The sequence below is a fragment of the Pseudomonas entomophila genome (assembly GCF_029478665.1).
In the GTDB taxonomy this organism is placed as follows: domain Bacteria; phylum Pseudomonadota; class Gammaproteobacteria; order Pseudomonadales; family Pseudomonadaceae; genus Aquipseudomonas; species Aquipseudomonas entomophila_F.
Genome location: NZ_JARPQB010000026.1, coordinates 1 through 55435, shown reverse-complemented (window position 1 = coordinate 55435; position 55435 = coordinate 1). Strand labels below are relative to the sequence as shown.

General features: G+C 63.8%; 53 protein-coding genes and 2 pseudogenes (1 of these 55 cut by a window edge). 26 read left to right on the top strand and 29 right to left on the bottom strand.

The genetic code is table 11. The annotated features are described in order from the left end of the window. The 3 genes and pseudogenes from dut to argB form a co-directional block, all read left to right on the top strand. Positions 1 to 400: the 3' portion of a dUTP diphosphatase gene (gene dut, locus P5705_RS14955; RefSeq protein WP_011536398.1), read on the top strand. 56 nt of this gene lie to the left of the window's left edge; the window shows 400 of its 456 coding nt (coding positions 57-456); the start codon falls outside the window, past its left edge; the stop codon is at positions 398 to 400. A gap of 122 nt (positions 401 to 522) precedes the next feature. Then, positions 523 to 1896 (top strand): annotated as a pseudogene (locus P5705_RS14950) (phosphomannomutase/phosphoglucomutase); the annotation flags it as partial. A 30-nt stretch (positions 1897 to 1926) separates the two neighbouring features. Continuing rightward, entirely contained in the window at positions 1927 to 2832 is a 906-nt protein-coding gene (gene argB, locus P5705_RS14945) for an acetylglutamate kinase (protein ID WP_277461605.1), read from the top strand. 122 nt (positions 2833 to 2954) lie between these two features. On the opposite strand, the gene pyrE is transcribed toward argB, so the two are convergent. Continuing rightward, complete coding sequence (pyrE, locus tag P5705_RS14940; protein WP_277461604.1) at positions 2955 to 3596, bottom strand: orotate phosphoribosyltransferase; 642 nt, start codon at positions 3594 to 3596, stop codon at positions 2955 to 2957. Between the two features lie 80 nt (positions 3597 to 3676). Between pyrE and P5705_RS14935 the strand changes: the two genes are divergently transcribed. Further along, positions 3677 to 4456, top strand: coding sequence for an exodeoxyribonuclease III (locus P5705_RS14935; protein ID WP_011536402.1), 780 nt, complete (start codon positions 3677 to 3679; stop codon positions 4454 to 4456). Positions 4457 to 4587: 131 nt separating this feature from the next. On the opposite strand, the gene rph is transcribed toward P5705_RS14935, so the two are convergent. Beyond that, complete coding sequence (gene rph, locus P5705_RS14930) at positions 4588 to 5310, bottom strand: ribonuclease PH (RefSeq protein ID WP_011536403.1); 723 nt, start codon at positions 5308 to 5310, stop codon at positions 4588 to 4590. A 229-nt stretch (positions 5311 to 5539) separates the two neighbouring features. Here rph and P5705_RS14925 point away from each other — a divergent pair, with 229 nt between their 5' ends. Both P5705_RS14925 and gmk read left to right on the top strand, forming a co-directional pair. After that, entirely contained in the window at positions 5540 to 6403 is an 864-nt protein-coding gene (locus tag P5705_RS14925) for a YicC/YloC family endoribonuclease (RefSeq protein ID WP_011536404.1), read from the top strand. A gap of 13 nt (positions 6404 to 6416) precedes the next feature. Beyond that, the gene (gmk, locus tag P5705_RS14920) at positions 6417 to 7037 is read left to right on the top strand and encodes a guanylate kinase (RefSeq protein WP_277461603.1); all 621 of its coding nucleotides are present in this window, start codon (positions 6417 to 6419) and stop codon (positions 7035 to 7037) included. A gap of 128 nt (positions 7038 to 7165) precedes the next feature. On the opposite strand, the gene P5705_RS14915 is transcribed toward gmk, so the two are convergent. The 3 genes from P5705_RS14915 to P5705_RS14905 all read right to left on the bottom strand — a co-directional run bounded on the left by P5705_RS14915 (position 7166) and on the right by P5705_RS14905 (position 10978). Beyond that, positions 7166 to 8704, bottom strand: a complete 1539-nt coding sequence (locus tag P5705_RS14915) for an APC family permease (RefSeq protein ID WP_277461602.1) — start codon at positions 8702 to 8704, stop codon at positions 7166 to 7168. Between the two features lie 113 nt (positions 8705 to 8817). Next, positions 8818 to 9591, bottom strand: a complete 774-nt coding sequence (locus P5705_RS14910; protein ID WP_277461601.1) for a gamma-glutamyl-gamma-aminobutyrate hydrolase family protein — start codon at positions 9589 to 9591, stop codon at positions 8818 to 8820. Between the two features lie 4 nt (positions 9592 to 9595). Continuing rightward, on the bottom strand, positions 9596 to 10978 hold the full coding sequence (locus tag P5705_RS14905) for a glutamine synthetase family protein (RefSeq protein WP_431196948.1): 1383 nt from the start codon (positions 10976 to 10978) through the stop codon (positions 9596 to 9598). Positions 10979 to 11185: 207 nt separating this feature from the next. Here P5705_RS14905 and P5705_RS14900 point away from each other — a divergent pair, with 207 nt between their 5' ends. The 5 genes from P5705_RS14900 (at position 11186) to P5705_RS14880 (ending at position 15874) form a co-directional block, all read left to right on the top strand. Then, complete coding sequence (locus P5705_RS14900) at positions 11186 to 12061, top strand: LysR family transcriptional regulator (protein WP_213658910.1); 876 nt, start codon at positions 11186 to 11188, stop codon at positions 12059 to 12061. Positions 12062 to 12251: 190 nt separating this feature from the next. Beyond that, positions 12252 to 12515, top strand: a complete 264-nt coding sequence (gene rpoZ / locus P5705_RS14895; protein WP_008091595.1) for a DNA-directed RNA polymerase subunit omega — start codon at positions 12252 to 12254, stop codon at positions 12513 to 12515. A gap of 59 nt (positions 12516 to 12574) precedes the next feature. Beyond that, positions 12575 to 14683, top strand: coding sequence for a bifunctional GTP diphosphokinase/guanosine-3',5'-bis pyrophosphate 3'-pyrophosphohydrolase (gene spoT / locus P5705_RS14890; protein WP_011536410.1), 2109 nt, complete (start codon positions 12575 to 12577; stop codon positions 14681 to 14683). A gap of 23 nt (positions 14684 to 14706) precedes the next feature. After that, a complete protein-coding gene (locus P5705_RS14885; protein ID WP_011536411.1) occupies positions 14707 to 15087 on the top strand; it encodes a RidA family protein in 381 nt (126 codons plus the stop codon). Between the two features lie 58 nt (positions 15088 to 15145). After that, entirely contained in the window at positions 15146 to 15874 is a 729-nt protein-coding gene (locus tag P5705_RS14880) for a hypothetical protein (RefSeq protein WP_277461599.1), read from the top strand. A gap of 81 nt (positions 15875 to 15955) precedes the next feature. Here the strand turns inward: P5705_RS14880 and P5705_RS14875 are convergent, their stop codons facing one another. Next, positions 15956 to 16810, bottom strand: a complete 855-nt coding sequence (locus P5705_RS14875) for an SDR family oxidoreductase (protein ID WP_277461598.1) — start codon at positions 16808 to 16810, stop codon at positions 15956 to 15958. Between the two features lie 192 nt (positions 16811 to 17002). On the opposite strand from P5705_RS14875, the gene exbB reads away from it, so the two are divergent. The 6 genes from exbB (at position 17003) to P5705_RS14845 (ending at position 23720) form a co-directional block, all read left to right on the top strand. Continuing rightward, positions 17003 to 17965 carry a tonB-system energizer ExbB gene (gene exbB, locus P5705_RS14870; protein WP_277461597.1) on the top strand — a complete coding sequence of 321 codons (963 nt, stop codon included), beginning with the start codon at positions 17003 to 17005 and terminating at the stop codon, positions 17963 to 17965. Between the two features lie 3 nt (positions 17966 to 17968). Beyond that, complete coding sequence (exbD, locus tag P5705_RS14865) at positions 17969 to 18397, top strand: TonB system transport protein ExbD (RefSeq protein ID WP_240066723.1); 429 nt, start codon at positions 17969 to 17971, stop codon at positions 18395 to 18397. Then, positions 18394 to 19128: an energy transducer TonB gene (locus P5705_RS14860; RefSeq protein WP_277461596.1), complete on the top strand. Its 735-nt coding sequence runs from the start codon at positions 18394 to 18396 to the stop codon at positions 19126 to 19128. Before exbD ends, P5705_RS14860 begins: the two co-directional genes overlap by 4 nt. Positions 19129 to 19222: 94 nt before the next feature. Next, complete coding sequence (locus P5705_RS14855; RefSeq protein ID WP_011536417.1) at positions 19223 to 20149, top strand: hydrogen peroxide-inducible genes activator; 927 nt, start codon at positions 19223 to 19225, stop codon at positions 20147 to 20149. Positions 20150 to 20153: 4 nt separating this feature from the next. After that, positions 20154 to 22232 carry an ATP-dependent DNA helicase RecG gene (recG, locus tag P5705_RS14850; RefSeq protein ID WP_277461594.1) on the top strand — a complete coding sequence of 693 codons (2079 nt, stop codon included), beginning with the start codon at positions 20154 to 20156 and terminating at the stop codon, positions 22230 to 22232. 78 nt (positions 22233 to 22310) lie between these two features. Further along, positions 22311 to 23720: an HDOD domain-containing protein gene (locus tag P5705_RS14845; RefSeq protein ID WP_277461593.1), complete on the top strand. Its 1410-nt coding sequence runs from the start codon at positions 22311 to 22313 to the stop codon at positions 23718 to 23720. An 88-nt stretch (positions 23721 to 23808) separates the two neighbouring features. Here P5705_RS14845 and P5705_RS14840 read toward each other — a convergent pair whose 3' ends face one another. The 4 genes from P5705_RS14840 to P5705_RS14825 all read right to left on the bottom strand — a co-directional run bounded on the left by P5705_RS14840 (position 23809) and on the right by P5705_RS14825 (position 26150). After that, a complete protein-coding gene (locus tag P5705_RS14840) occupies positions 23809 to 24183 on the bottom strand; it encodes a hypothetical protein (protein WP_011536420.1) in 375 nt (124 codons plus the stop codon). Between the two features lie 133 nt (positions 24184 to 24316). Further along, on the bottom strand, positions 24317 to 24613 hold the full coding sequence (locus tag P5705_RS14835; RefSeq protein WP_213658917.1) for an HU family DNA-binding protein: 297 nt from the start codon (positions 24611 to 24613) through the stop codon (positions 24317 to 24319). 187 nt (positions 24614 to 24800) lie between these two features. Further along, the gene (locus P5705_RS14830; RefSeq protein ID WP_277461591.1) at positions 24801 to 25949 is read right to left on the bottom strand and encodes an NAD(P)/FAD-dependent oxidoreductase; all 1149 of its coding nucleotides are present in this window, start codon (positions 25947 to 25949) and stop codon (positions 24801 to 24803) included. A 33-nt stretch (positions 25950 to 25982) separates the two neighbouring features. Continuing rightward, a complete protein-coding gene (locus P5705_RS14825) occupies positions 25983 to 26150 on the bottom strand; it encodes a rubredoxin (RefSeq protein WP_011536423.1) in 168 nt (55 codons plus the stop codon). 248 nt (positions 26151 to 26398) lie between these two features. On the opposite strand from P5705_RS14825, the gene P5705_RS14820 reads away from it, so the two are divergent. Then, positions 26399 to 26956 (top strand): chorismate--pyruvate lyase family protein, encoded by a 558-nt coding sequence (locus P5705_RS14820; protein WP_277461590.1) that lies wholly within the window; start codon positions 26399 to 26401, stop codon positions 26954 to 26956. Next, positions 26956 to 27846, top strand: coding sequence for a 4-hydroxybenzoate octaprenyltransferase (ubiA, locus tag P5705_RS14815; protein ID WP_277461589.1), 891 nt, complete (start codon positions 26956 to 26958; stop codon positions 27844 to 27846). The genes P5705_RS14820 and ubiA overlap by 1 nt, the downstream gene beginning before the upstream one ends. An 86-nt stretch (positions 27847 to 27932) precedes the next feature. Here the strand turns inward: ubiA and P5705_RS14810 are convergent, their stop codons facing one another. Beyond that, a complete protein-coding gene (locus tag P5705_RS14810) occupies positions 27933 to 28301 on the bottom strand; it encodes a COG4315 family predicted lipoprotein (protein WP_277461588.1) in 369 nt (122 codons plus the stop codon). Between the two features lie 175 nt (positions 28302 to 28476). Between P5705_RS14810 and phoB the strand changes: the two genes are divergently transcribed. The 3 genes from phoB to P5705_RS14795 all read left to right on the top strand — a co-directional run bounded on the left by phoB (position 28477) and on the right by P5705_RS14795 (position 32058). Beyond that, positions 28477 to 29166 carry a phosphate regulon transcriptional regulator PhoB gene (gene phoB / locus P5705_RS14805; protein ID WP_011536427.1) on the top strand — a complete coding sequence of 230 codons (690 nt, stop codon included), beginning with the start codon at positions 28477 to 28479 and terminating at the stop codon, positions 29164 to 29166. Positions 29167 to 29237: 71 nt separating this feature from the next. Continuing rightward, on the top strand, positions 29238 to 30509 hold the full coding sequence (phoR, locus tag P5705_RS14800) for a phosphate regulon sensor histidine kinase PhoR (protein ID WP_277461642.1): 1272 nt from the start codon (positions 29238 to 29240) through the stop codon (positions 30507 to 30509). A 208-nt stretch (positions 30510 to 30717) separates the two neighbouring features. Then, positions 30718 to 32058, top strand: a complete 1341-nt coding sequence (locus tag P5705_RS14795) for a hemolysin family protein (RefSeq protein ID WP_277461587.1) — start codon at positions 30718 to 30720, stop codon at positions 32056 to 32058. Between the two features lie 54 nt (positions 32059 to 32112). Here the strand turns inward: P5705_RS14795 and P5705_RS14790 are convergent, their stop codons facing one another. From P5705_RS14790 to P5705_RS14755, 8 genes are all read right to left on the bottom strand, one after another. Then, the gene (locus P5705_RS14790) at positions 32113 to 33009 is read right to left on the bottom strand and encodes a M23 family metallopeptidase (protein ID WP_277461586.1); all 897 of its coding nucleotides are present in this window, start codon (positions 33007 to 33009) and stop codon (positions 32113 to 32115) included. Positions 33010 to 33202: 193 nt separating this feature from the next. After that, positions 33203 to 34114 carry a response regulator gene (locus tag P5705_RS14785; protein WP_277461585.1) on the bottom strand — a complete coding sequence of 304 codons (912 nt, stop codon included), beginning with the start codon at positions 34112 to 34114 and terminating at the stop codon, positions 33203 to 33205. A 163-nt stretch (positions 34115 to 34277) separates the two neighbouring features. Beyond that, a complete protein-coding gene (gene phoU, locus P5705_RS14780) occupies positions 34278 to 35048 on the bottom strand; it encodes a phosphate signaling complex protein PhoU (RefSeq protein WP_023630537.1) in 771 nt (256 codons plus the stop codon). 194 nt (positions 35049 to 35242) lie between these two features. Further along, a complete protein-coding gene (gene pstB / locus P5705_RS14775) occupies positions 35243 to 36076 on the bottom strand; it encodes a phosphate ABC transporter ATP-binding protein PstB (protein ID WP_011536433.1) in 834 nt (277 codons plus the stop codon). A gap of 72 nt (positions 36077 to 36148) precedes the next feature. Continuing rightward, positions 36149 to 37819, bottom strand: coding sequence for a phosphate ABC transporter permease PstA (gene pstA / locus P5705_RS14770; RefSeq protein ID WP_277461584.1), 1671 nt, complete (start codon positions 37817 to 37819; stop codon positions 36149 to 36151). 17 nt (positions 37820 to 37836) lie between these two features. Next, the gene (locus tag P5705_RS14765) at positions 37837 to 40125 is read right to left on the bottom strand and encodes an ABC transporter permease subunit (RefSeq protein WP_277461583.1); all 2289 of its coding nucleotides are present in this window, start codon (positions 40123 to 40125) and stop codon (positions 37837 to 37839) included. 142 nt (positions 40126 to 40267) lie between these two features. Further along, complete coding sequence (locus P5705_RS14760; RefSeq protein ID WP_277461581.1) at positions 40268 to 41266, bottom strand: phosphate ABC transporter substrate-binding protein PstS; 999 nt, start codon at positions 41264 to 41266, stop codon at positions 40268 to 40270. A gap of 247 nt (positions 41267 to 41513) precedes the next feature. Beyond that, complete coding sequence (locus P5705_RS14755) at positions 41514 to 42803, bottom strand: MFS transporter (protein ID WP_277461580.1); 1290 nt, start codon at positions 42801 to 42803, stop codon at positions 41514 to 41516. Between the two features lie 361 nt (positions 42804 to 43164). Here P5705_RS14755 and P5705_RS14750 point away from each other — a divergent pair, with 361 nt between their 5' ends. Together P5705_RS14750 and P5705_RS14745 are read left to right on the top strand one after the other, a co-directional pair. Beyond that, a complete protein-coding gene (locus P5705_RS14750) occupies positions 43165 to 43563 on the top strand; it encodes an acyl-CoA thioesterase (protein ID WP_011536438.1) in 399 nt (132 codons plus the stop codon). A gap of 73 nt (positions 43564 to 43636) precedes the next feature. After that, complete coding sequence (locus P5705_RS14745; RefSeq protein WP_277461578.1) at positions 43637 to 44533, top strand: D-hexose-6-phosphate mutarotase; 897 nt, start codon at positions 43637 to 43639, stop codon at positions 44531 to 44533. A gap of 118 nt (positions 44534 to 44651) precedes the next feature. On the opposite strand, the gene P5705_RS14740 is transcribed toward P5705_RS14745, so the two are convergent. The 5 genes from P5705_RS14740 to P5705_RS14720 form a co-directional block, all read right to left on the bottom strand. Further along, on the bottom strand, positions 44652 to 45185 hold the full coding sequence (locus P5705_RS14740) for a DUF3299 domain-containing protein (RefSeq protein ID WP_431196947.1): 534 nt from the start codon (positions 45183 to 45185) through the stop codon (positions 44652 to 44654). A 51-nt stretch (positions 45186 to 45236) separates the two neighbouring features. After that, the gene (locus tag P5705_RS14735; protein WP_011536441.1) at positions 45237 to 45482 is read right to left on the bottom strand and encodes a GlsB/YeaQ/YmgE family stress response membrane protein; all 246 of its coding nucleotides are present in this window, start codon (positions 45480 to 45482) and stop codon (positions 45237 to 45239) included. Between the two features lie 97 nt (positions 45483 to 45579). Continuing rightward, entirely contained in the window at positions 45580 to 46662 is a 1083-nt protein-coding gene (locus P5705_RS14730; protein ID WP_277461576.1) for a 5-(carboxyamino)imidazole ribonucleotide synthase, read from the bottom strand. Between the two features lie 10 nt (positions 46663 to 46672). Continuing rightward, positions 46673 to 47164: a 5-(carboxyamino)imidazole ribonucleotide mutase gene (purE, locus tag P5705_RS14725; RefSeq protein WP_011536443.1), complete on the bottom strand. Its 492-nt coding sequence runs from the start codon at positions 47162 to 47164 to the stop codon at positions 46673 to 46675. 170 nt (positions 47165 to 47334) lie between these two features. Then, complete coding sequence (locus P5705_RS14720; protein WP_011536444.1) at positions 47335 to 48264, bottom strand: LysR substrate-binding domain-containing protein; 930 nt, start codon at positions 48262 to 48264, stop codon at positions 47335 to 47337. A 181-nt stretch (positions 48265 to 48445) separates the two neighbouring features. On the opposite strand from P5705_RS14720, the gene aspA reads away from it, so the two are divergent. After that, positions 48446 to 49870 (top strand): aspartate ammonia-lyase, encoded by a 1425-nt coding sequence (aspA, locus tag P5705_RS14715; protein WP_240064215.1) that lies wholly within the window; start codon positions 48446 to 48448, stop codon positions 49868 to 49870. Positions 49871 to 49960: 90 nt separating this feature from the next. Here aspA and P5705_RS14710 read toward each other — a convergent pair whose 3' ends face one another. Further along, positions 49961 to 51124, bottom strand: a complete 1164-nt coding sequence (locus tag P5705_RS14710; protein ID WP_277461574.1) for a lipase family protein — start codon at positions 51122 to 51124, stop codon at positions 49961 to 49963. A 56-nt stretch (positions 51125 to 51180) separates the two neighbouring features. Here P5705_RS14710 and P5705_RS14705 point away from each other — a divergent pair, with 56 nt between their 5' ends. Beyond that, positions 51181 to 52377 carry an IS256 family transposase gene (locus P5705_RS14705; RefSeq protein WP_060501916.1) on the top strand — a complete coding sequence of 399 codons (1197 nt, stop codon included), beginning with the start codon at positions 51181 to 51183 and terminating at the stop codon, positions 52375 to 52377. Between the two features lie 32 nt (positions 52378 to 52409). Here the strand turns inward: P5705_RS14705 and P5705_RS14700 are convergent, their stop codons facing one another. The 4 genes and pseudogenes from P5705_RS14700 to P5705_RS14685 form a co-directional block, all read right to left on the bottom strand. Further along, complete coding sequence (locus P5705_RS14700) at positions 52410 to 53504, bottom strand: hypothetical protein (RefSeq protein ID WP_277461573.1); 1095 nt, start codon at positions 53502 to 53504, stop codon at positions 52410 to 52412. Between the two features lie 3 nt (positions 53505 to 53507). Further along, complete coding sequence (locus P5705_RS14695) at positions 53508 to 54281, bottom strand: hypothetical protein (protein WP_277461571.1); 774 nt, start codon at positions 54279 to 54281, stop codon at positions 53508 to 53510. Positions 54282 to 54297: 16 nt separating this feature from the next. Then, positions 54298 to 55116 (bottom strand): DUF4123 domain-containing protein, encoded by an 819-nt coding sequence (locus P5705_RS14690; protein ID WP_277461570.1) that lies wholly within the window; start codon positions 55114 to 55116, stop codon positions 54298 to 54300. Then, a pseudogene (locus P5705_RS14685) lies at positions 55113 to 55435 on the bottom strand (type VI secretion system tip protein VgrG); the annotation flags it as partial. The pseudogene P5705_RS14685 and the gene P5705_RS14690, both read right to left, overlap by 4 nt.

Here is a 55435-nt window from a genome sequence, read left to right as displayed (position 1 = left end):
GCCGCAGTACGCCACCCCCGGCTCCGCCGGCCTGGACCTGCGCGCCCTGCTCAAGGAGGACACCGTCCTCGAGCCGGGCCAGACCCTGCTGATCCCCACCGGCCTGTCGGTGTACATCGGCGACCCGGGCCTGGCAGCCATGATCCTGCCACGCTCGGGCCTGGGCCATAAGCACGGCGTGGTGCTGGGCAACCTGGTCGGCCTGATCGACTCGGACTACCAGGGCGAGCTGATGGTCTCCTGCTGGAACCGCGGCAACACCCCATTCACCATCACCATCGGCGAGCGCATCGCGCAGCTGATCCTGGTGCCGGTGGTGCAGGCGCACTTCGATATCGTCGAGCAGTTCGACGAGACCCAGCGCGGCACCGGCGGCTTCGGCCACTCCGGCACCCGCTGACCGTTCGCGCCATGGATGGCGAACTCTCTGGTGATTCCACCGTCCAAGCGTTCAGTTTGTGCCTGCCCAGAAGCCCTTGACCTATGGAGTCCCCAGAGATGAACGACATGGCCCACCTGGTACCCGCACTGCCCGACAGCATCTTCCGCGCCTATGACATCCGCGGCGTGGTCGGCAAGAACCTGCACGCCGAAACCGCCTATTGGATCGGCCGCGCCATCGGCGCCCAGACCCTCGCCCAGGGCGAGCCGCAGATCTCGGTCGGCCGCGACGGCCGCCTGTCCGGCCCGATGCTGGTCGAGCAACTGATCAAGGGCCTGGCCGACGCCGGTTGCCAGGTCAGCGACGTCGGCCTGGTACCGACGCCAGCGCTGTACTACGCCGCCAACGTGCTGGCCGGCAAGTCGGGGGTGATGCTCACCGGCAGCCACAACCCGTCGGACTACAACGGTTTCAAGATCGTCATCGCCGGCGACACCCTGGCCAACGAGCAGATCCAGGCCCTGCTGACGCGCCTGAAGACCAACGACCTGACCCGCGGCGAAGGCCGGGTGCAGAAGGTCGAAATCCTCGACCGTTACTTCCAGCAGATCACTGGCGACGTGAAACTGGCCAAGCGCCTGAAGGTGGTGGTCGACTGCGGCAACGGCGCCGCCGGCGTGGTCGCACCGCAACTGATCGAAGCCCTGGGCTGTGACGTGATCCCGTTGTTCTGCGAGGTCGACGGCAACTTCCCCAACCACCACCCGGACCCGGGCAAGCCCGAGAACCTCGAGGACCTGATCGCCAAGGTGAAAGAAATTGGCGCCGATATCGGCCTGGCCTTCGACGGCGACGGTGACCGCGTGGGCGTGGTGACCAACACCGGCAGCATCGTCTACCCCGACCGCCTGCTGATGCTGTTCGCTCAGGACGTGCTGTCGCGCAACCCGGGCGCCGAGATCATCTTCGACGTGAAGTGCACTCGCCGCCTCACCCCACTGATCGAGCAGCACGGCGGCCGCGCGCTAATGTGGAAGACCGGCCACTCGTTGATCAAGAAGAAGATGAAGCAGACCGGTTCGCTGCTGGCCGGCGAGATGAGCGGGCACATCTTCATCAAGGAACGCTGGTACGGCTTCGACGACGGCATCTACAGCGCCGCGCGCCTGCTGGAAATCCTCAGCAAGGCCGGCCAGGACGCCGAAACCCTGTTCGCCGCGTTCCCCAATGATATTTCCACGCCGGAAATCAACATTGATGTGACCGACGAGGGTAAATTCAGCATCATTGATGCACTGCAACGCGACGCCGACTGGGGCGTGGCCAACCTGACCACCATCGACGGTGTGCGGGTCGACTACCCACACGGCTGGGGCCTGGTCCGCGCCTCCAACACCACACCGGTGCTGGTGCTGCGCTTCGAGGCCGACAGCGAGGCAGAACTCGACCGAATCAAGGCTGTATTCCGCACGCAGTTGCTGCGAGTCCAACCAGACCTGCAACTGCCGTTCTGACGACTATCCGTTCCTTACCTGGAGCCCTGCATGACCCTCGATCGCGATGCCGCTTCCCATGTAGCCGAGGTTTTGTCCGAAGCACTGCCTTACATCCGCCGTTTCGTCGGCAAGACCCTGGTGATCAAGTACGGCGGCAACGCGATGGAGAGCGAGGAGCTCAAGACCGGCTTCGCCCGTGACATCGTGCTGATGAAGGCCGTGGGCATCAACCCGGTGGTCGTGCACGGTGGCGGCCCGCAGATCGGCGACCTGCTCAAGCGCCTGTCGATCGAGAGCCACTTCATCGACGGCATGCGCGTCACCGACGCGGCAACCATGGACGTGGTGGAGATGGTCCTGGGTGGCCAGGTCAACAAGGATATCGTCAACCTGATCAACCGCCACGGCGGCAGCGCCATCGGCCTGACCGGCAAGGACGCGGAGCTGATCCGCGCCAAGAAGCTGACCGTCACCCGCCAGACCCCGGAGATGACCACCCCGGAAATCATCGACATCGGCCACGTGGGCGAAGTGGTGAGCGTCAACACCGACCTGCTGAACATGCTGGTCAAAGGCGACTTCATCCCGGTGATCGCACCAATCGGCGTGGGCGCCAACGGCGAGTCGTACAACATCAACGCCGACCTGGTGGCCGGCAAGGTGGCCGAGGCGCTGAAAGCCGAGAAGCTGATGCTGCTGACCAACATCGCCGGCCTGATGGACAAGCAGGGCCAGGTGCTGACCGGCCTGACCACCGAGCAGGTCAACGAGCTGATCGCCGACGGCACCATCTACGGCGGCATGCTGCCGAAGATCAAGTGCGCATTGGACGCGGTCCAGGGTGGCGTCAACAGCTCGCACATCATCGACGGCCGCGTACCCAACGCTGTATTGCTGGAGATCTTCACCGACAGCGGCGTGGGCACCCTGATCACCAACCGCAAGCGGCACTGATCAGCCTTTCGGGCCTCTTCGCCAGCAGCCGGCTCTTGTAGGAGCCGGCTTACCGGCGAAGAGATCCGAAACGACAAAAAAAGGCGACCGCTTGGGTCGCCTTTTTCATTGTCGAGCCGGAATCAGATCCCGTACTGCGCGCGATACGCCTCGACTGCCGGCAGGTGCTGCTTGAGCTGTGGATCATCCGCCAGGAACTCCAGCACTTGCGTCAGCGACACGATGCTGACCACCGGGATGCCGAAATCGCGCTCGACTTCCTGGATCGCCGACAGCTCGCCGTTGCCGCGCTCTTCGCGGTTCAAGGCGATCAGCACGCCAGCGGCCTTGGCCTGTTGATTGCTGATGATCTGCATCACTTCGCGGATGGCGGTGCCGGCGGTGATCACGTCGTCAATGATCAGCACGTCACCGGCCAGCGGTGCGCCCACCAGGCTGCCACCTTCGCCGTGATCCTTGGCTTCCTTGCGGTTGAAGCACCATGGCACGTCAAGCTGGTGCTGGTCTGCCAGGGCCACCGCCGTGGCTGCAGCCAGCGGGATGCCTTTGTACGCGGGGCCAAACAGCACATCGAACGGGATCTTGCTGTCGACGATGGCCGCCGCGTAGCAACGCCCCAGCTGGGCGAGCGCGGAACCTGTGTTGAACAGGCCGGCATTGAAGAAGTACGGGCTGGTACGCCCCGATTTCAGGGTGAACTCACCGAAGCGCAGAACGCCGCGATCGATGGCAAAACGGATGAAGTCGCGCTGATACGGCTGCATGAAAGGTCCCGGACACCACGGATTTAGCTAAATGTGTTGAGCTCGGGTATCATACACGCACGAGATTTTTGGGGCCATTTATGCGGATCATCAGTGTGAACGTAAATGGCATTCAGGCTGCGGCCGAGCGTGGATTGCTCAGCTGGTTGCAAGCCCAGAATGCCGACGTCATCTGCCTTCAGGATACCCGCGCCTCGGCCTTTGAACTCGACGACCCAGCTTTCCAGCTCGATGGCTATTTCCTTTACGCCTGCGACGCGGAGGTGCCCACCCAAGGTGGCGTGGCACTCTACTCGCGCATGCAGCCCAAGGCAGTCATCACCGGCCTGGGCTTCGAGACAGCCGACCGCTACGGGCGTTATCTGCAAGCAGATTTCGACAAAGTCAGTATTGCCACCCTGCTGCTGCCTTCGGGCATGAACGGCGACGACGACTTGAACCAGAAATTCAAGTTGATGGACGACTTCGCCAAGTACCTGGACAAGCAGCGTCGCAAGCGTCGCGAATACATCTATTGCGGCTCGTTCTACGTGGCGCAGCAGAAGCTCGACATCAAGAACTGGCGCGACAGCCAGCAGTCGGTCGGCTTCCTGCCGCCGGAGCGCGCCTGGATGGACGCCATCACCGGCGACATGGGCTATGTCGATGCCTTGCGTGAAGTCAGCCGCGAAGGCGACCAGTACAGCTGGTGGCCGGACAACGAACAGGCAGAGATGCTCAACCTGGGTTACCGGTTCGACTACCAGATCCTCACCCCAGGCCTGCGCCGTTTCGTGCGCAATGCCCGCCTGCCGCGCCAGCCACGCTTCTCGCGCCATGCGCCGCTGATCGTGGACTACGACTGGACGCTGACCATCTAAACGCATCGAGGCCGCCTTGCGCCCTTCGCCGGCAAGGCCGGCTCCTACAGGATTTGTGCCGTACACACTGTAGGAGCCGGCCTTGCCGGCGAAGGGCCGCGAAGCGGCCCCGATGTCATTTGACGAACGTATCAGTCAGCCAACGCAGCCTGCTGCAGTTCGAAGATCTCGCCCATGCCCTTCTGCGCCAGCGCCAGCATGGCGTTGAAGTCTTCAGGCTGGAACGGCGCGCCTTCGGCGGTGCCCTGCACTTCGATGAAGCCACCGGCGCTGGTCATGACCACGTTCAGGTCGGTCTCGGCGGCGGAGTCCTCGAGGTAGTCGAGGTCGAGCACGGCCTCGCCCTGATACATGCCCACCGACACCGCGGCGATCATGTGCTTGAGCGGGTTGCCGCCCTTGAGACCACCACGCTTCTTGATCACCGCCAGGGCGTCGCACAGGGCGACCATGGCGCCAGTGATCGACGCGGTGCGGGTGCCGCCGTCGGCCTGGATCACGTCGCAGTCGACGTACAGCGTGATGTCACCCAGCTTGCTCATGTCCAGCGCGGCGCGCAGGGAGCGGCCAATCAGGCGCTGGATCTCGAGGGTGCGGCCGCCTTGCTTGCCGCGGCTGGCCTCGCGCTGGTTACGCTCGCCGGTGGAGCGCGGCAGCATGCCGTACTCGGCGGTCAGCCAGCCTTGGCCCTGGCCTTTGAGGAAGCGGGGAACACCATTTTCGACGCTGACCGTGCAGATGACCTTGGTGTCACCGAACTCGACCAGTACCGACCCCTCGGCGTGCTTGGTGTAGTTGCGGGTGATGCGGATCGAGCGGAGCTGATCGGCGGCGCGACCACTTGGACGTTTCATCTGGGATACCTGTACCGGGACTTTGAATCTGCCGAGCATTATAGGGCGCGACGCCCGGCGAGGACACGCCTATCGTCGCGCCCCGGGCAGCTTGTCGACTTTTCCCGTCGCCACCCCGGTGCACCTGTAGCATGGCTGGATTGGGCGCCCGGGCCGCACTGCGCTACAATCCTGCGCCTTGCAGCCGGAAGGCTTCCCCCGTTCACCCGAATTACGCGAGGTACTCCCCATGGTGCATAGCATGACCGCTTTTGCTCGTGTCGAGCGCGCTGGCAGCCAAGGCACCCTGGTCTGGGAGCTCCGCTCGGTCAACCACCGCTATCTCGAACCCCACCTGCGCCTGCCCGAGGCCCTGCGCGACCTCGAGGGCGCGGTGCGTGAAGGCCTGCGCCAGGGCTTGTCGCGCGGCAAGGTCGAATGCACGTTGCGGTTGAACGAGGACAGCACCGGCAAGCCGCTGCAGGTCGACCGCGAGCGCGCCGCGCAACTGGTCGCCGCCGCCGAGACCGTGGCCAGCCTGATCAAGCAGCCAGCCCCGCTCAACCCGCTGGAAGTACTGGCCTGGCCTGGCGTGCTGGTGGCGGATGCCACCGACCCCCAGGCACTCAACGCCGAAGCCATCGCCCTGTTCGATGAAGCCCTAACCGAACTCAAGGCGGGTCGTCAACGTGAAGGCGTCGAACTGGCCCGCCTGATCAACGAGCGCCTGGACAGCATGGCCACCGAAGTCGCCACCCTGCGCACCCTGGTGCCGCAGATGCTGGCCGTGCAACGACAGAAGATCCTCGACCGCTTCGGCGACATGAAGGCCGAGCTCGACCCGCAGCGCCTGGAGCAGGAGATGGTCCTGCTGGCCCAGAAGAGCGACGTGGCCGAAGAGCTGGACCGCCTCAGTACCCATGTCACCGAGGTGCGCCGGGTGCTCAAGTCCGGCGGCGCCGCCGGCCGGCGCCTGGACTTCCTGATGCAGGAACTCAACCGCGAAGCCAACACCCTGGGCTCCAAGGCCTTCGACCCGCGCAGCACGCAAGCGGCGGTCAACCTGAAGGTGCTGATCGAACAGATGCGTGAACAAGTACAGAACATCGAGTAAGGCCACCCCTACCATGAACCACAGCAGCGGCACCCTCTACATCGTTTCCGCCCCCTCCGGCGCCGGCAAGACCAGCCTGGTCACGGCGCTGATCAAGGACGACCAGCACGTCCGCGTTTCGGTCTCGCACACCACCCGCGCCATGCGCCCGGGCGAAGAGCACGGCGTGAACTATCACTTCGTCATCCATGAAGAATTCAAGGCGCTGATTGCCAAGGGCGACTTCCTGGAGCATGCCGAGGTATTCGGCAACTTCTACGGCACTTCGCGCAGCACCCTGCAGGAAACCCTCGACCAGGGCTACGACCTGATCCTGGAGATCGACTGGCAAGGCGCCCAGCAGGTGCGCAAGCTGATGCCCGAGGCACTGTCGGTGTTCATCCTGCCACCGAGCCAGGAGGCCCTGCGCCAGCGCCTTGATGGCCGCGGCCAGGACAGCGAGGAGATCATCGCCGGGCGCATGAAGGAAGCGGTCAGCGAGATGGTGCACTACGACGAATATGACTACGTCATCATCAATGATGACTTCGGCGTGGCGCTGGACGAGTTGAAGGCCGTGTTCAAGGCCAACCGCCTGCTGCTGAAGAAACAGCAACAGCGCCATGGGGCGCTGCTGGAACAATTGGTCGGCTGATGATTGCCGGGGCCTCTGCGAGGCCCTTTCCGGCCGGTCCGGCGCCCCGGCAAGGCCGCTCCTACAGAGGATCGCGTCGCCTGTAGGAGCGGCCTTGTGCCGCGAAAGGGGCGCAAAGCGCCCCAGCTTCATTCCTGCAACTGAATGGTCGCCTGCTGACGCAGAGTAGCCCCCAGGAAATACGCCGGCGCCCGCAGCCGCGAGAGCATCATCAACACGATCCCCAGCGCCGAGATGATCGCCGCGATCACGAACACCAACCCCAGCCCGCCCACATGCGAGCCGCTGCCGAAATCCGGCGAGGCGCTGTCGATCGCCGTGCGCACGAAGATCACCGACAGGATCACCCCACCCACCAGCGGGCACGCGCCGCGCATGAAGAAGTGGCGCAGGCTGTCGAACAGGCTGTGGCGGAAGTACCACACGCAGGCGAACGCGGTCAGCGAGTAGTAGAAGCAGATCATCATGCCCAGGGCGGTGATGGTATCGGCCAGCACGTTCTCGCTCAGGGTGCGCATGGTCACGTAGAACAGACCAGCGGCGACACCGGCGCAGATGGTCGCATAGCGCGGGGTCTGAGAACGCGGGCAGACCTTGGCGAAGCGCTGCGGCACGGCACCGTAGTAACCCATGGCCAGCAAGGTGCGCGCAGGCGAGACGAAGGTCGATTGCAGCGACGCCGCAGTGCTGGCCAACACCGCGATCGACATCAGGATCGCCAGTGGCCCCATGACCGGCCCGGCCAGGTGGGCGAAGACGTTCTCCTGGATGCGCGGGTTGTTCAGGCCCAGGCCATCCTCGCTGATCCCGGCGAATTGCAGGGTGGCAATGGCGGTCAGCAGGTACAGGCCCAGAATCAGCAACACCGTCCAGGTGGCGGCCTTGCCCGGTACTTCTTCACTGCCAACCGACTCTTCGCTGACGGTCAGGCACACGTCCCAGCCCCAGAAGATGAAGATCGACAGCGAAAGGCCCGCAGCGAACGCCGAGAACGACTCGACGCCGAACGGGTTGAACCAGGCAAGATCGAATGCCAGCGGCGGCGGCGCCGTGGTCTCGCTGAAGGCGGCGAAAGCAAACCCGATCAGCACCACCAGTTGCAACGCCACCAAACCGTACTGCACGGTCATGGTGGTGGCCATGCCCCGGCAACAGATCCACACCGCCAGGGCGATGAACACGCAACACGTGACGACGTTGATCAACAAGTTGTCCGCCAGGGCTGCCAGCTCCTGGTTGCCGGTGATCTGGGCGATGAACAGATAGAAGAAGTCGACCGCCACCCCTGCGAGGTTGGACAGCACGATGGTGGTGGCGACCACCAATCCCCAGCCGCCGATCCAGCCGATCATCGGGCCGAAGGCACGGGCCGACCAGGTGAAGGACGTGCCGCTGTCAGGCTCCGCCGAGTTCAGCTCGCGGTAGCCGAGGGCGACCAGCAGCATCGGCAGGAAGCCGACGATGAACACCGCCGGCAGGTGAGCGCCGACCTCGCGCACGGTCGGGCCGAGCGCGCCGGTCAGGGTATAGACCGGGGCGATGGTGGAAATGCCCAGCACCACGCTGGCCAGCAGGCCGAGCCGGCCTTTGGCCAGGCCTTTGCCACGCTGGGTGCTGCCCGAGTCGGCCGCGTCGGGTGGACGGCCGGCTTCTGTGTATTCGTTCATGAGTCTGTGCCGTAACTATTGGAATTGTTCTCACAGGCCCGCCGTAGAGGGCCCACTTTCACTCATTGAAAGCTTGCAATGGGGGCACGGTCATCCAGGACCTTCGGCTAACGTCACACTGTTTTCGGACGCACACCTTCCCGTGCAGCATGGGCAATGCAGGCCTCGCGGAACGCCTCGAACAGGCGCAGCGAAACCGGGTTTTCGGCGAAACGCCATTCAGGGTGCCACTGCACACCGAGTACAAAGCCCGGCGCATCAGGCATCGACACCGCTTCAATCAGGCCATCCGGGGCCCGTGCCTCGACGCGCAGGCCCGGGGCCAGGCGGTCGATGCCCTGGCTGTGCAGCGAGTTGACCTCGAACCGCGCAGCCAGGCCCAGGCGCTCGAACATCCCGCCCGGCTCGATACCGACGGGATGACGAGGGCCGTACTGCACCTCCAGGGGTGCATCCTCAGGTTCGCGGTGGTCCAGGTAGCCGGGCAATTCCTGCACGCGCTGGTGCAGGCTGCCGCCAAGGGCCACGTTCAGTTCCTGGAAGCCACGACAGACGCAGAACACCGGCACGCCGGCGGCAATCGCCGCCTGCAGCAGCGGCAAGGTCAGGCGGTCACGGGCAAGATCGTGCCGGGTGCCTTCCGCGCTGGGCGCGCCATTGTAATGATGCGGCTCGACATTTGAAGGCGAACCGGTAAAAAGAATGCCATCCAGGTGCGCCAGCAGCGCCTGCGTGTCGCTGCCGCGATCACGCGCCGGCAGGATCAGCGGCAGCCCGGCAAAGCCTGCGGCCTCGACATACTTGTCGCCCACCGTGTGCGACGAGTTCTTCCCCACCTGCTGGCGGCAGGCGCTGACACCGATCAAGGGGACCGCAATTGCGCTCATGGGCTTACACCGTGTGCAGGTACCAGTTGTACTCGAGGTCGGAGATCGACACTTCGAACTCGGCCAGCTCGCTCTCCTTGCAGGCCACGAAGATATCGATGTAGTCCGGGCTGATGTATTGGTTGAGGACTTCGCTGTCGTCCAGCGCGCGCAGGGCGTCGCGCAGGTTGTTCGGCAGGCTCTGTTCCAACTGTTCGTACGAGTTGCCTTCGATCGGCGCATCCGGCTCGACCTGGTTGGTCAGGCCGTGATGGATACCGGCGAGGATCGCCGCGAGCATCAGGTACGGGTTGGCGTCGGCGCCGGCCACGCGGTGCTCGATGCGCACGTTCTCACTGCTGTCGGTCGGCACGCGCACCGCCACGGTACGGTTGTCCAGGCCCCAGCTCGGCGCGTTGGGCACATAGAACTGGGCGCCGAAGCGGCGGTAGGAGTTGATGTTCGGGCACAGGAAGGCCATCGATGCCGGCATGGTTTCCAGCACGCCACCGATGGCGTGGCGCAGGGTGTCACTCTGCAGCGGGTCTTCCTGGGCGAAGATGTTCTTGCCGGTCTTCTTGTCCAGCAGCGAGATGTGCACGTGCAGGCCATTGCCCGCCTGGCCCGGGTAGGGCTTGGCCATGAACGTGGTGTCCATCTCATGGTCGTAGGCGACGTTCTTGATCAGGCGCTTGAGCAGGATCGCGTAGTCGCAGGCCTTCAGCGGGTCGGCGACGTGGTGCAGGTTCACTTCGAACTGCGCCGGGGCGCTTTCCTTGACGATGGCATCGGCCGGCAGGCCCTGCTCCTTGGCCGCTTCTAGCATGTCCTGCAGGCAGTCGGCGTATTCGTCGAGGTCGTCGATCAGGTACACCTGGGTGGACTGCGGGCGCTTGCCCGAGATCGGCGAGCGCGGCGGCTGCGGGCGGCCGTTGAGGTTGTCCTGGTCGATCAGGTAGAACTCCAGCTCGAACGCGGCGCAGATATCCAGGCCCAGGTCGTCGAACTTGCTCACCACCTGGCGCAGCACTTCCCGCGGGTCGGCGAAGAACGGCGCGCCGTCCAGCTCGTGCATGGTCATCAGCAGCTGTGCGGTCGGGCGTTTCTGCCACGGCTCGTCCGACAGTGTGCCGGGGATCGGGTAGCAGATGCGGTCGGCGTCGCCGATGTCCAGGCCCAGGCCGGTGCTCTCGACAGTCGAGCCATTGATGTCCAGGGCGAACAGCGAGGCCGGCAGGTTGATGCCCTTCTCGTACACCTTGTGCAGGCTGGCGCGCTCGATGCGCTTGCCGCGCACCACGCCGTTCATGTCGGAGATCAGCAGGTCGACGTATTGGGTATCCGGATGGGCATCCAGGAATTCATTCATCTCGCGGGAAGAACTGGCGCACGGAGAGACCGACGTCATGGCTGTACATCCTTTGATTCGGAGCGGCGATGTGGGGGGCTACGGCTGACGCCTCGAAGGGCGACGATGGAATTGCTGTTGTTCTTTTCACTGACCCATCGTGGGGGCTGGTTGCCGACCGGCTGCATTGATTCCCGGGGGCCGTTCCACTATAAAATGGCCTCCACGCAACAGACATTGGCATTTCGGCAAGCAGAGCGTGCATCAATGCAATATCAGATCAACCACGCCGACCTCTCCCTGGTCCTGGCACTGGAGCGCGGCCGCTCGCTGGCAAAGGCCGCCGAACTGCTCAAGGTCGACGTTTCCACGGTGTTCCGCTCGATCCGGAGATTGGAGTCGGCGCTGGGTACGGCCTTGTTCGTCAAGAGCCGCAAGGGCTACCTGCCCACAGATACCGCCCAGGCACTCGCCGAGCAGGCCGAACGCGCCGAACAGGCGCTGGATGCGGCGCGCATCGCCCTGACCAGCGGCGAGCAGGTGGTCAGCGGCACGGTCCGCGTGACCTGCACCGAAGCGGTCCTGCACAGCCTGCTGCTGCCGGCGCTCGCCGAGTTCATGCCCAACTACCCCGCGCTGTCGCTGGAGATGGGCACTTCCAACACGTTCGCCAACCTCAGCCGGCGCGATGCCGACATCGCCCTGCGCCTGACCAACACCCCACCGGAGCACCTGGTTGGCCGCTGCCTGGGCTCGACTTCCTACGTGATCTGTGGCCGCCCGGAGCTGCGCGAACGGCTCCAGGCGTCCGCCACCAGCGTGCCGTGGATCGCCCCCGACGATTCCATGCAGGACCATGCCACCGTGGTCTGGCGCAACCAGCACCACCCTGGGCTGGTACCGCGCTACCAATGCAGCGGCATGTCGACCATCGCCCAACTGGTGACCACCGGTCTGGGTGTGGCGGCGCTGCCCGACTACATGGTTCACGACCTGCCGGACGTGGAAGCCTTGAGCGGCCCGTTGCCCGGCTGCGACACGCAACTGTGGCTGCTGACCCGGCCGGATTGCCGGGCGTTGCGCTCGGTGCAGACGCTGTTCGAGGAACTGACCCCACGCCTACGCGACGCAATGTTGCGTTAACGCGCCAAGGCCGGTTGTTTTCAGGTAACAGGAACCGTTATCGTCCGAGTCAGGCTAGCCCGCGAACAGCACCGGCCGGAAGAGCACCCGATAAAACAGCCCTTCCCTATTGGCTGGTGATTTTTTAAACTATCGAGTCCGCCTGCCCATTCTGGGCGCACGCCTACCGCATTTGCTACTGAGGAAGACCATGGCCCGCGTAACTGTTGAAGACTGCCTGGAACACGTGGATAACCGCTTCGAGCTGGTCATGCTCTCGACCAAGCGCGCCCGCCAGCTCGCTACCGGCGGCAAAGAACCACGCGTTGCGTGGGAAAACGACAAGCCAACCGTCGTCGCCCTGCGTGAAATCGCCGAAGGCATCGTCACTCCAGAGTTCATCGCCGCCGAAGAGATCGTCACCGAAGATCCGGTATTCGCCGCGTTCGAGGACGAGAACAACGAGGCCGTCTGATTGATGCCCAGTCGACACCGTGCGGCGCAAGGCCCTCTTCTTCAGCAAGAGGTGAAACCATGCCGGGTATAGAAGCCCTCGCCGAACGGCTGTCGACGTATCTGGGCCCCGAACAGGTCAACCTGGTCCGGCGCGCCTACTTCTACGCCGAACAGGCCCACGATGGCCAGCGCCGCCGCAGCGGCGAACCCTACGTGACCCACCCGCTGGCGGTCGCCAGCATCCTCGCCGACATGCACATGGACCATCAAAGCCTGATGGCGGCCATGCTGCACGACGTGATCGAAGACACCGGCATCGCCAAGGAAGCCTTGAGCCAGCAATTCGGCGAGACCGTCGCCGAGCTGGTCGACGGGGTCAGCAAGCTGACCCAGATGAACTTCGAGACGAAAGCCGAGGCGCAAGCCGAAAACTTCCAGAAGATGGCCATGGCCATGGCCCGCGACATCCGCGTGATCCTGGTCAAGCTGGCCGACCGCCTGCACAACATGCGCACCCTGGAAGTACTGTCCGGCGAAAAGCGCCGGCGTATCGCCAAGGAAACCCTCGAGATCTACGCCCCCATCGCCAATCGCCTGGGCATGCACACCGTGCGCGTGGAGTTCGAGGACCTGGGTTTCAAGGCCATGCACCCGATGCGTTCGTCGCTGATCCACCGGGCGGTCAAGAGCGCGCGTGGCAACCGCAAGGAAATCGTCGCCAAGATCGAGACCTCGCTGGCCAACTGCCTGGCCGCCGACGGTATCGAGGGCGAAGTCAGCGGCCGGCAGAAACACCTCTATGGCATCTACAAGAAGATGCGCGGCAAGCGCCGTGCCTTCACCGAGATCATGGACGTGTATGCCTTCCGCATCATCGTCGACAAGGTCGACACCTGCTACCGCGTGCTCGGCGCCGTGCACAACCTGTACAAGCCGCTGCCAGGCCGGTTCAAGGACTACATCGCGATCCCCAAGGCCAACGGCTACCAGTCGTTGCACACCACGCTGTTCGGCATGCACGGCGTACCCATCGAGATCCAGATCCGCACCCGCGAAATGGAAGAGATGGCCAACAATGGCATCGCCGCGCACTGGCTGTACAAGTCGAACGAGGAAGAGCAGCCCAAGGGCAGCCACGCCCGTGCCCGCCAGTGGGTCAAGGGCATCCTCGAACTGCAGCAACGCGCCGGCAACTCGCTGGAATTCATCGAGAGCGTGAAGATCGACCTGTTCCCGGACGAGGTCTACGTGTTCACCCCCAAAGGCCGGATCATGGAGCTGCCCAAAGGCTCCACCGCCGTCGACTTCGCCTACGCGGTGCACACCGACGTTGGCAACAGCTGCATCGCCTGCCGCATCAACCGCCGCCTGGCGCCGTTGTCCGAACCGCTGCAGAGCGGCTCGACCGTCGAGATCGTCAGCGCCCCGGGCGCGCGCCCCAACCCGGCCTGGCTCAACTTCGTGGTCACCGGCAAGGCGCGCACGCACATCCGCCACGCCCTCAAGCAACAGCGCCGCTCCGAGTCGATCAGCCTCGGCGAGCGCCTGCTGAACAAGGTACTGACCGGCTTCGACAGCAGCCTGGAACAGATCCCCCAGGAGCGCATCCAGGGCATCCTCACCGAGTATCGCCTGGAACTGGTCGAAGACCTGCTCGAGGACATTGGCCTGGGCAACCGCATGGCCTATGTGGTCGCTCGCCGCCTGCTGTCGGCCGAAGGTGAACAACTGCCGGCCCCGGAAGGCCCGCTGGCGATCCGTGGCACCGAGGGCCTGGTGCTCAGCTACGCCAAGTGCTGCACCCCGATCCCGGGCGACCCGATCGTCGGCCACCTGTCGGCAGGCAAGGGCATGGTCGTGCACCTGGAAGACTGCCGAAACATCAGTGAAGTCCGCCACAACCCGGAGAAGTGCCTGCAACTCTCCTGGGCCAAGGACGTCACCGGCGAGTTCAATGTCGAACTGCGCGTCGAACTGGAACACCAGCGCGGCCTGATCGCCCTGCTGGCCAGCAGCGTCAACGCCGCCGACGGCAACATCGAGAAAATCAGCATGGACGAACGCGACGGCCGTATCAGCGTGGTCCAACTGGTGGTCAGCGTGCACGACCGCGTGCACCTGGCCCGCGTGATCAAGAAACTGCGTACCTTGACCGGCGTGGTCCGCATCACCCGGATGCGTGCGTAGTCCGCCAACCGCAAGGAGTCATCATGAGCAAGACTGTCATCAACAGCGACAAGGCCCCTGCCGCCATCGGCACCTACTCGCAGGCGATCAAGGCCGGCAACACCGTGTACATGTCGGGCCAGATCCCGCTGGACCCGAAAACCATGGAGCTGGTCGAAGGCTTCGAAGCCCAGACCGTGCAGGTGTTCGAGAACCTGAAGTCAGTTGCAGAGGCTGCTGGCGGTTCGTTCAAGGACATCGTCAAGCTGAACATCTTCCTCACCGACCTGAGCCACTTCGCCAAGGTCAACGAGATCATGGGCCGCTACTTCGAGCAGCCCTACCCGGCCCGCGCCGCCATCGGCGTGGCAGCCCTGCCCAAGGGCGCCCAGGTCGAGATGGACGCCATCCTGGTCCTCGAGTGACACTCCGGTGACGGGCCCCTCGCCCGTCACCGCCCCTTCCTGCCCCAAGGTTTCCACCATGCGCCACGCATTGCCTCTCGCGCTGGCAGCCCTGCTCCTGGGCGGCTGCGCCAGCCACAAACCCGAAGATTTCAACGGCACCTGGATCAACCAGGCCGCTATCGACGCCGCCGCCAAAGGCACCAGCCTGCGCCAGGCCCTGAGCGATCACGGGCCGGTGCTCGAATGGAAGATCGACGTCAAGAACCAGCAAGCCAGCTTCAGCAACGGTTTCGAAGCGGCCGATGGCCGCCTGAGCGCCAACGAGAAAGACTGGCAGGCCAGCTTCGAAGGCGGCCTGAACGAACAGCTCAAGCTTGATGGCGCTGAACTGCAGGCCATCGACCCTTCTGGCCACGAGCAAGTCTTTGCCCGCGCCAAGGCGGCCGATAGCAACGCCCCCTTGGGCGGCACCTTCGAAAGAGCGCTCTACAAGGCCTACCTGGGCGGCGATTGGAAGATCGTCGAAGGCCAGGGTAAAGGCGCCGTGGTGCGTTTCAGCGACACTGGCAGCGTGACCGGCCTGCCCGGCCCGGATCGTTTCGCCCTGTGCCTGGCCGGCGACTGCGCCGATATGGGGGGTAGCAACGACAGCCTTTGGCTTGAACGCAACCAACGCGGCGCACCGTGGATGTTCAAACGTGACGGCGACACCCTGGAAATCTACCAGGCGGTGAATCTTGCCCAGCCCGATGAAAAACCGCAGCTGACGCCCGGTGCGCGGCAGTGGGTGCTGGAGAAGGATTGACCCAGCAGCCCATTCGCCGGCAAGCCGGCTCCTACAGATTACGCTTCACCTGTAGGAGCCGGCTCGCCGGCGAACTGCCACTCAACGCCCTGCCAGAATGGCCGCATACCCCTCTTTATAACTCGGATACTGCGGCACCCAGCCCAGCGCCCGTGCCCGCGCATTGCTGCAGCGCTTGCTGCCGGTACGCCGCACGCGTTGCTCATCCGACCATTCGGTCACCCCAAGATACCCGCGCAACCAGGCCACCACGTCGGCCAGCGGCGCCGGGTCGTCATCCACGCCGATATAGCAATCATCGAGCGCTACACCCTGGGCATCAGACTGCAGCAGATGCGCCAGCAGGCTCGCGGCATCCTCGGCATGGATCCGGTTGCCATACAAGGGCGGCTCCTCGGCCACACGATAGCCCTGACGAACCTGACTCAGCAGCCACTCACGGCCCGGGCCATAGATACCGGTCAGGCGCACGATGCTGGCAGGGATGCCACTTTCAAGGGCCAGACGCTCCGCTTCCAGCATCACCTTGCCTGAATAGCCTTCAGGCGCGGTGCTGGCGGTCTCGTCGATCCACTCGCCATCCTGCTGCGCATAGACACTGCTGCTGGAAACGAACAGCAGGCGGCGCGGCGCCTGGCCGTTGCGCTCAAGCCACCCCAGCACATGGCGTAACCCCTCGACATAGGCGGCCTGGTAGCCGGCCTCGTCATGCTGGTTGGCGGCCACGCAGTACACCAGGTAGTCAGGCGCGCACTCGGGCCAGGCCTCAGGTTGGCGGCGATCAGAAAGATCGGCGGCAATGGGCCGCACGCCTTCGGGCAGTTGATCGACCGAACGCCGCAAGCCGCTGACCTGCCAGCCTTGAGCAAGCAGTTGACGGGCAAGGCGACTGCCCACGTCACCGCAACCCACGATCAAAGCTGTAACGTCTGACATGCCAAATCTCCTAATGCGAAAGACGCAGGCTATCGGTTTAGCGCGATCAACGGCTATACCAAGGTCAAAAAAAGCAATCACATTACTTTTGTTAACAAGAATTACTTGCAATAATGGCCGCCTTGTCTGTTCTCGGCCCGCCTCGAGGCCTCGAAGAACTCAACCCATTTCTCTTCATCAGGTCCGGCCAGCATGACACGCACTCAACCTTCCGCTTCGCCTACCCCGTCGCGCGCCTGGCGCGCCATCGCCGCGCTGATGTTCAGCCTGGTGCTGGCCCCGGCAGCCATGGCCGAAGAGCCAACCGCACAGGCCACCACCCCGGCCGCTGCCAGCGCCCCGGCCGCCGAAGGCCAGGCTCCGGCACCCGAGCTGACGCCTGAAGCCCAGGCGCTGGTCGACGACCTGCAGAAGTCCGCTGAAGCCGTAATCGCCGAAGACACCTCGCTGGGCATGGCCCATGACCTGTCCCCATGGGGCATGTACAAGAACGCCGACGTGGTGGTGAAGGCCGTGATGATCGGCCTGGCCCTCGCCTCGATCATCACCTGGACCATCTGGATCGCCAAGGGCTTCGAGCTGATGGGCGCCAAGCGTCGCCTGCGTGGCGAAATCGCAGCGCTGAAGCGCTCCGTGAGCCTGAAAGAAGCCAGCGACGTCTCGAACAAGGAAGGCACCCTGGCCCACACCCTGGTCCACGACGCCCTCGAAGAGATGCGCCTGTCGGCCAACGCCCGCGAGAAGGAAGGCATCAAGGAGCGCGTCAGCTTCCGCCTGGAGCGCCTGGTCGCCGCCAGCGGCCGCAACATGAGCAGCGGCACCGGCGTGCTGGCCACCATTGGTTCCACCGCGCCGTTCGTCGGCCTGTTCGGTACCGTGTGGGGCATCATGAACAGCTTCATCGGCATCGCCAAGACCCAGACCACCAACCTGGCCGTGGTTGCCCCGGGCATCGCCGAGGCCCTGCTGGCCACCGCGCTGGGCCTGGTCGCGGCGATCCCGGCCGTGGTCATCTACAACGTCTTCGCCCGCTCCATTGCCGGCTACAAGGCGCAGGTCTCCGACGCCTCCGCCCAGGTGCTGCTGCTGGTCAGCCGCGACCTGGACCACCAGGGCAGCGAGCGCGCCGCCCCGCACATGGTGAAAGTGGGGTAAGCCATGGGCCTGCATCTCAACGAAGGTGGCGACGACCTCGCCGAGAACCACGAAATCAACGTCACGCCGTTCATCGACGTGATGCTGGTGCTGCTGATCATCTTCATGGTCGCGGCGCCCCTGGCCACGGTCGACATCAAGGTCGACCTGCCCGCCTCGACCGCGAAACCCGCGCCCAGGCCCGAGAAACCGGTGTTCGTCAGCGTCAAGGCCGACAAGAAGCTGTACGTCGGTGATGACCAGGTGGCCCAGCCCGACCAACTCGGCGCGATGCTCGACGCCAAGACCAAGGGCGACAAGGAAACCACCATCTTCTTCCAGGCTGACAAGGGCGTCGACTACGGCGACCTGATGGAAGTGATGAACACCATGCGCGCGGCCGGCTACCTCAAGGTCGGTCTGGTCGGACTCGAGACGGCAGCCAAGAAATGACGAAAACGCGCTCGAACATGGCGCGCTATGGCATCGGCCTGGCCATCGTGCTGGGCGTGCACGTGGCCGCCGTGGTGCTGACGCTCAACTGGTCGGTGCCCCAGGCCATCGAGCTGCCCCCGGCAGCGATGATGGTCGAACTGGCACCGCTGCCGGAGCCGGCGCCACCACCACCGCCCAAGGCTGCGCCCAAGCCGCCGACGCCGGTCGAGGAGCCGCCACTGCCCAAGCTGGTGGAGGCGCCCAAGCCGAAGATCGCCATCCCCAAGCCGCCCAAGCCCAAGGCCAAGCCACAGCCGCCCAAGCCGGAGAAAAAGCCTGAGCCGCCGAAGGATGAGCCTCCGGCCAAGGATGACGTGGCGGACACACCGCCCAGCAACGCACAGCCGCAGAAATCGGCCGCACCGGCACCGAGCATCGCCTCCAACAGCAATGCCCTGCCCAGCTGGCAGAGCGACCTGCTGCGCCACCTGGCCAAGTACAAGAAGTACCCGGAAGACGCTCGCCGTCGTGGCCTGCAGGGCATCAACCGCCTGCGCTTCGTGGTCGACGCCGAGGGCAAGGTGGTCTCGTACTCGCTGGCCGGAGGCTCGGGCAGCGCGGCACTGGACCGGGCGACCCTGGAGATGATCCGCCGCGCCGGCACGGTACCGAAGCCACCGGCGGAGCTGCTGAACAATGGCACGATCGAAGTCGTGGCGCCGTTCGTCTATTCCCTGGACCGACGCTGACACTTTTGTTTCTGTCACAAAACGGCAAGTCTGATAACGTGCGTCTATCGATTGCAGCCGCTATGCTGGGGCCGCAACTTCATGGACGCACGTTATGACCCTCACCGAACTTCGCTACATCGTCACCCTCGCCCAGGAGCAGCACTTCGGCCACGCGGCCGAGCGTTGCCACGTCAGCCAGCCCACGCTGTCGGTCGGCGTGAAGAAGCTCGAGGACGAGCTGGGCGTGCTGATCTTCGAACGCAGCAAGAGCGCGGTGCGTCTCACGCCGGTCGGCGAGAGCATCGTCGCCCAGGCGCAGAAGGTGCTGGAGCAGGCCCAGGGCATTCGCGAACTGGCCCAGGCCGGCAAGAACCAGCTCACCGCCCCGCTCAAGGTCGGCGCCATCTACACCGTCGGCCCCTATCTGTTCCCGCACCTGATCCCGCAACTGCACCGCGTGGCACCGCAGATGCCGCTGTACATCGAAGAAAACTTCACCCATGTGCTGCGCGAGAAACTGCGCAACGGCGAACTGGACGCAGTGATCATCGCCTTGCCGTTCAACGAAGCCGACGTGTTGACGCTGCCGCTGTACGACGAGCCGTTCTGCGCACTGATGCCCGCAGACCACCCCTGGACGCAGAAAGACACCATCGACACAGCCATGCTCAACGACAAGAGCCTGCTGCTGCTGGGCGAAGGCCACTGTTTCCGCGACCAGGTACTGGAAGCCTGCCCAACGCTCAACAAGGGCGGTGAAGGCTCGAAACACACCACGGTCGAATCCAGCTCGCTGGAAACCATCCGCCACATGGTCGCCTCCGGCCTGGGCGTATCCATTCTTCCGCTGTCGGCGGTGCACAGCCACCACTACGCGCCCGGTGTCATCGAGGTTCGCCCGCTGACCGCGCCGGCACCGTTCCGCACCGTGGCCATCGCCTGGCGCGCCAGCTTCCCGCGGCCGAAGGCCATCGAGATCCTCGCCGACTCGATCCGCCTCTGCTCGGTGGCCAAGGCGCCCGTGGAACAACCGGCCTGAGCCCATGACCGAGCTGTCGAACGTCCCGGTCACGGCGCTCAAGGGCGTTGGCGATGCCATGGCGGAAAAACTCGCCAAGGTCGGCCTGGAGAACCTGCAGGACCTGCTGTTCCACCTGCCGCTGCGCTACCAGGACCGTACCCGCGTGGTCCCCATCGGCCAGTTGCGGCCCGGCCAGGACGCGGTCATCGAAGGCGTGGTCAGCGGCGCCGACGTGACCATGGGCAAGCGCCGCAGCCTGGTGGTGCGCCTGGGTGATGGCACGGGTGTGTTGAGCCTGCGCTTCTACCACTTCAGCAATGCGCAGAAAGAGGGCCTCAAGCGCGGCACCCATCTGCGTTGCTATGGCGAAGCCCGTCCCGGGGCCTCGGGGTTGGAGATCTACCACCCCGAGTACCGCGCGCTCAATGGCAGCGAACCGGCGCCGCCGGTCGAGCAGACGCTCACGCCGATCTACCCGACCACCGAAGGGCTCACGCAACAGCGCCTGCGCCTGCTGTGCCAGCAGAGCCTGGGCCAGCTCGGCCCGCGCAGCCTGCCCGACTGGCTGCCCGACGAGCTGGCCCGCGACTACCAGCTGGCGCCGCTCAGCGACGCGATTCGCTACCTGCACAACCCGCCGTCCGACGCCGACCTCGATGAACTTGCCGAAGGCCATCACTGGGCCCAGCACCGCCTGGCCTTCGAGGAGCTGCTCACCCACCAGCTGTCGCAACAGCGCCTGCGCGAGAGCCTGCGCAGCCTGCGCGCACCGGTGCTGCCCAAGGCCAGCCGCCTGCCCGCGCAGTACCTGGCCAATCTCGGTTTCAGCCCGACCGGCGCCCAGCAGCGCGTGGGCAACGAAATCGCCTACGACCTCAGCCAGCCCGAACCGATGATGCGCCTGGTACAGGGCGACGTGGGCGCAGGCAAGACCGTGGTCGCCGCGCTGGCCGCCCTGCAGGCGCTGGAAGCTGGTTACCAGGTCGCCTTGATGGCACCCACCGAGATCCTCGCCGAACAGCACTACATCACCTTCAAGCGCTGGCTCGAGCCGCTGGGCATCGAAGTCGCCTGGCTGGCCGGCAAGCTCAAGGGCAAGGCCCGCGCCAGCGCCCTGGAGCAGATTGCCAGCGGCACACCGATGGTGGTCGGCACCCATGCGCTGTTCCAGGACGAAGTGCAGTTCAAGCACCTGGCGTTGGCGATCATCGACGAACAGCACCGCTTCGGCGTGCAGCAGCGCCTGGCCCTGCGCAAGAAAGGCGTGATGGGCCAATTGTGCCCGCACCAGCTGATCATGACCGCCACCCCGATCCCGCGCACCCTGGCCATGAGCGCCTACGCCGACCTGGACACCTCGATCCTCGACGAGCTGCCACCCGGCCGTACGCCGGTCAACACCGTGCTGGTCGCCGACAGCCGTCGCTTCGAAGTGGTCGAGCGGGTTCGCGCCGCCTGCGCCGAAGGGCGCCAGGCCTATTGGGTGTGCACCCTGATCGAAGAGTCCGAGGAACTGACCTGCCAGGCCGCCGAGAGCACCTTCGAGGAGCTCGGCAGTGCGCTGGGCGAACTGCGCGTGGGGCTGATCCACGGGCGCATGAAACCCACGGAGAAGGCTGCGGTGATGGCCGAGTTCAAGGCTGGTGAACTGCAACTGCTGGTTGCCACCACTGTGATCGAGGTCGGCGTGGACGTCCCCAACGCCAGCCTGATGATCATCGAAAACCCCGAGCGCCTGGGCCTGGCCCAGTTGCACCAGCTGCGTGGCCGGGTTGGCCGGGGCAGCGCGGTCAGCCACTGCGTGCTGCTGTATCACCCACCGCTGTCGCAAATCGGCCGGGAACGCCTGGGCATAATGCGGGAAACCAACGACGGATTCGTCATAGCAGAGAAGGACCTGGAGTTGCGAGGCCCCGGCGAGATGCTCGGCACCCGCCAGACCGGCCTGCTGCAGTTCAAGGTCGCCGACCTGATGCGCGACGCCGACCTGCTGCCCGCCGTGCGCGATGCCGCCCAGGCGCTGCTGGCGCGCTGGCCGGGCCACGTCAGCCCGCTGCTCGACCGTTGGCTGCGCCACGGCCAGCAATATGGCCAGGTGTGACGCTCGTCCCAATATGGATCCAGCTTGTCGGTCAGGCTGGTTATACTTCGCGTTTAAAAGAATGATTGGATACAGACCATGACTGAAGTTGCCCTGGATACCGCAACCCCAACCGCACCGTCTGTCATCCGGCTGTTGCTCGACAAACTCGGCGTCACCTACCGCGAGGTGCCCGATCACCCGCAACAGCCTGCCGCCTCGCGGGTGCAGGCAGCCCTGCTCGACGATGAGATCGGCGCCATGCTGGTGCTGTTCCCGCAAAGCCAGCTACTGGACCTCAAACGCTTCGAAGAGCTGACAGGCCGCAACCTCACGGCGGTGCCATTGAAGCGTCTGAACCAGATGCTCGACAAACACCACCTCAAGACCCTGCCGGCCATCCCTGCCCTGACCAGTTCGCCCTGCCAGTATGAAAAAAGCCTGCTCGGCAACGACAAGCTGCTGATCCAGTCTGGCGAAACCGGCGTGTTGCTGGAGATCGAACGGGCCGCCTTCCGCAAGCTGCTCGCCAAGGCCAGTGCCAGCACCTTCGGCCAGGAGGTCAAGGACATCCGCCCGAACCTCGACCGTCCGCATGACGACTCCCAGGAAATCACCAAGGCGGTGCAAGAGTTCACCGCCCGACGCATCCAGAAGCGCCTGGAAGAAACCATCGAGATCCCGCCACTGGCCGACACCGCGCAGAAGATCATCAAGCTGCGCGTCGACCCCGATGCGAGCATCGACGACATCACTGGCGTGGTGGAAACCGACCCGGCCCTGGCCGCCCAAGTGGTCAGCTGGGCCGCTTCGCCCTACTACGCCTCGCCCGGCAAGATCCGTTCGGTGGAAGACGCCATCGTCCGCGTGCTGGGCTTCGACCTGGTGATCAACCTCGCCCTGGGCCTGGCGCTAGGCAAGACCCTGAGCCTGCCCAAGGACCACCCGCAGCAGGCCACGCCGTACTGGCAGCAGTCGATCTACACTGCAGCGGTGATCGAAGGCCTGACCCGGGCCATGCCCCGCGCCGAGCGGCCGGAGGCCGGCCTGACCTATCTGGCCGGGCTACTGCACAACTTCGGTTATTTGCTGCTGGCTCATGTGTTCCCGCCGCACTTCTCGCTAATCTGCCGCCATCTGGAGGTCAACCCGCACCTGTGCCACAGCTACGTGGAGCAGCACCTGCTGGGGATCAGCCGCGAGCAGATCGGTGCCTGGTTGATGAAGCTGTGGGACATGCCCGATGAGCTGACCACCGCGCTGCGCTTCCAGCACGACCCATCCTACGACGGTGAGCACTCGGCGTTCCCCAACCTGGTGTGCCTGGCCATTCGCCTGCTACGCACCCGAGGGATCGGTTCGGGGCCGCAGGACGATATTCCTGAAGCGCTGCTCGAGCGCCTCGGGCTGACCCGCGAAAAAGCCGATGAAGTGGTGAACAAGGTACTGGAGGCCGAAGCGTTGCTGCGTGAGCTGGCTTCGCAGTTCCACGTGCCGCATTCGCATTAAGACCGCCCTGTAGGAGCGGCTTCAGCCGCGATCACCCGCGAAGCGGGTACCGGAAGCCGCGGTGCCTGCCTCGCGGCTAAAGCCGCTCCTACGCTTTCTTCTTCGGTTTCAGGTACTTCATCAAGCCCTGGAACCAGATCACCAGCGCCGGATTGCCTTTGATCTGGATGCTCTTGTCCTGAATCCCCTGCATGAACGCCAGCTGCTTGTTACCGGCCTGCAGCGTGGCGAAGCCGTAAGCGGCATCCTTGAAGGCGATGGCGAAGGCTGGCTGCGGGTGCAGGCCACCCTTGCTGCTGATGCGCTGGCCACTGACGATGAAGTGTCGGGCAACCTTGCCGTCGAGCGTCTGCATCTGGAAGACCAGATCCTTGTCCTGCAGTTGCTGCTGGAACGCCGGGTTGTTGCGGCTGGCCTTGGCCATCAGCAAGCCCATGGCCCAGAGAAGAAAACGAAACTTCATCAACGCCCCTCGAATGAAAAATGACTGAGGCGCGCAGTTTATCCGTTTCCCGCCCTATTTATGCAAGTTCGCCGCATTTGGTTACCAGAAACGCAACGGGCGCCTCTCGGCGCCCGTCAGGATAACCTGCGGATCACTTTTTCTTGGCAGGCTTGGCCGGGGCGTTGACGCTGTCGCGCAGGTTCTTGCCCGGCTTGAAGGCAACGGTGTTGCTGGCCTTGATCTTGACTGGCTCACCGGTCTGCGGGTTCTTGCCAGTGCGGGCGCCACGGTGGCGTTTTTCGAAGGTGCCGAAACCGACCAGGGTGACGGTGTCCTTGTCGAGCGCGCCGGTGATGCTATCGAGAATCGCGTTCAGGACAGTGTTGGCCTTTTCCTTGGTCAGATCGGCCTTTTCGGCGATGACGGCGGCGAGTTCTGGTTTACGCATAGTGAAGCCTCTTTGACGGAATTCTTGTTGTTATGCCGTGCTGCCGAAGGAAGCAGCGCTCAAGGCACCGCAGGCTCTAGTCTGCGGTAGACGCCAGTGAGAATGGCACGCCGTCCGGGGCCGCGCCAGTGTCTGGGCGGCCATTGTCGCGGCAAGAACAGGATAAATCCGACAGAACGCCCGCTATTTACGCCATCAGGGCTGGCAACTGCTTGTTCAGCGCCAGTTTCTCCATCACCGCACCGCCGGTCAGCGCGTAGCCCAGCAACTGGCCATCGGCACCGTGGCAGAGCACCTTGAGGTCGGCGCCCTGGCCTTCCACTTGCCAGGTTCCCTCTTGGCCATAAGGGGGTGGCGACACCACCAGCGGGCAGGCTGGTGTCTTCACGGTGACGGGCATCGGCCCGTAGCTGACCGCCGTCGGGTTGCCGGCCAGGGTCTGGGCCAGGGCGCGGGCGCAGGTCATCAGTGGCATGACGTACAGCAGGTTGATGCCCTCGACCTCGGCGCAATCCCCCAAGGCGAAAATATTGGCATGGGAGGTGCGCAGCTGGCGGTCGACCACCACGCCGCGATTGACCTGCAGGCCCGCAGCGGCGGCCAGGTCAGTGCGCGGGCGCAGACCGATGGCCGAGACCACCAGGTCGCAGGCGATCACGCGGCCATCGGACAGGTGCGCCTCGAGGCCCACCCCGGCGTGCAGCAGACGGGTCAGTACCGGGCCCAAGTGGAAGCGTACGCCCAACCCTTCCAGGCCGGCCTGCACGGCAGCGGCGGCAGCGGGGTGCAGCAGGGTCGGCATGACCTGCTCACACGGGGCGACTACTTCGCATTGCAAACCACCCAGGGTCAGGTCGTTGGCAAACTCGCAGCCGATCAAACCGGCCCCCAGGATCAATACGCGTTGCTTGCCTGCGGCGGCGGCGCGGAAGCGCGCGTAGTCTTCAAGGTCGTTGATCGGGAAGATCAACTCGCCGGCATCGCCTTCGACCGGCACCTGCACGGTCTGTGCGCCCCAGGCCAGCACCAGGTCACGGTACTCGACCGCTTCCTCACCGATCCACAGGCGCTTGTGGCCCGGGTCGATGCCGCTGATGCGGGTGTGAGTGCGGATCTCGGCCTTGAGCTGCTCGGCCATGGCACCGGGCTCGGCCATGCACAGGCCGTCGGCGTCCTTCTGCTTGGCGAAACCGGTCGAGAGCATGGGCTTGGAGTAGGAACGACCGTCGTCGGCGGTGATCAGCAACAACGGCGTCTCGCCGTCGAGCTTGCGAAACTCTCGCGCCAGGTTGTAGCCGGCCAGGCCGGTACCGATGATCACCACGGGGGACGTCATGTCGTTTCTTCCTTAGTCAGATCAGGGGTTCGATCAGCCGATGGCGATCATTTCGAAGTCGCTCTTGCCCACGCCGCAGTCGGGGCACAACCAGTCTTCCGGTACATCTTCCCAACGGGTGCCTGGGGCGATCCCATCATCCGGCCAACCTTCGGCTTCGTCATAGATCAGGCCACAGACAATGCATTGCCACTTTTTCATTTACTGCTTTTCCTCGGTCAGGCCTTTCTGGTGCGTTGTCGCTGATGGCCTCTTCGCGGGCAAGCCCGCTCCTACAGGGGACGCGCAGACCCCGGAGGCTGCGCTGTACTTGTAGAAGCGGGCTTGCCCGCGAAGGCGCCACCGCGCAATTCGTGTGGGCTTTGTACTGGCCCTGCCAGCAGTATGCAAGCAGTCGGGGCAAACATGCTAAGCTCGCCGCCTCTCTGGCCTGTATCAAGCATACCCACGTGCCGTACGAAACCCCGCAAGCAGCCGCTGTCGCGTGGCTGCCGTATCCACAGCTGGCGACCACCCTCGACCAGCCAACCCTCGACTGGCTGTTCGACGAGGGCTCCCTGACCCGCCGCCTGACCCGCCTCTCCCACGACCACTTCAGCGTCACGCCCCTGTTCGAGGGCTGGCAACCGCTGCGCGACGACGAGTGCGCCGCCCTGGGCCTGGCGCCCGGCGAGGAAGGCTGGGTGCGCGAAGTCTACCTGCGTGGCCACGGCCAACCTTGGGTGTTCGCCCGCAGCGTGGCCGGGCGCAGCGTGCTGGAACGTGGCGGCCTGGACCTTGAAACACTCGGCAGTCGCTCGCTGGGCGAGCTACTGTTCTGCGACCAGGCGTTCATCCGCCACCCCCTCGAGGCCTGCCGTTATCCACAAGGCTGGCTGCCCACCGAAGTGGCCCATGAAGGGTTGTGGGGGCGGCGCTCGCGCTTCGAGCGCAGCGGCCTCGACCTGCTGGTGGCCGAGGTGTTCCTGCCAGCGCTCTGGCAAGCGGCCAAGGAGGAAACCCGCTGATGTACCTGCAACTGCTCAAGTCGCTCAACCGCCTGCATCCACGGGCCTGGGACTTCATCCAGCTGAGCCGCATGGACCGGCCGATCGGGATCTACCTGCTGTTGTGGCCGACGCTGGTGGCGGTGTGGATCGCCGGCAACGGTTCGCCGAGCCTGAAGAACGTGCTGATCTTCGCCCTTGGCGTGGTGCTGATGCGCGCCGCCGGCTGCTGCATCAACGACTTCGCCGATCGCAAGGTGGACGGCCACGTCAAGCGCACTGCCGACCGGCCACTGGCCAGTGGCCGGGTCAAGCCTCGGGAAGCCGTGATGCTGTTCGCCCTGCTGGTGGGGTTGAGCTTCCTGCTGGTGCTGTGCACCAACGCCACGACCGTGTGGCTTTCGTTCGGCGCCGTGGCCCTGGCGTTCTGCTACCCGTTCATGAAGCGCTTCACCTACTACCCGCAGGTGGTGCTGGGCGCGGCCTACTCCTGGGGCATCCCCATGGCCTTTACCGCCGCCGGCGGCGAACTGCCGGCCAGCGCCTGGCTGCTGTACATCGCCAACCTGCTGTGGACCGTCGGTTATGACACCTACTACGCCATGGTCGATCGCGACGATGACCTGAAGATCGGGGTGAAGTCCACGGCGATTCTGTTCGGCGAGGCCGACCGGGTGATCATCCTGACCTTGCAGCTGCTGTCGCTGGGCTGCCTGCTGCTGGCGGGCAATCGCTTCGATCTGGGCGGCTGGTTCCATCTGGGGCTGCTGGCGGCGGCGGCATGCTTTGCCTGGGAGTACTGGTCTACGCGCAACCTGGACCGCGATTCGTGCTTCAAGGCGTTCCTGCACAACCATTGGGCGGGGATGCTGATCTTCATCGGGGTGGTGCTGGATTACGCCTTGCGGTGACGCCGCCGGCCTCGTTCGCCGGCAAGCCGGCTCCTACAGGGTGACGTTGCAGGAGCCGGCTTGCCGGCGAACAGGGCATCACTGGCTCAGGGCTTGGCGACGTGCCAGACGTCCTTCATGCCATCGCCGGTCATGTCCCCGGCTTTCTTGTCCTTGACGAAGGTGTATAGCGGCTTGCCGTCGTAGGCCCATTGCATGGAACCATCGTCACGCTTGATCTGTGTCCACTTGCCTTCGGCCTTTTCACCGTCCTGGACCTTCAGCGGCGGCCAGTTGCCGGCGCAGTCGCCATTGCACATCGACTTGCCACCCGCGTCCTTGTCAAAGGTGTACAGCGTCATACCGTTGTGATCGACCCACATGCCGTCTTTTTCCATGGCGTGATGAGCGGACGCCACCCCCGGCACTGCCAGCGCAGCGCAAAGGGCCATCCAGCTCAGCGTATGTCGTGTCATTGGAATCACCATTGTTTCGGGGGCTCGGAGGGGTTCAGCCGCCGCTCGGGCGGCCCCCTGAAGCCTAGTCCAGTCACGCAATGTCGCCAGAACGGCCAACACCCTGTCACACAGCTGCAATAATTCCGTTATCTAATGCGGGCCAAGACACCGTTCCTGGGAGAGGTAATTGAGCATGGTTGGCAGAAACATTCTGATCGTCGACGACGAAGCGCCTATCCGCGAGATGATCGCCGTTGCATTGGAAATGGCCGGCTATGACTGCCTCGAGGCCGAGAACTCGCAGCAGGCCCACGCGATCATCGTCGACCGCAAGCCAGACCTGATCCTGCTCGACTGGATGCTCCCGGGCACCTCGGGCATCGAGCTGGCCCGCCGCCTCAAGCGCGACGAGCTGACCGGCGACATCCCGATCATCATGCTCACCGCCAAGGGCGAAGAGGACAACAAGATCCAGGGCCTGGAAGTCGGCGCCGACGACTACATCACCAAGCCGTTCTCCCCTCGCGAACTGGTGGCCCGGCTCAAGGCCGTGCTACGCCGCACCGGCCCCAGCGACAGCGAAGCGCCGATCGAGGTCGGCGGCCTGCTGCTCGACCCGATCAGCCACCGTGTGACCATCGACGGTCGGCCGGCCGAGATGGGCCCCACCGAATACCGCCTGCTGCAGTTCTTCATGACCCACCAGGAGCGCGCCTACACCCGCGGCCAACTGCTCGACCAGGTCTGGGGCGGCAACGTCTATGTCGAGGAGCGCACCGTCGACGTACACATCCGTCGCCTGCGCAAGGCGCTGGGTGAGGCCTACGAAAATCTGGTACAAACCGTCCGCGGCACCGGCTACCGCTTCTCGACCAAGAGCTGATCGAGCCCGAGCATCCGCTGTACAAGGACTGTCAATTGAACCCGAACTGGCACGCGACCCTGATTCGCCACATGCTCCTGCTGATCACCGCCTGCCTGATCGGCGGGCTGGTCAGCGGCTTCTACGGCTGGAGCCTGGCCATCGGCCTGGCGTTCTACCTGGGCTGGACGCTCAAGCAGTTGCTGCGCCTGCATGACTGGCTGCGCAACCACCAGCCCGACGAGGCCCCGCCCGACGGCTACGGCCTGTGGGGCGAGGTGTTCGACAGCATCTACCACCTGCAACGCCGCGACCAGCGTGTGCGTGGCCGCCTGCAGGCGGTGATCGACCGGGTCCAGGAGTCCACCGCGGCCCTGCGTGACGCGGTGATCATGCTCGACAGCGATGGCAACCTGGAATGGTGGAACCGCGCCGCCGAAACGCTGCTGGGCTTCAAGACCCCGCAGGACGGCGGCCAGCCGGTGACCAACCTGGTGCGCCACCCCCGGTTCAAGGAGTACTTCGAGTCGGAGAACTACGCCGAGCCGCTGGAGATCCCCTCGCCCATCAACGACCGCCTGCGGGTGCAACTGCACCTGACCCGCTACGGCAACAACGAGCACCTGATGCTGGTGCGCGACGTCACCCGCATTCACCAGCTCGAGCAGATGCGCAAGGATTTCGTCGCCAACGTGTCCCACGAACTGCGCACGCCACTGACGGTGATCACCGGCTACCTGGAGACGCTGCTGGACAACGTCGAGGACGTGAATCCGCGCTGGAGCCGTGCCCTGCAGCAGATGAGCGCGCAAGGTTCGCGCATGCAGACCCTGCTCAACGACCTGCTGTTGCTGGCCAAGCTCGAAGCCACCGACTATCCGTCGGACAACCAGCCTGTGTCGGTCGACACCCTGCTCACCGCCATCAAGAACGATGCCCAGGCCCTGTCCGGCCCGCGCAACCAGCGCATCACCCTTGAAGCCGCGCCCGGTATTCGCCTCAAGGGCAGCGAGTCGGAGCTGCGCAGCGCGTTTTCCAACCTGGTGTTCAACGCGGTCAAGTACACCCAGGATGAAGGCAATATCCGTATCCGCTGGTGGGCCGACGAACAGGGTGCGCACCTGTCGGTGCAGGACTCGGGGGTGGGCATCGAGGCCAAGCACTTGCCGCGCCTCACAGAACGCTTCTACCGGGTCGATTCCAGCCGCGCCTCCAACACCGGTGGCACCGGGCTGGGCCTGGCAATCGTCAAGCATGTGCTGATGCGCCATCGTGCGCGCCTGGAGATCAGCAGCGTGCCGGGGCATGGCAGCACCTTTACCTGCCACTTTGCGCCGGCACAATTGGCGGTGAGCAAAGGTTGAGATTGCCGGGGCTGCTTTGCAGCCCATCGCCGGCAAGCCGGCCCCTACGTTAGGAGGTGGCTTGCCGGCGATGGGCGCAAAGCGCCTCAATTAAGACCACGGCCCTTTGCTTTTACGGCCTCAGCCGCTACATTGGATCCCCTGTGCCAGCCATCGCTGGCACTTTTTTTCTCCCTTTCTCAAAGACGGACCCCGTAAAAACTCCATCATGGACCCTTCCCCTGGCATCAGCCTCACCTCGTTGTTCGCCGATTTCGGCATGATTCTCTTCGCCTTGTTCCTGGTACTGCTCAACGGCTTCTTCGTGGCCGCCGAGTTCGCCATGGTCAAGCTGCGTTCCACCCGGGTCGAATCCATCGCCGAGCTGCACGGCTGGCGTGGCAGCATCCTGCGCAAGGTGCACAACCAGCTCGACGCCTATCTCTCGGCCTGCCAGCTAGGTATCACCCTGGCCTCCCTGGGCCTGGGCTGGGTCGGCGAGCCGGCTTTCGCCCACCTGCTCGAGCCGTTGCTGGCCGCCGTGGGCGTGGACTCGCCCGAGCTGATCAAGGCGATCTCGTTCTTCGTCGCCTTCTTCGTGATCTCGTACCTGCACATCGTGGTCGGCGAACTGGCCCCCAAATCCTGGGCCATCCGCAAGCCCGAGCTGCTGTCGCTGTGGACCGCCGTGCCGCTGTACCTGTTCTACTGGGCGATGTACCCGGCCATCTACCTGCTCAACGCCAGCGCCAACACCATCCTGCGCATCGCCGGGCAGGGTGAGCCCGGCCCGCACCACGAACACCACTACAGCCGCGAGGAGCTCAAGCTGATCCTGCACTCCAGCCGTGGCCAGGACCCGAGCGACCAGGGCATGCGCGTGCTGGCCTCGGCCGTGGAGATGGGCGAACTGGAGGTGGTCGACTGGGCCAACTCCCGCGAGGACATGGTCAGCATCGACGCCCATGCGCCGCTGAAGGAAATCCTCGCGCTGGTGCGTCGGCACAAGTTCAGCCGCTACCCGCTGTATGACGCCGAGCGCGAAGAGTTCACCGGCCTGCTGCACATCAAGGACCTGCTGCTGGAGCTGGCCGAACTGGAGCACCTGCCCGAAACCGTCGACCTCGACGACCTGGCCCGCCCGCTGGAGCGCGTGTCGCGGCACATGCCACTGGCGCAGTTGCTGGAGCAGTTCCGCAAGGGTGGCGCGCACTTCGTGCTGGTCGAGGAAGCCGATGGCAAGGTCATCGGCTACCTGACCATGGAGGACGTGCTGGAAGTGCTGGTCGGCGATATCCAGGACGAGCACCGCAAGACCGAACGCGGCATCCTCGCCTATCAGCCAGGCAAGCTGCTGGTGCGCGGTGACACGCCGCTGTTCAAGGTCGAGCGCCTGTTGGGCATCGACCTGGACCACATCGAGGCGGAAACCCTCGCCGGGCTGATCTACGAAACGCTCAAGCGGGTGCCCGAGGAAGAGGAAGTGCTGGAAGTCGAAGGCCTGCGCATCATCATCAAGAAGATGAAAGGGCCGAAGATCGTGCTGGCCAAGGTGCTCAAGCTCGATTGAGCACCGATTCACCGGCAACGCCGGCTCCCGTAGGGGCCGGCTTGCCGGTGAACCTCACGGATTCCCCGCCGTGAAATTCGGCAACCCGCCGATCGGCCGGTCGAACTGGAACGGGATCGATTCCAACGCCAATCCCACGTTGCGCTGTACCACGAAATGCAGGTGCGGCCCGGTGCTATTGCCGGTGTTGCCCGACTTCGCCAGCGCCTGCCCCAGCACCACCCGCTGCCCCTCCGCCACCACTACCGAACCGCGCATCAGGTGCAGGTACACACCCATGGTGCCGTCCGGGTGGAGGATGCGCACGAAATTGCCCGAGGGGTTGGTGCCCCGCCCGCTCTGGCTGTTCTCTATCTTCACCACCACGCCCCCACGCGCCGCGATGATCGGTGTGCCCTCGGGCATGGCGATATCCATCGCATAGCGGCCCTTGGGCCCGAAATGGCTGAAGCGACCGTTGGGCCCCTGGGTCAGGCGGAACGGCCCACCCTTCCACGGGAAGGGGTAGCGATAGCCCTCGGAGCGCTGGATCGGGTCACCCATGGCGTAGTTGAACGTGCTCGAATACTTCAATGGCCCACCCGGGGCGGCCAGCACCACGCTGAGCACCTTGCTCGAGCGCGGCCCGATCACGCGCCGCACGACGCGCGGGGCGTTGCCGCCAAAGGCGTTGGCCAGCTTGTCCACGCGCAGTTCCACTTCCAGCGGCACGTACAATTCGTTGCGCGCGATGAAGCGCACGCCACCGGGGAAAGGTTCGGCCTGCAGGCGCACCTGGCGGTCCAGGCGCTCGACCATCGGCTCACGGAAGATGAACGGCTTGGCGCCCGGGCTTGGTCGGTCGGAGTAGGAGACCACGCCGAAGTTGTCGGTGGTCTTGTAGATGGTCATGCCCAGGCTCGACGCCGAGGCCATGAGCAAGGCACAGAACAGCAGCAGGCGGGCGGGCATGATGGTGGCTTTTTGACAGGTATGGTCTGTCGAAGCCTAGCAGCCCGAATAAAGACAAGTTGTGACAGCTGGTCGGAAGTTTTTAGAGCCCTCTGTAGGAGCGGCTTCAGCCGCGATGCAGACAACGCGGTTGGCACCCGCTTCGCGGGTGATCGCGGCTAAAGCCGCTCCTACAGAGTGTGCAGCCCGGCGATCAAGCGCCCGGCGTGAAGTGCTTCTGCGTGGTGCCACGGGCAATCAGGCGCGACAGGTAGTCGAGCTTTTGCGCATCCTGGTCGACGAACTTGAAGGTCAGCTGCAGCCAGTCGCTCTCGGGCTTGGGCTCCAGCGCGGCGATGGCGTGCAGGTAGCCGTTCAAACGTGCCACCTCGGCGTTCTCGCCCTGCTCCAGGTCCAGCACCGCGCCTTCGAGCACCTGTGGTAGGTTGGCGCTGCGGCGCACCACCAGCAGGGCTTCCTTCAGGCTCAAGGCCTTGATCACGCACGGCTGGGTGCCACTGGACAGGCGCAGCTGGCCCTGGCCACGGCCCGCCTGGGCCGCGGCAGCGGCTGTCTTCGGCGTGGGCGCATTGATCAGCGGCTTGGCCGCTGCTGCCACCGGGGCAGCGGCAGGCGCAGCCACCTTGGCCGCCTCCGGACGACCGCCGGTCAGCGCGCTGAGCGAGTCGTTGGCGAACGCCGAGTTGACCCGAGCCGGCGCGCTGGACATCAGGGCATCGAGCTTGCCGATCTTGGTCAGCGACTTCTTCACCTTGGTCAGCAGCTGCTCGTTGGTGAACGGTTTGCCGACAAAATCGGAAACGCCGGCCTGGATGGCCTGGATCACGTTCTCCTTGTCGCCACGGCTGGTCACCATGATGAACTGCATGGTCTTCATTTCTTCCTGCTGGCGGCACCAGGTCAGCAGTTCGAGGCCCGACATCTCGGGCATCTCCCAGTCGCACAGGACCAGGTCGAAACGTTCCTTGGTGAGCATCGCCATGGCCTTGCGACCATTGACCGCGTCCTCGATTACCACACCGGGGAAGGCGTTGCGCAGGCACTTCCTCACCAGGTCGCGGATGAACGGGGCATCATCCACGACCAGCACATTCACTTTACTCATCGATACTCCTCTTGAATCCCGGCTAGCATACCGCCGACTGATGGCCATTTGCCAAACCACTGGTCACGCCGGGACTTCTCACACGGTTCGCGGGTGCCTGCTGGTGCTCGACCGCAAACGAAAACGCCCGGCGATTGCCGGGCGTTCATGCTCGGGAGCAATTCTATTTATCGTCCGGTTCAGCCGGAACATTAGCGATTTCACCCTCATCGAAGGCCTCGCCTTGCACTTCGGCTTTCATGCGCTTGAGACCCATGTGGCGCACGTCGGTACCCCGCACCAGGTAGATCACCAGCTCCGAGATGTTGCGCGCGTGGTCGCCGATGCGCTCCAGCGAACGCAGGGCCCAGATCACGCTCAACACGCGAGAGATCGAGCGCGGATCTTCCATCATGTAGGTGACCAACTCGCGCAGCGCAGTCTTGTACTCGCGGTCGATGGTCTTGTCGTACTGGGCCACCGACAGCGCCAGGTCGGCGTCGAAGCGGGCGAAGGCGTCCAGCGCGTCGCGGACCATGTTGCGCACCTGGTCGCCGATGTGGCGCACCTCGACGTAACCCCGCGGCGACTCGCCTTCCTCGCACAACTGGATGGCGCGGCGGGCGATCTTGGTCGATTCGTCGCCAATGCGCTCCAGGTCGATCACCGACTTGGAGATGCTGATGATCAGGCGCAGGTCGGAGGCCGCCGGCTGGCGACGGGCGAGGATGCGCACGCACTCCTCGTCGATGTTGCGCTCCATCTGGTTGATCTGTTCATCGACCTCGCGCACCTGCTGGGCCAGGCCCGAGTCGGCCTCGATCAGCGCGGTGACGGCGTCGTTCACCTGCTTCTCGACCAGGCCGCCCATGGCCAGCAGGTGGCTGCGCACCTCCTCGAGCTCGGCGTTGAACTGCTGGGAGATGTGGTGGGTAAGGCTTTCTTTGTTGATCATCGTTTCGCTCCGCGAAGCAGCTGCAAGCTTCAAGTGGTTCGTGTCGTTCCTTGGCCTGTAGGAGCGGCCTTGTGCCGCGAAAGGGCCGCGAAGCGGCCCCAAGGTTTCAGCCCTGAGGCAACCATCGCCGGGGCTGCTTTGCAGCCCTTTCGCGACACAAGGCCGCTCCTACACAAGCACCCTTTGGCCAATAGTTAGCCGTAGCGACCGGTAATGTAGTCTTCGGTCTGCTTCTTCGCCGGGTTGGTGAACAGGGTGTCGGTGTCACCGAATTCGACCAGTTTGCCCATGTACATGAACGCGGTGTAGTCCGAAACACGGGCCGCCTGCTGCATGTTGTGGGTCACGATGACGATGGTGTACTTGGATTTCAGTTCGTAGATCAGCTCCTCGACCTTCAGCGTCGAGATCGGGTCCAGCGCCGAGCACGGTTCGTCGAGCAGCAGCACTTCCGGCTCGACGGCGATGGTACGGGCGATCACCAGACGCTGCTGCTGGCCACCGGACAGGCCCAGTGCCGAGTCGTGCAGGCGGTCCTTGACCTCATCCCACAGCGCTGCGCCCTTCAGCGCCCACTCCACCGCTTCGTCGAGCACGCGCTTCTTGTTGATGCCCTGGATGCGCAGGCCGTAGACCACGTTCTCGTAGATGGTCTTGGGGAACGGGTTGGGCTTCTGGAACACCATGCCCACGCGGCGACGCAGTTCGGCCACGTCCTCGCCCTTGCGGTAGATGTTGTTGCCGTACAGGTTGATGGCACCTTCGACGCGGCAGCCATCGACCAGGTCGTTCATGCGGTTGAAGGTGCGCAGCAGGGTGGACTTGCCGCAGCCGGACGGGCCGATGAAGGCGGTCACGCGCTGCTTGGGGATGTTCATGCTGACGTCGAACAGCGCTTGCTTGTCGCCGTAGAACAGGGACAACCCGGGTACTTCGATGGCCACGGTCTCTTCGGCCAGGCGCAGGCTCTGCTTGTCGCGGCCCAGGGCCGACATGTCGATGCCGTGGGCGTGGGATTCATGCTGCATGGTCAACTCCATACGCTATCAATTCGTTTCAAAGGGCCGCCCGTTGTTCGGGCGGCACGCTTGCAATCAGGATCAGTGGTCCAGGGCCTTGTACTTCTCGCGCAGGTGGTTACGGATCCACACCGCCGAGAGGTTGAGGGTGGCGATCACCAGCACCAGCAGCAGCGCGGTGGCGTACACCAGCGGCCGCGCGGCCTCGACGTTGGGGCTCTGGAAGCCGACGTCGTAGATGTGGAAGCCCAGGTGCATGATCTTCTGGTCCAGGTGCAGGTACGGGTAGTTGCCGTCCACCGGCAGCGACGGTGCCAGCTTCACCACACCCACCAGCATCAGCGGGGCCACTTCGCCGGCGGCACGGGCCACGGCGAGGATCATGCCGGTCATCATGGCCGGGCTGGCCATCGGCAGGACGATTTTCCACAGGGTCTCGGCCTTGGTCGCGCCCAGGGCCAGCGAGCCCTCGCGCACGGTGCGCGGAATGCGCGCCAGGCCTTCCTCGGTGGCCACGATCACCACCGGCACCGCCAGCAGCGCCAGGGTCAGCGAAGCCCACAGCAAGCCGGGGGTGCCGAGGGTCGGCGCCGGCAGCGACTCGGGGAAGAACAGCCGGTCGATCGAGCCGCCCAGCACGTAGACGAAGAAGCCCAGGCCGAACACGCCGTAGACGATCGCCGGGACACCGGCCAGGTTGTTCACCGCGATACGGATCAGGCGGGTCACCGGGCCCTGCTTGGCGTATTCGCGCAGGTACACCGCTGCCAGCACGCCGAACGGGGTGACGATCACGGCCATGATCAGGGTCATCATCACGGTGCCGAAGATGGCCGGGAAGATACCGCCCTCAGTGTTGGCCTCACGCGGGTCGTCGCTGAGGAATTCCCACACCTTGGCGAAGTAGGCGCCCATCTTGGTCATGCCGGACATGGCGTTCGGCTGGATGGCGTGGACCACCTTGCTCAGGTTGATCTCCACCTCGCGGCCGTTGCCGTCGCGGGCCACCAGGCTGTCGCGGGCGAAGGCCTGGTGCAGGCCGGTCAGGCGCTCCTCGATGGCCTTGTAGCGGTTGTTCAGCTCGGCGCGCTCGGCGTCCATGTCGGCCTGGGCGGCGGCGTCCAGCTTGCCGTCCAGTTCCAGCTTGCGACCGTGCAGGCGCAGGCGTTCCAGGCCATGGTTGATGGCACCGATATCCTTCTTCTCCAGCTTCACCAGCTGGTCATTGAATTCGCTGGCGCGCTTGAGACGAGCCTGCAGCTCGTTCCAGGCTTCCGGGCCCTGGGCGACTACACGGCCTTCTTCCTTGACGCTGACCAGGTAGCCATAGAAATTGCCCCACTCGCGGCGCTCCAGGGCGATCAGGTCGACCGGCTTCTGCTGGTCGACCAGCCACTCGCCGACCACCCAGGTGAAGTCGCTGCCGTTGAGGTCGCGGTTACCCACCTTGATCAGCTCGCGGGTCATGAACTCCGGGCCCTGGTCGGGCACCGGCAGGCCGGCGCCCTTGAGGCGTTCGCGCGGTACTTCTTCCTTCTGCACCACTTCACCGATGACCACGTGGTCGGCCTGGCCCGGCACCTTGTAGGTGGCCTGGACCAGGTCGGCCGGCCAGAAGTGGCCCAGGCCGCGCACAGCGATCACGGCCAGCAGCCCGACGGTCATGATGACCGCCATGGCGACCGCGCCACCACTGATCCAGACGCCGGGGGCGCCGCTCTTGAACCAGCCTTTGAGGGAATCCTTTTTCACGGATCTCTACCTTTCTATCAAAGCGACGAGTATTTCTTGCGCAGGCGCTGGCGAATCAGCTCGGCCAAGGTGTTCATCACGAAGGTGAACAGCAGCAGCACGAGGGCGGCGAGGAACAGCACACGATAGTGGCTGCCGCCGACTTCCGATTCGGGCATTTCCACGGCCACGTTGGCGGCCAGGGTGCGCATGCCCTCGAACAGGTTCAGCTCCATCACCGGGGTGTTGCCGGTGGCCATCAGCACGATCATGGTCTCGCCCACCGCACGGCCCATGCCGATCATCAGCGCCGAGAAGATACCCGGGCTGGCGGTGAGGATGACCACGCGGGTCAGGGTCTGCCATGGTGTGGCGCCCAGCGCCAGCGAGCCCAGGGTGAGGCTGCGCGGCACGCTGAACACGGCGTCTTCGGCGATGGAGTAGATGTTCGGGATGACCGCGAAGCCCATGGCGATACCGACCACCAGGGCGTTGCGCTGGTCGTAGGTGATGCCAAGGTCGTTGGTGATCCACAGGCGCATGTCGCCGGCGAAGAACCAGCTCTCCAGGAACGGGCTCATGTACAGGGCGAACCAACCGATCACCAGGATCACCGGGATCAGGATCGCCGCTTCCCAGCCATCGGGAATGCGCAGGCGGATCGACTCCGGCAGGCGGCTCCAGCCGAAGCCCGCGAGCAGGATGCCGACCGGCATGATCACGAACAGGCTGAACACGCCCGGCAGGTGACCTTCCAGGTACGGCGCGAGGAACAGGCCGGCGAAGAAGCCGAGGATCACCGTCGGCATCGCTTCCATCAGCTCGATCACCGGCTTGACCTTGCGGCGCATGCCCGGGGCCATGAAGTAGGCGGTGTAGATGGCGGCGGCGATGGCCAGCGGGGCGGCCAGGATCATTGCGTAGAACGCGGCCTTGAGCGTACCGAAGGTCAGCGGCGACAGGCTCAGCTTGGGTTCGAAGTCGGTGTTCGAGGCGGTCGACTGCCAGACATATTTAGGCTCGTCATAGTTCTCGTACCAGACCTTGCCCCACAGCGCGCTGAAGGAGATCTCCGGGTGCGGGTTGCGCAGGCTCAGGGGCAGCAGCTTGCCGCCTTGTTCGATGACGATGCGGTTGGCACGCGGCGACAGGGCCAGGATGCCCGCGCCCTCGGCGACCGGCTCGACCAGCAGGGTGCGGTGCGCGGTGCTGTGGAACACACCCAGCTTGCCTTCGCTGTCCAGGGCGACGAAGCCCTTGCGGCGCTCTTCGGCGTCGATCTGCACCACCGGGGCCTTGCCCAGCTGGAAGCTGCGGATCAGCTTGAAGCGCGACTCGCCATCCGGGTCGCGGGCCATGAACCACTGGCTCAGGCCGCCCTTGGAGTCGCCGAAGATCAGCGAGATGCCACCGACCAGCTGGGCGGTCGCGGTGATCTCGGCGTTACCGTCCTCCAGCAGCTTGTAACGGCCGTTGAGGCTCTTGTCGCGCAGGCTGAACACGTCGGCGGTGGCGCGGCCGTTGACCACGTACAACCACTGCTGGCGCGGGTCGATGAAGATGTTCTTCACCACCTCGGTCATCTGCGGCAGCTCGATGCGGTTCTGCTCGATGGTGACCTCGTCGGTCATCATGTTCTCGGTGCGCAACAGCTCGATCACCTGCAGGTGCGCGCCGGTGGAGCCGGCCAGCAGCAGGGTGTCGCCGTTGACGTTGACGCTCACGTGCTCAAGCGCGCGGCCTTCGCTGTCCAGGGTGAACAGGTCCTGGCCATAGGGGTAGTCGATACCCGGCTCGATGGTCTTCTTGTTGTCCGGGTAGGTGATCTTGTAGGTGTGGTGGAACACCAGCGCCTGGCCGTTGGACAGGCCCAGCACCACCAGCGGGCTGCCGGGCTGGTCGGTGCTGATCGAGCTGACCTGGGTGCCAGCGGGCAGCGGCAGGTCGACGCGCTTCAGTTCACCACCGGTCTTGGTGTCGAAGAACAGGGCCTGGCCCTTGTCGGAAACACGCATGCCCACGAGGTTCTGCTCCTCGAGGGCGATCATCAGGGGCTTGCCGGCATCCTGTTGCAGCCAGGTCGGCTCAAGGGCCTTCTTGCTGGTCAGCTCGGCGCCCTGGAACAGCGGCAGCACCACATAGGCCAGGTAGAAGAAGATCAGCGTGATCGCTGCCAGCACGGCGAGGCCGCCCACCAGGACGTACCAGCGGGTCAGGCGGTCCTTGAGGGCGCGCATGCGGCGCTTGCGTTGCAACTCGGGCGTATTGAAGTCAATGCGCACGGGAGGAGAATTTTGGGTCATTGTGGAGTTGGCCAGATCATTCATGCGCACACCCTAGCGGTCCCGTATGACAAAAACATGACAGTGCAGTGACGCAAAAAAGCCCGCCGCTCAGGAGCCCTGGCTTCGGACTAAGGAATTCGTGGAAGAGGCCGGCATTGTGGTCACCGGCCTCATCCTCAGTTACTTACTTCTTTGCAACGTTACCCGCGTGGGACAGGCCCAGGTCGGCCAGGGTCTTGTCGACCACTTTGGCTGGCAGCGGGATGTAGCCGTCCTTCACGACCACTTGCTGGCCGGCCTGGGACAGGACCAGCTTGACGAACTCGGCTTCCAGCGGGGCCAGAGGCTTGTTCGGCGCCTTGTTGACGTAGACGTACAGGAAGCGCGACAGCGGGTAGGTGCCGTTCAGGGCGTTGGCTTCGTTGTCTTCGACGAAGGCGCCGCCTTCTTTCTTGGCCAGGGCCACGGTCTTGACGCTGGCGGTCTTGTAGCCGATGCCCGAGTAGCCGATGCCGTTCAGCGAGGAGCTGATCGACTGCACGACCGAGGCCGAGCCAGGCTGTTCGTTGACGTTAGGCTTGAAGTCGCCTTTGCACAGGGCTTCTTCCTTGAAGTAGCCGTAGGTGCCCGATACCGAGTTGCGGCCGAACAGCTGGATTGGCTTGTTGGCCAGGTCGCCGGTCACACCGACGTCGCCCCAGGTCTTGATCTCGCTCTTGCCACCGCACAGGCGGGTGGAGGAGAAGATGGCATCGACCTGAGCCATGGTCAGGCCCTTGATCGGGTTGTCCTTGTGCACGAACACGGCCAGGGCGTCGACGGCAACCGGGATGGCGGTCGGTTTGTAGCCGTACTTCTGCTCGAAGGCCTGCAGCTCGACGTCCTTCATCTTGCGGCTCATCGGGCCCAGGTTGGCGGTGCCTTCGGTCAGCGCGGGTGGCGCGGTGGAGGAGCCAGCGGCCTGGATCTGGATGTTTACGTTCGGATATTCCTTCTTGTAGGCCTCGGCCCACAGGGTCATCAGGTTCGCGAGGGTGTCGGAACCGACGCTGGAGAGGTTGCCCGATACACCGGTGGTCTTGGTGTAGGTCGGGATTGCTGGGTCGACGGCGGCGACCGCATTGGCGGTGGCAACGCCAGCGGCGGCAAAGGTCAGGGCCGCCATCAAACGCTTCAGTTTCATGCCTTGCTCCTAGCAGGAATATCGTGGGTTGTGAGATGGAACGGGCCCAAGTATCTGCAGGCCGCATGAACACTCTATGACTCGAATATGACAATTGGATGAAAGGCCATTACCGGGTGTCGGGATGGCCTTTACAGGATGTTGCGGAGAAGGTTCGTAGGAGCCAGCCTTGCTGGCGAACCAGGCGGTGCGGTGGCTGGCACCGGCTGTGCCGCTGTTCGCCGGCAAGGCCGGCTCCTACAGTTGCTCAGCGCTTGTTGGCGAGCAGATAGGTACCGACCAGCAGACCAACGGCACACAGGCAAGCCACATAGTAAGCCGGCGCCATGGGGCTGAACTTCAGCAACGCGGTGACCACCATTGGCGTCAGACCACCGAAGATCGCGTAGGCCAGGTTGTAGGAGAACGAAAGGCCACTGAAGCGCACCACCGGCGGGAACGCCTTGACCATCACGTAGGGCACGGCACCGACGATGCCCACGCACAGGCCGGTCAGGGCATAGAGCGGGAACAGCAGGTCCGGCCGGGTTGGCAGGCTGTGGTAGAAGGCCCAGGAGGACGCCAGTAACGCCAGGCTCCCAACGATAAAGACGCGCCCAGCACCAAAGCGGTCGGCCAGGCTGCCAGCTCCGATGCAGCCCAGGCTGAGCAGCACGATGGCCAGGCTGTTGGCCTTGAGCGAATCCGTTGGGCTCACGTGGTAGAGGCTTTGCAGTAATGCCGGAGTCATGAGGATGATCACCACGATGCCAGCCGACAACAGCCAGGTGAGCAGCATCGACAGGATGATCGCACCGCGGTGGTCGCGCAGCACCGCGCGCAGCGGCAGCTCTTCGGCCAGCGCCTTGCGCGCCTGCATCTCGGCGAACACCGGGGTTTCATGCAGCCAGCGGCGCAGGTAGACCGCGAAGAAACCGAACACCCCACCCAGCAGGAACGGAATACGCCAGGCAAAGTCCGCCACTTCGTACGGGGTATAGATCGTGTTGATCAATGTCGCCACCAGCGAGCCGAGCAGGATGCCCGAAGTCAGGCCGGCGGTGAGCGTGCCGCAGGCATAGCCGGTGTTGCGCGCCGGCACGTGCTCGGAGACGAACACCCAGGCACCCGGCACCTCGCCACCGATGGCTGCGCCCTGGATCACCCGCATCAACAGCAGCAGGATCGGCGCCCACAGGCCGATCTGTGCATAAGTCGGCAGCAGGCCCATCACCAGGGTCGGCACCGCCATCAGGAAAATGCTCAGGGTGAACATCTTCTTGCGCCCGAGCAGGTCGCCGAAGTGGGCCATGACGATGCCGCCCAGGGGCCGCGCCAGGTAGCCGGCGGCGAAGATGCCGAAGGTCTGCATCAGGCGCAGCCATTCGGGCATGTCGGCAGGGAAGAACAGCTTGCCGACCACGGTGGCGAAGAACACGAAGATGATGAAATCGTAGAACTCCAGCGCACCGCCCAGGGCGGACAGCGAAAGGGTCTTGTAGTCACTGCGGGACAACGGCCGGGACGGCTGCTCGATACTGCTCTGCACGGAGGTCATCGCTGTGGTTTCTCTTATTGGTCTGCGGACCGCTTGGCATGCGGCTTCTGGGTAGGTCAGGCAGCGAAGATAGCAAATTGCCGAGCCGCACTCATAGCGGTACAAAATCCGTACAGATATTCATCAATGTGCGGTCGTCGCTGGCTGTGTGGGTATATATACTGCCCGCTCGTAGGAAAAGGTTGCTTGCATCAAGGGATATTGTGCGAAAACGTCGGTCAGAAGCGTCGGACTGTTTCGCAGAGTCTCCCTTTGGCCGCCCCTTAAGCGAAATCAGCGTAGTATGTGTGTTGCTGAATCGTTTTTATGGCGTCCTTCACTGCGCCACCCACGAAGCGTCACGGGTCAGAGGCCCCACGGCATGATTGAGCTCGAACAAGAAGATCCTATCCCGCAAGGCGACCTGGCCCTGCAGATCACCGCGCTGCCGCGCGAAACCAACGGTTTCGGCGATATCTTCGGCGGCTGGCTGGTCGCCCAGATGGACCTGGCCGGCACCGCCATGGCCAGCCGCGTCGCCGGTGGCCGGGTGGCCACCGTATCGATCGATCGCATGGCGTTCCTGGTGCCGGTGGCCGTGGGCGCGCAACTGTCCTTCTATACCCAGACCTTGAAGATCGGTCGCAGCTCGATCCAGATGAGGGTCGAAGTGTGGAACGACGATCCGCTGTCTGGCGAATGGCGCAAGGTGACCGAAGCGGAGTTCGTGTTCGTCGCCATCGACGGCAGCGGTCGTACCCGCTCCGTGCCTCGTCGCTGAGCCACGCGGGCGTTAAACTCATGGCAGGTCACCGGGTCCAACGGCCCGACAGGCAACCAATGAGACGAGTGCAATGGCTAACTTCCAGGTCGACACCGAGCAACACGGCGAACTCCACTGCTGGCGCATCACCAGCAAACACGCCGAACTGCTGATCGCTCAACAGGGCGCGCAGGTCCTCAGCTACCAGCGGATCGGCGAGCCGCCGCTGCTGTGGCTGAGCGACCAGGCCATCTTCCGCCAGGGCAAGTCGGTGCGCGCCGGTGCACCGGTGTGCTGGCCGTGGTTCGGCATCTTCGAACGCAACCCCGCTTCGGTCAAAGCCATGTACAAGGGCGAGCAACCTCCGGCCCACGGCCTGGTGCGTGGCCGCGACTGGCAGTTGCTGGGCGTCGAGGAAGCCGGCGACACCTTGCGCATCGAGTTCGCACTGCCCGAAGCTCAGGGCGATCTGCCGGGCTGGCCGCACGAAGTGGAGCTCAAGCTTGTGGTGGAGCTGGGCCAGCAACTGAAGCTGACCCTCACCAGCTATAACCTCGGCAACACCGATGTCACCTTGAGCCAGGCCCTGCACAGCTACTTTGCCGTGAGCGACGTGCGCCAGGTGCAGGTGGAAGGTGTGGATGGGTTGGCGTATATCGAAACCCTGGCCAACTGGGAACAGCGCCAGCAGCAGGGCAACCTGGGGTTCGCGGGCGAGACCGACCGCATCTACCTGAATGCTCCCGAGCGCCTGGCCATCGTCGACCCGCACTGGAACCGGCGCATCACCCTGCAGGCCAGTGGTTCACGCACTGCGGTGATCTGGAACCCTTGGACCGACCGCGCCCGCGACCTGCCGGACATGGCGGACGATGGCTGGCAGCGCATGCTGTGCATCGAAACGGCGAATGTGATGGATGATGTGGTGACGCTCAAGCCGGGGGCGAGCCATGAGATGAGCGTGGCGATCGGTAGCGAAGTGCTCTGAGGTTTCCGGGACCGCTACGCGGTCCTTTCGCGACACAAGGCCGCTCCCACAGGATTCGCGTGATCCCGGTGGGAGCGGCCTTGTGTCGCGATGGGCTGCAAAGCAGCCCCGGAATGCGTTACAGGTCGGCGTCTTCCACCACCCTCACCTGCCCCGCATCCAGCGCATACGCCGCATCCGCCAGGTCATTGCTGACCTTCTCCACCTTCAACAGGCCGGTCACCCACAACGGCGTGTAGATATCGTCGATCTTCAACCCTTTCGGATAACGCACCAGCACCAGCTGGTTCGGCGGCGGCGGCGGCACGTGGATGCAGGCGCCCGGGTACGGCACCAGGAAGAACAGCGTGCTGTTGCTCTTGGCATCGCTCTCCAACGGCACCGGATAGCCGCCCAGGCGGATCTGCTTGCCATTCATCGCCGCCACGGTCTTGGTCGAGTACATCACCGCCGGCAAGCCCTTGCTCTGCTTCAGGCCGCCTTTAGCGGTGAAGGTCCCTTGGGCTTCCGGGGAGTCGTGGTCGATCTCGGGCATCCGCTCGAGGGCTTTCTGGTCCGACTTGGGCATCAGTTCCAGCCAGTCGGTCTCGGGCAGTTCGGCATGGGCCAGGGCGCTGGCCAGCAGCAAGGGAACGAGGAATAACGCACGCATGGGAATGCTCGGCAACTCGGGGATTGAATTGCCGGGCATTCTAACGTGTGTTCAGCTTTTCTTGATGAAGCCGTAGATCACCAGGAGGATGATCGCGCCCACCAGGGCCCCGAAGAAGCCCGCGGCCTGGCCGGCTTGGTAGATGCCAAGGGCTTGCCCGCCATAGGTGGCGGCCAGGGAGCCGGCGATGCCGAGGAGGATGGTCATGATCCAGCCCATGCTGTCGTCGCCCGGTTTCAGGAAACGCGCCAGCAGGCCGACGATCAGGCCGATGAAAATGGTTCCAATGATGCCCATGGCAAACCCTCTGATAAGAAAGATGGAACAAGCCAAAGCCTAGACAGCGCTTTGGCTTGTCGCCATTTCAGAGCAGTGTTGCCCCGCAGAAGTTCGCTCAGCCGGCGATCAACGCCTCTACTTCAGCGATCTTGGCCTGCAGCGTGGCCATGTCGTCGCAACGCAGGGTGGCGTGACCAACCTTGCGCCCGGCCTTGAAGGCCTTGCCGTAGTGGTGCAGGTGGCAGTCGTCGATGGCGATGACCTTGTCCACCGCCGGCACTTCGCCGATGAAGTTGAGCATGGCGCTCTCACCCACCTTGGCGGTCGAACCCAGCGGCAGGCCGGCCACGGCGCGCAGGTGGTTCTCGAACTGGCTGCACTCAGAGCCTTCGATGGTCCAGTGCCCGGAGTTGTGCACGCGCGGGGCGATCTCGTTGGCCTTCAGGCCACCGCCAACCTCGAAGAACTCGAACGCCATCACACCGACATAGTCCAGCTTCTGCAGGACGCGGCCGACGTAGTCTTCGGCCAGGGCTTGCAGCGGATGTGCATCACTGGCCACCGACAACTTCAGGATGCCGCTCTCATGGGTGTTGTGCACCAGCGGGTAGAAGCGGGTTTCGCCATCGCGGGCGCGCACGGCCACCAGCGACACTTCGCCGGTGAATGGCACGAAGCCTTCCAGCAGGCACGGCACGCTGCCCAGCTCGGCGAAGGTATCGACCACGTCTTCGGGCTTGCGCAGGACCTTCTGGCCCTTGCCGTCATAACCCAGGGTGCGGGTCTTGAGCACGGCCGGCAGGCCGATGCTGGCGACGGCGGCGTCCAGGTCCGCCTGCGAAAGAATGTCGGCGAAAGCCGGGGTCGGAATCCCCAGGTCGCGGAACATGCTCTTCTCGAACAGGCGGTCGCGGGCAATGCGCAGCGCTTCGGCGCTCGGGTAGACCGGCACGAACTGCGAGAGGAAGGCGACCGTCTCAGCCGGCACGCTCTCGAACTCGAACGTTACCAGGTCGACTTCGTCGGCCAGCTGGCGCAGGTGGTCCTGGTCGCCGTAGTCGGCGCGCAGGTGCTCGCCCAGCGGCGCGGCGCAGGCGTCCGGTGCCGGGTCGAGGAAAGCGAAGTTCATGCCCAGCGGGGTGCCCGCCAGGGCCAGCATGCGGCCCAGCTGGCCACCACCGATTACACCGATCTTCATATCTTCAGCCTCAAGCCTGGCGCGGGTCTGGATTGTCCAGCACGGTGTCGGTCTGCTCCGTGCGGAACTGCTTGAGCGCCGCGTGGAACTGCGGGTACTTGGCCCCCAGGATGCTCGCCGACAGCAGCGCGGCGTTGATCGCGCCGGCCTTGCCGATGGCCAGGGTGGCAACCGGCACGCCGGCCGGCATCTGCACGATCGACAGCAGCGAGTCGACGCCCGACAGCATCGACGACTGCACCGGCACGCCCAGCACCGGCAGGTGGGTCTTGGCGGCGCACATGCCTGGCAGATGGGCGGCGCCACCGGCACCGGCGATGATCACCTCGATGCCGCGGCCGTCGGCCTCCTCGGCGTACTGGAACAGCAGGTCCGGGGTACGGTGGGCGGAAACCACCTTCACCTCGTAGGGAATGCCGAGTTTTTCCAGCATATCGGCGGTGTGGCTAAGGGTGGACCAATCGGACTTGGAGCCCATGATCACGCCAACCAGTGCACTCATCGTCGAGCCTCTTCGCTTGTGCGCCCGCAGGCGCGTCAAAAAACAACAAGCCACGCGGGACGACCGGCGTGGCTTGTTTGCTGATCTGGACCGGAGCTGTCCGGTCGAAAGGCCGCGCAGTATACCGCAAGGGAGTGCGTTTAAGGCACCCCGGCGACCAACTGTCGCCCTTATTTTTCGGGGGTTTGGCTGACTTTCGGGTCAACTGAACCCCCCTCCAGCTTGCGCCACAGCAACCGCACGTTGGCCTTGCGCACCAAGGCGCAACGATAGAGGCGGATTTCCAGCGGCACATGCCACTGGCTGCCGCCACAGATCACCAGTTCGCCACGCTCCAGCTCGCCGCGCATCGACAGCTTCGGCACCCAGGCGATGCCCATGCCTTCGAGCGCCATGCTCTTGAGACTGTCGGCCATCGCGGTTTCATAGACCGTGGTATAGCGCAGGTTGCGCTGGCGCAGCAGCAGGTTGACCGAACGGCCGAGGAAGGCGCCGGCGCTGTAGGCCAGCAACGGCACGCTGCCCTCGCCTTCCAGGTCGAACAACGGCTTGCCGTCCGGCCCAACGGCGCACACCGGCAGCATCTCTGTGTCGCCCATGTGCAGCGACGGGAAGATTTCGGCATCCATCTGCAACGCCGCATCCGGGTCATAGAAGGCCAGCATCAGGTCGCAACCCCCTTCACGCAGGGCATGCACCGCGTCACCAACGTTGGTGGCCACCAGGCGCGTGGCGATGTTCAAGCCGTCGTTGCGCAACTGGGCCACCCAACGGGGGAAGAAGCCCGAGGCCAGGGAGTGTGCCGCCGCCACCTGGATGACCTCGCCCTGCCCGCCTTCGAGGTGATGCAAATGGCGAAGAACTTCGCTCAACTGGTCGACAACGGTGCGCGCGGTGACGAGAAACAGCTGCCCGGCCTCGGTCAGTTCGATGGGGGTGCGGGAACGATTCACCAAGGTCAGCCCCAGCGCCGCTTCCAGGCTTCTTATGCGTCGGCTGAACGCCGGCTGGGTGACGAAACGGCGCTCGGCCGCCTGCGAGAAACTGCGGGTGGAGGCCAGGGCACTGAAGTCCTCCAGCCATTTGCTTTCGAGGTTCATCGACTACTCCGCAACGCGTGCACCAAAATGGAACACGCTCGATTGTCAATCGGCGTCACATCAAACCGTATGCCGTTTGCGCATAGGTTAGCGTGCAACAGCATTGGCCGCAAAATCCGGGCAGCCCTAGGATTGGCGCCATTCCGGCAGGTGCCGGGTCAAAATCGAGATGATATCCATCATGTCCTCCGCTGCATCGTTCCGCGTCGAAAAAGATCTGCTTGGTACCCTTGAAGTCCCTGCCGATGCCTACTACGGCATCCAGACCCTGCGCGCTGCCAACAACTTCCACCTCTCCGGCGTTCCGCTGTCGCACTACCCGAAACTGGTAGTCGGCCTGGCGATGGTCAAGCAGGCTGCTGCTGACGCCAACCGTGAGCTGGGGCACCTGAGCGATGCCAAGCACGCTGCCATCAGCGCAGCCTGCGCCCGACTGATCAAGGGTGACTTCCACGATCAGTTCGTCGTGGACATGATTCAAGGCGGTGCTGGCACCTCCACCAACATGAACGCCAACGAAGTCATCGCCAACGTTGCGCTGGAGCACATGGGCCACCAGAAAGGTGAGTACCAGTACCTGCACCCGAACAACGACGTGAACATGGCGCAGTCGACCAACGACGCCTACCCGACCGCGATCCGTCTGGGCTTGCTGCTGGGTCACGACGCCCTGCTGGCCAGCCTCGACAGCCTGATCCAGGCTTTCGCCGCCAAGGGTAAAGAGTTCGACCACGTACTGAAGATGGGCCGTACCCAGCTGCAGGACGCCGTGCCGATGACCCTGGGCCAGGAATTCCGCGCCTTCGCCACCACCATGACCGAAGACCTGCAGCGCCTGCGCTCGCTGGCCCCGGAACTGCTGACCGAAATCAACCTGGGCGGTACCGCCATCGGTACCGGCATCAACGCCGACCCGGGCTACCAGATGCTGGCCGTTCAGCGCCTGGCGATCATCAGCGGCCAGCCGCTGGTGCCCGCCGCCGACCTGATCGAAGCCACCTCCGACATGGGCGCCTTCGTGCTGTTCTCCGGCATGCTCAAGCGCACCGCGGTCAAGCTGTCGAAGATCTGCAACGACCTACGCCTGCTGTCCAGCGGCCCACGCACCGGCATCAACGAGATCAACCTGCCGGCGCGCCAGCCAGGCAGCTCGATCATGCCAGGCAAGGTCAACCCGGTGATCCCGGAAGCCGTCAACCAAGTCGCCTTCGCCATCATGGGCAACGACCTGGCCCTGACCGTCGCCGCCGAAGGTGGCCAGCTGCAGCTGAACGTGATGGAACCGCTGATCGCCTACAAGATCTTCGACTCGATCCGCCTGCTGCAACGCGCCATGGACATGCTGCGCGAGCACTGCATCGTGGGTATCACCGCCAACGAACAGCGCTGCCGTGAACTGGTCGAGCACTCGATCGGCCTGGTCACCGCCCTGAACCCGTACATCGGCTACGAAAACGCCACCCGTATCGCCCGCGTCGCCCTGGAAACCGGCCGCGGCGTGCTGGAACTGGTGCGCGAAGAGAAGCTGCTGGACGAAGCGATGCTCAACGACATCCTGCGTCCGGAAAACATGATCGCTCCCCGTCTGGTTCCGCTGAAGGCGTAACCCAGACCGCTGCAAAACGTCTCACCAGGTCGAGGGACTAGACACCTCTCAACCTTTCAAGGGCCCGAGCGCACGCTCCGGGCCCTTTTTTTATATGAGGTCGAGCGGGTCGTCGAGGCTGGCGAACAGCTCGTCGAACGTCACCACGTTGATGTCTTGTTCCTTGGGCGCCATGGCCAGCGGCGCGGCCTGGGTGCTGGCGGCGTGGGCCTGCCAGCGCTCCAGGGCCTCGGCCAGCTGCGGCTGGCCGGCGAGGCTGCCATAGACGTCGGCTTCGCTGACCGGGGCGCGACGCAGGCTGGCAAGCCGCTCGCGGGTTGCCTGTAGGCGTTCCAGTTCTTTTTCGATGGCGGTCAGGCTGGGCTCGCGGGAACGCGGGTAGTAGTCGCCTCGACTCAGCCGGGTGCGACGCTCGCGCAGTTGCTGGCTGATCGACGCCAGCGCCGCGTCCACCGCCTCCAGTTCCCGCACGGTCACCGCTGGCGTGCGGTTGGCCAGCGCCTGCTGGTGACGACGCAGCATGGCCCAGCAGGCCGGGATGTAGCTGGACACCATGGAATGATCCGCCAGGCTGACAGACCTGTGCTGCGGCAGGCCTTCGACCTTTTCCAGGTAGTAATTGCAGGCGGGCTGGGCGGTGATGGTGGTGCAGCCCGGGCGCCAGAGAATGGCCGAGGATTCCTGGTTGCTGAGCTGGATCGGCATGAAATGCTGCAGCTCGCCATGGTGCCCGTAGGGCTCGCCGTCCTGGTTGACCAGGCCTGTTTGTATGACGATTGCGCCGAGCAGGAAGTTTATCTGCGTCAGAACAGCGCCTGTTGCGATCACCTCGTAACGGGTGTTCATCCACGGCAGTGGCAGGTTGGGGACCATGTCGTCATTGTTGACGATGCGATGGTGGCGCAGGTCGGTGGCGCTGGCGAGGAACGTGCTGTCGCCGGCTCGGGGGGCGCCGTAGGTGTAGAGCTGGAGGGGGCCACCGTGACCGCCTGCGCGCAGCATTTGGGCCAGCAGTAGTGCTATCGCGCCGCCGAGGCTGTGGCCGCAGATGATGAGTTGCTGGGACTGGTAAAACTTGAACATGTAGGCTTTCACAAAATCGTATGCACGCTGCGCAGCGAGATAAAAGCCCCTATGAACCTTCCCCTCTCCCTCTACGAACGGAACCTGCAGCGCGTCGATATCGATCGTGTCCCAGGAAGTGGTGTAACTGAACCAGCCGAAGGCGCCCTGTGGGCGAAAGAGGATGGTCATCGTGGTTCTTGGCTAACGTTGAGTTTGCGGACTTAACCTTCACCAGAGAAACCACGATGACCAAGCCCACTATCGCATTGACCGAGTTGGTTGAGAAAGGGGCAGACGCTGATCTGCTCAAGCAAATGATCCAGTTCGTTGCCCAGCGCATGATGGAGTTCGATGTCGAAGGCCTGTGCGGCGCCGGCTTCGATGTCAAAAGCCCAGACCGGACAAACAGCCGCAACGGCTACCGGGATCGCCTCTGGCAAACCCGCGCCGGCGATGTTGACCTGAAAATCCCGAAGCTGCGCCAAGGCAGCTACTTTCCTGGCTTTCTCGAGCCTCGACGTACCGCCGAGAAGGCCATGGCAGCGGTGATCCAGGAAGCTTACATTCAGGGCGTTTCAACGCGTTCGGTGGACGAGCTGGTCAAAGCCATGGGCATGACCGGCATCTCCAAGAGTCAGGTGTCACGGCTGGCCGGCGAGATCGATGAACGTGTCCATGCCTTCCTTGATCGCCCGCTTGAAGGCGACTGGCCCTATCTCTGGATCGATGCCACCTACGTCAAAGTGCGGGAGGCCGGGCGCATCGTCTCGGTCGCCGTCATAATCGCCGTGGCCGTGAACACCGATGGTGGCCGCGAAGTCCTGGGCATGCGGGTTGGGCCTTCGGAAGCCGAGCCGTTCTGGACGGACTTCCTGCGAAGCCTGATGCGGCGTGGCCTTCGTGGCGTGAAGCTGGTCATTTCTGACGCCCACGAAGGTCTCAAGGCAGCGGTTTCCAAGGTCTTCAACGCGACCTGGCAGCGTTGCCGCGTGCACTTCATGCGCAACGCCATGGCCCATGTCGGCAAGGGCCAGCGCACCATGGTGGCGGCGCTCCTGCGCACGGTTTTCGCCCAGGACAGCCGTACCGAATGCCACCAGCAATGGCGCCTGGTCGCCGATCAGCTGCGCGAAAAGTACCCCAAGATCGCGACGCTCATGGACGGCTGCGAGGACGAAGTGCTGGCGCACATGGCGTTTCCCAAGGCGCACCGACAGCAGTTGCACAGCACCAATCCACTGGAGCGGCTCAACGCCGAGATCAAACGTCGCACCGACGTCGTGGGCATCTTTCCCAACGACCCTGCAATCACACGGCTGGTAGGCGCGATGCTACTGGAGCAGAACGACGAGTGGTGCCTGCAACGGCGATACATGCAGTTGGAGGCCTTCGAGGCGGTCAGCGATAATCCACAGGCCAAGCTGTCGGCCGTGATCAACTAAACGGCAAACTCAGTGGCCAGAGCCACGATGAGTTACACCACTTCCTGGGACACGATCTCGATATCACGCAGTAAATCCGGAATCTTTTCGCTGGTGCCACGAATGGCAATGAGCATCACCTCGGCGTTATGGGTAGCAAAGGCTTGTGTATCCGTACTGTCAGGGGTTTCTCTGTCATCTAGAAAGTGAAGGCTGGCTGGATTTTCCTGTTCATCTTCAAGTGAAGGATTGTTCTCCTCATAGAGCTCAGGATCGAACGGCGCAATCTCCCATCGCTGGGAGTAAGGCACATCCTCGTAGAGCGGAAAGTACTCACTTTGCTGGGACGCATCCACACACCAGAGCTCCCGTCCGCACGCCAGTGCTTCGCCAAACCAATTACCGACGGTAGGGGTACGAGGAAAACTGACCGAAAAGGCCTGAACAGGATGGCCCGGAGGCTCTTGACCGAACGGGGAGTAACTGAGTGTGGCCATGAGGGCCAGCTGATAGAGGTTCAGGGCACAAAACGCGGGGTCCATCGATAGTGCGGGGCGCAGTGCTCGCAATGGACGGACTTCGAGTACCGTGTGCTTTTCAGGCATGAGGGCCACACCCCACTCACAGTGCTTGCCCATAATTCGCTGAAGCCCCTTGTCAGGCGGGAAAGATTGCGCGGACAAAGGGGGAAGGTGGCAACCGAAGCGGACAAGTTCACGAACTTCTACTTGGCAGTAGTAGTCGGCATTCCGGCTTGCCGGATTTGACGTTGTTCGTGCACCGTCTCGATTACTATATACAGTCTGTTCGGCCCTGACTTGAAGCTCGGTGATTTTTAGTGGGTAATGCTCTCTACGCAGCAGATGCCGGTACCACTTATCGCCCCCAGCATAATCGCTGTCCAACCTAAGTGATATTGGACCTTGATAACAACCCTCAACTTTCCCTACCCCTTGAGTATCCAAAGCCCCACGATATAGTTGCCCCTCACAGTCGCAAATCTCAAAAAACATGCCCGCATACGGTTCACCACTCCCGAATTCATCGACCAGTTGAAAGTTGGTTACCCCTCCTCGCTTTGGACATATGAGCATAACGTTATTGAATGGGTGATTGGTTTCCTTTTGAAACTCCTCTACTGATTTCATTTGTCACTCCCTACACCCAGGATAAATAGTACACATTTCACCCGTATGCATTCTAAATTCACTGAAGCGACCCGGATTATCATCACAAAAACCATAAACATCATCCTCTCCCTCACCCAAACAGCGCTTCCAACCATTTGGAAACTCTATCCAAGTATTCCGTATGGAGGGCCTTTCTTTATCAGCAACCCTTATATTCATTCTGATCGTACTCCCAGGCAACTGATCTACCGTATAGACACCCGATGGTTTCCCCACGGATTTCTCGCCACGCTCATTATCTTTTTTGCAATACAGGCCTTTTATAAGTTTTCGATCAGGACCATAGGTTCTGAACAACCATTCACACACGCCATAAAAAGCATCACCGTCAGGCATATTCATTTTCCGCCTGCCGCCCTCTTTAAGCACCGTATGAATTCCAATACCCGCATTATCCTCGGCCATATCTTGGAAAGATTTTCCATACTTGGCGAGAATTCTGATTTTTATACTACGTACAACCATTTCACACCCTTCAATGACTTTTCTAATTTCGATAATCGAGGTTGGCTTGTACTCGTTTCGCCAATGTCTATTGAAGTGATGCATGGTCTTCCCCCAATCAGCTATTGCGCATTTCGTACCAGGTTCCGGCCGATAGTGCGCAACCGCCGCGTACGCAAAATCTGGCGGCAGCTCTCCCACCAACTTGAAGGTATTCGTTTGCTCTTCCGCACATCCCACCAATGAAGCCAGACCCAACATCACCAGACACTTCACCAACATCCCATTCATCTTTCTTTCTCCCTGTTCAAAACACCGTACGAAGTCGCAACCGCTCTAGATGCGCCTGTGGGTTTTCATCAACCAACGGTGCACATTCCCGCGGCACTTCGTACCCCGGCGAGCGCAGGCTCAACATCAGCAGGAACTCGATCTCCTCCCCTGTATGCCAGCCCCAGACCCGAGCCTGGCGCAGTTGGCGTTGCAACCACTCAAGGGGCATCTGGCTTTGGGCAAGCGTGCAGTAGGCATCCAAATGCTGGCTGCAGAGTCCTCGATGGGCATTGGCCAAGGCGACCCCATTGCCTTCGACTTCGGCCGGAGTCGGTAACCAGACCGGAACGGGCGGCACGGGGTAGGCACGGGGCACCGGGTTATCCACCACCCGCCAGGCCGTGGCCTGCCAGTAGCACACGCTGATGGCCTGGCCGAGCCAGGCAGCCCTGCGATCCGCGACCGCCATCGCCCGCGCCAGTACACGGTTGTCGTGGAACCGGTACAGCGCCCGCTGCGGCCGCTGGCCCAGCAGCAGCCGTGCGCGCCAATGCTCGACCCAGTCCGGCAAGGCGCCCGGCGCCAGGCTGGCCAACCACCCCCAGTTGCCTTGCGGCGCCTCGAACAAGCCCTGCAGCAAGCGCACCTCGCCCTCACCGATCAGAAAGCAGGCCGGCCCTTGCGCCGCGAGGTGGGCGACGTCGGTCTGCTGGTACAACGCGCACCAGCGCTCGGAGCCCAAGCGGGCCATCAGGGCCTGGCGGGCATCGAAACCGGCGTCGAGCATCAGCACGATGTCACGGCCACAAGCACGCTCGCGCGCCATCCATTGCCACGGGGTTAACTCGCTCATACCGCACCTCCCAAAGGCGCGTCGCAACAACTGTCACAGACCGGACACAGCGCGCTGTCGAACGCCTGGCTTCCCGCCCACAACGCCCATTGCACCGGCCCCGCCGTCACGGGCAGCGGCAACGCGTCGGACAGGCCCTGACCGTCGCCCGGCAGCAGGGGCTGCGCCAGGACGCTGGCCGCCGGCGCCCCGCCGATCTGGATCGGGCTGCTGCAGAAGATGCCCGCGCCATTGATCACCAGGTGCTGCCCGCCAACCTTGAGGGTGATACTGGCACCGCCCTCCACCACCACTTCGCCGTCCGCCGACACCTGCACCT

What these genes read in the sequence shown, in the direction of transcription:
- P5705_RS14875 (WP_277461598.1), bottom strand. Translation starts at nt 16,810, where the DNA reads ATGTCAGACGTTACAGCTTTGATCGTGGGTTGCGGTGACGTGGGCAGT.
- P5705_RS14905 (WP_431196948.1), bottom strand. Translation starts at nt 10,978, where the DNA reads ATGACGTCGGTCTCTCCGTGCGCCAGTTCTTCCCGCGAGATGAATGAA.
- P5705_RS14880 (WP_277461599.1), top strand. Translation starts at nt 15,146, where the DNA reads ATGCGCCACGCATTGCCTCTCGCGCTGGCAGCCCTGCTCCTGGGCGGC.
- P5705_RS14700 (WP_277461573.1), bottom strand. Translation starts at nt 53,504, where the DNA reads ATGAAATCAGTAGAGGAGTTTCAAAAGGAAACCAATCACCCATTCAAT.
- spoT (WP_011536410.1), top strand. Translation starts at nt 12,575, where the DNA reads ATGCCGGGTATAGAAGCCCTCGCCGAACGGCTGTCGACGTATCTGGGC.
- P5705_RS14745 (WP_277461578.1), top strand. Translation starts at nt 43,637, where the DNA reads ATGGCTAACTTCCAGGTCGACACCGAGCAACACGGCGAACTCCACTGC.
- P5705_RS14760 (WP_277461581.1), bottom strand. Translation starts at nt 41,266, where the DNA reads ATGAAACTGAAGCGTTTGATGGCGGCCCTGACCTTTGCCGCCGCTGGC.
- P5705_RS14695 (WP_277461571.1), bottom strand. Translation starts at nt 54,281, where the DNA reads ATGAATGGGATGTTGGTGAAGTGTCTGGTGATGTTGGGTCTGGCTTCA.
- phoB (WP_011536427.1), top strand. Translation starts at nt 28,477, where the DNA reads ATGGTTGGCAGAAACATTCTGATCGTCGACGACGAAGCGCCTATCCGC.
- P5705_RS14855 (WP_011536417.1), top strand. Translation starts at nt 19,223, where the DNA reads ATGACCCTCACCGAACTTCGCTACATCGTCACCCTCGCCCAGGAGCAG.
- P5705_RS14885 (WP_011536411.1), top strand. Translation starts at nt 14,707, where the DNA reads ATGAGCAAGACTGTCATCAACAGCGACAAGGCCCCTGCCGCCATCGGC.
- phoU (WP_023630537.1), bottom strand. Translation starts at nt 35,048, where the DNA reads ATGATCAACAAAGAAAGCCTTACCCACCACATCTCCCAGCAGTTCAAC.
- pyrE (WP_277461604.1), bottom strand. Translation starts at nt 3,596, where the DNA reads ATGCAGCCGTATCAGCGCGACTTCATCCGTTTTGCCATCGATCGCGGC.
- pstB (WP_011536433.1), bottom strand. Translation starts at nt 36,076, where the DNA reads ATGCAGCATGAATCCCACGCCCACGGCATCGACATGTCGGCCCTGGGC.
- P5705_RS14795 (WP_277461587.1), top strand. Translation starts at nt 30,718, where the DNA reads ATGGACCCTTCCCCTGGCATCAGCCTCACCTCGTTGTTCGCCGATTTC.
- P5705_RS14710 (WP_277461574.1), bottom strand. Translation starts at nt 51,124, where the DNA reads ATGACCATCCTCTTTCGCCCACAGGGCGCCTTCGGCTGGTTCAGTTAC.
- P5705_RS14825 (WP_011536423.1), bottom strand. Translation starts at nt 26,150, where the DNA reads ATGAAAAAGTGGCAATGCATTGTCTGTGGCCTGATCTATGACGAAGCC.
- exbD (WP_240066723.1), top strand. Translation starts at nt 17,969, where the DNA reads ATGGGCCTGCATCTCAACGAAGGTGGCGACGACCTCGCCGAGAACCAC.
- P5705_RS14840 (WP_011536420.1), bottom strand. Translation starts at nt 24,183, where the DNA reads ATGAAGTTTCGTTTTCTTCTCTGGGCCATGGGCTTGCTGATGGCCAAG.
- purE (WP_011536443.1), bottom strand. Translation starts at nt 47,164, where the DNA reads ATGAGTGCACTGGTTGGCGTGATCATGGGCTCCAAGTCCGATTGGTCC.
- ubiA (WP_277461589.1), top strand. Translation starts at nt 26,956, where the DNA reads ATGTACCTGCAACTGCTCAAGTCGCTCAACCGCCTGCATCCACGGGCC.
- P5705_RS14735 (WP_011536441.1), bottom strand. Translation starts at nt 45,482, where the DNA reads ATGGGCATCATTGGAACCATTTTCATCGGCCTGATCGTCGGCCTGCTG.
- P5705_RS14830 (WP_277461591.1), bottom strand. Translation starts at nt 25,949, where the DNA reads ATGACGTCCCCCGTGGTGATCATCGGTACCGGCCTGGCCGGCTACAAC.
- P5705_RS14755 (WP_277461580.1), bottom strand. Translation starts at nt 42,803, where the DNA reads ATGACCTCCGTGCAGAGCAGTATCGAGCAGCCGTCCCGGCCGTTGTCC.
- phoR (WP_277461642.1), top strand. Translation starts at nt 29,238, where the DNA reads ATGCTCCTGCTGATCACCGCCTGCCTGATCGGCGGGCTGGTCAGCGGC.
- P5705_RS14690 (WP_277461570.1), bottom strand. Translation starts at nt 55,116, where the DNA reads ATGAGCGAGTTAACCCCGTGGCAATGGATGGCGCGCGAGCGTGCTTGT.
- P5705_RS14720 (WP_011536444.1), bottom strand. Translation starts at nt 48,264, where the DNA reads ATGAACCTCGAAAGCAAATGGCTGGAGGACTTCAGTGCCCTGGCCTCC.
- gmk (WP_277461603.1), top strand. Translation starts at nt 6,417, where the DNA reads ATGAACCACAGCAGCGGCACCCTCTACATCGTTTCCGCCCCCTCCGGC.
- P5705_RS14740 (WP_431196947.1), bottom strand. Translation starts at nt 45,185, where the DNA reads ATGCGTGCGTTATTCCTCGTTCCCTTGCTGCTGGCCAGCGCCCTGGCC.
- argB (WP_277461605.1), top strand. Translation starts at nt 1,927, where the DNA reads ATGACCCTCGATCGCGATGCCGCTTCCCATGTAGCCGAGGTTTTGTCC.
- P5705_RS14750 (WP_011536438.1), top strand. Translation starts at nt 43,165, where the DNA reads ATGATTGAGCTCGAACAAGAAGATCCTATCCCGCAAGGCGACCTGGCC.
- P5705_RS14765 (WP_277461583.1), bottom strand. Translation starts at nt 40,125, where the DNA reads ATGAATGATCTGGCCAACTCCACAATGACCCAAAATTCTCCTCCCGTG.
- P5705_RS14860 (WP_277461596.1), top strand. Translation starts at nt 18,394, where the DNA reads ATGACGAAAACGCGCTCGAACATGGCGCGCTATGGCATCGGCCTGGCC.
- P5705_RS14900 (WP_213658910.1), top strand. Translation starts at nt 11,186, where the DNA reads ATGCAATATCAGATCAACCACGCCGACCTCTCCCTGGTCCTGGCACTG.
- exbB (WP_277461597.1), top strand. Translation starts at nt 17,003, where the DNA reads ATGACACGCACTCAACCTTCCGCTTCGCCTACCCCGTCGCGCGCCTGG.
- P5705_RS14935 (WP_011536402.1), top strand. Translation starts at nt 3,677, where the DNA reads ATGCGGATCATCAGTGTGAACGTAAATGGCATTCAGGCTGCGGCCGAG.
- aspA (WP_240064215.1), top strand. Translation starts at nt 48,446, where the DNA reads ATGTCCTCCGCTGCATCGTTCCGCGTCGAAAAAGATCTGCTTGGTACC.
- P5705_RS14915 (WP_277461602.1), bottom strand. Translation starts at nt 8,704, where the DNA reads ATGAACGAATACACAGAAGCCGGCCGTCCACCCGACGCGGCCGACTCG.
- P5705_RS14810 (WP_277461588.1), bottom strand. Translation starts at nt 28,301, where the DNA reads ATGACACGACATACGCTGAGCTGGATGGCCCTTTGCGCTGCGCTGGCA.
- P5705_RS14845 (WP_277461593.1), top strand. Translation starts at nt 22,311, where the DNA reads ATGACTGAAGTTGCCCTGGATACCGCAACCCCAACCGCACCGTCTGTC.
- P5705_RS14910 (WP_277461601.1), bottom strand. Translation starts at nt 9,591, where the DNA reads ATGAGCGCAATTGCGGTCCCCTTGATCGGTGTCAGCGCCTGCCGCCAG.
- P5705_RS14790 (WP_277461586.1), bottom strand. Translation starts at nt 33,009, where the DNA reads ATGCCCGCCCGCCTGCTGCTGTTCTGTGCCTTGCTCATGGCCTCGGCG.
- recG (WP_277461594.1), top strand. Translation starts at nt 20,154, where the DNA reads ATGACCGAGCTGTCGAACGTCCCGGTCACGGCGCTCAAGGGCGTTGGC.
- P5705_RS14835 (WP_213658917.1), bottom strand. Translation starts at nt 24,613, where the DNA reads ATGCGTAAACCAGAACTCGCCGCCGTCATCGCCGAAAAGGCCGATCTG.
- P5705_RS14705 (WP_060501916.1), top strand. Translation starts at nt 51,181, where the DNA reads ATGACCAAGCCCACTATCGCATTGACCGAGTTGGTTGAGAAAGGGGCA.
- P5705_RS14925 (WP_011536404.1), top strand. Translation starts at nt 5,540, where the DNA reads ATGGTGCATAGCATGACCGCTTTTGCTCGTGTCGAGCGCGCTGGCAGC.
- P5705_RS14785 (WP_277461585.1), bottom strand. Translation starts at nt 34,114, where the DNA reads ATGAGTAAAGTGAATGTGCTGGTCGTGGATGATGCCCCGTTCATCCGC.
- rph (WP_011536403.1), bottom strand. Translation starts at nt 5,310, where the DNA reads ATGAAACGTCCAAGTGGTCGCGCCGCCGATCAGCTCCGCTCGATCCGC.
- rpoZ (WP_008091595.1), top strand. Translation starts at nt 12,252, where the DNA reads ATGGCCCGCGTAACTGTTGAAGACTGCCTGGAACACGTGGATAACCGC.
- P5705_RS14730 (WP_277461576.1), bottom strand. Translation starts at nt 46,662, where the DNA reads ATGAAGATCGGTGTAATCGGTGGTGGCCAGCTGGGCCGCATGCTGGCC.